Genomic DNA, 57671 nt, shown 5'->3' on the forward strand with positions numbered 1-57671 from the left:
ATCATCGGTGCTTGCAGTGGTCTCAGTAGAACCAGTGCCGTTTGTATCATCGGTGCTTGCAGTGGTCTCAGTAGAACCAGTGCCGTTTGTATCATCGGTGTTTGCAGTGGTCTCAGTAGAACCAGTGCCGTTTGTATCATCGGTATTTACAGTGGTCTCAGTAGAACCAGTGTCACTTGTATCATCAGTGTTTACAGTGGTCTCAGTAGAACCAGTCTCGTCTGTATCGCTTGTTTCAGTTGTATCAGTTGTGTCCTTATCCTTCAGAACAACGGTTACGTCACGAACGATATCCAGAGCGACTGTACCTTCTACATTTGCATCAACCTCTACGGTCTTTACAGTCTCAACAGACTCAACTTCCTTTGTACCGCCGTAAACTTCTTCTACCTGTGCTTCTACGTATGCAACAACTGCATCGTACTCTGCATCTTCAATATCGAAGTCAACAGAATATGCACCCTTTGCTGCGCTTACAACGAAATTAGAAGCGCCGTTCAGAACAGAAGCGATGTCAGCAGAAGAAACCTGGATCTCAACATTGACATCAACTGCTTCCAGGCTGGAGTTCAGGGAAGCGACTGCGTTATCAAATGTTGCGCCATACTTTGCAACCATGCCATCAACAGTGTTCGGCTGATTTGCAGCAGATGCAATGCCGTTCTTTACTGCATAATTCAGAGCAGCAGCCAGAGTAGCATTTGCAGTGTCATAAGTTCTCTCAGAAATGTTTGCAGTCTTGAACAGATCCAGCTTGTTCTGCAGTGCAGCAACCTTGTTTGCCATCTTATCTGTGATAGCCTTCAGCTCAGCCTTATCTGTTTCAACGTCCTGACCAACCTTCTCTGCAACAATTGCATCAACCTGTGCGCTCAAATCATCATAGATCGCAGTCAGGTAATCAACAGCAGTGTCAACAGTGTAGGTCTTGCCGCCGGAAACATATTCCAGTGTTGCAGAAGCCTTCTTGTTGTCCAGATCAGCAGTAACAACAGCCTTGTATTCGCCAGTCATAGCAGCGGTGTTCAGCTTGATCTCACCATAGCCCAGTTCTGCGAACTTTTCTTCCAGTTCCGGAACAATGTAGCTGGAGAAATCAGCAGTCCCTGCGATTGTAACAGTGCTTCCAGATACAGTAGCGGTCGGATCAGCAGAAGCGTTTACAATGTCCTTGATCAGGGAAGCGTAGTAGCCAGAACCAAGAGTGCTTACAATTGCCTTAGCGTCAACTGTAATTACCTTGCCATCAGCCTTTTCCAGTGCCTTTGCAACAGTCTCGTTCCAGTTAGAAACCTGAGTAAAGGTAATGGTATCACCCTCAGCATCGGTCGGAAAGCCTGCGTTAGTCTCCACATTCAGGAGCTTTTCTGTGGTTACAGCAAACTTTTCAGTTTCAGCAGCTGTAGCAGAAATCGCAGCCAACTGACCCAGTGCAACCGGAATTGCGACAGTTGCAGCAAGAAGTCTGTTAAATGTCTTCTTCATTCTTTTTACCTCTCTTTTTTATTTTAAATTACCATTGCCGCCTGTACGGATGTCCCTCATCCGACCTGACAGATGCAAGACCGCATGATCCATACCGCTTCATAAATCAAAACAGTCTGCGAACGACAATTGTGACTGCCTACAGAACCGCTTATAGCAGCCCTATAAACAATTTACATACGTATTTTAACATATTATTTCGCCCGTGTCAAGCCCATCCGCTCTTTTTTTTTAAAATTCTTGGCGTGATATTATCCCCATTTTTGTCGCTTTTTCACAATTCAGTGCGTAAATTCCGAGTTTTAAACCTTTTTCCACAGTATTTTCAACACTTTTCCTGTGCCAACACCGCATCCCCGGCGGAAGTGACAAAGCCCACACGACCCGGATGCCCAGCTTTTTTGCCGCCGTGAAATCCGTGCCGCCGGGACGGGACGCCAGGTCTATGACCAGTGAATCTGCCGGCAGTGCTTTTAACACTTGTTCCGTCAAGACCAGTGCCGGAACGGTATTCAGTACCAGCGTACTTTTTGCTGCCGCCTGTTCCAGTTCCATCATGGGCATAGCACCGCAGCCCTGCATCACCGCAAGTGCCCTGGTCTCACAGCGTCTGGCGCAGACGTTCACTGTCATACCCAGTCCCCGGAGTCTCTGCGCAAGTGCCATGCCGATCCTGCCATAGCCCACGATGAGTGCTGTACCGCCATCCAGGGTGGAGGCTGTTTCCTCCATGGCGATCTGAATGGCTCCTTCGGCAGTAGGAACGGCGTTGCTGAGGCAAAGTTCCTCCCGCTTGAGATAATCCTCCGTTTCCATACCTACCGCCGTGAAGCAATGTTCCACTGCTTCTGAGCACTGTCCGCCCAACACCAGTGCCCCGGGATTTCCGTGTTCCGCCAATGCCGTCAGCGACAGCGGATGTTTCCCGAAAGGCGCCTGCACTGTCACACCGTCTGTGCTTGCCGGAATCGGCAGCACCAGCACATCATAGGGTACGGCATCGTCAAGTTCCTCCCTACAGCACACTACGCCGCTATTTTCCAGCGCATCCGGCACAAAGCCTGCCGCCTGCACCGTCCATCCGGGCAGTTCTGCCAGCTTCTGTGCAGCATAGCGTTGCCGCAGGTCGCCTCCTGCCACCAAAATCACCTTGTTGGTTTGCATACCCATACCTCCGCTCCTGGAATTTTTCCTGCGTGATACGAATTCCGGATTCGTATGACCCCTTCACTGCCGGCATCCGGCGCATACACGCAGCGGAGACCGGGATCTACTATTCGGGCAACATCGCACAAAAAACACCTGTGGACTTTGCACGGTATTGCCTTAGCATAGCCGCCGGGATGCTTTCAACGAGTTTTCAACATATCAACTGTGGAAATGGTGGAAAGTACTCCCGTTTCAATTCCGGCATGCCTTATTCCATCCTATGCTGCCAACAAAAAATGGTGCCTTATAAAATAATGAGGAATTAGGAGTTAGGAATGAGGAATGGCGGTATCGTCTGCGGCGATGTATTTATATATAAGAGAACATCAACTTTTACACACTAAATATTTTTTAATCATATGAGCGCAGCGAACACTGCCATTCCTAACTCCTCATTCCTCATTCTAAAAAAGCACCGAAAAACCGCCCGACAATGTGCCGGGCGGTCTCTCGGAAAAATAATAAGGAGAATGTATGAAAAAACGAGATGTCAAAATAAAGATAAAATAGGATCAGTTCTGGGACGCTGTCACTTCTTCCAGCGTGATGTCCACTTTCATTTCCTCACCGCTGCGGACAACCGTCAACGTCACTGTATCGCCGGCGTTGTATTCATTCTTCACAGCGTTCAGTTCTTCTGTGGTGGTGATTTCCTGATCCTGGATGGCAGTGATAACATCCGCCGGCTGTAACCCGGCAGCATCTGCTGCACCGCCCTCGGTAACGCTGATAATATAAGCGCCCACCGGGATATGATATGCCTGGGACACAGCCTCCGAAACATCCTGGCAGGTGATGCCAAGCTGCGGACGGCCGGTCACATAGCCGTAATTGATAAGATCGTCAATAATGGTTCGGGCTTCTGACATAGGAATCGCAAAGCCAATACCTTCTACTGTTGCCTGACCGGAATAGGTCGAGGACATTTTTGCAGAGTTGATGCCGATAACCTGACCAGCGCTGTTGATGAGCGGGCCGCCGGAGTTACCGCTGTTGATGGCGGTATCTGTCTGGATCAAAGTCATAGTGTTATCATTGATGGTGACCCGGCGATCCAGTGCGGAGATAATACCGCAAGTAACAGTGTTCTGGAATTCCAGACCCAGAGGATTACCGATGGCAACCACCATTTCACCTACCTCACAGCTGGAACTGTCACCGAACTCTGCCGGTGTCAAGTCTTTGGCTTCCACCTTCAGCACAGCGATGTCTGCTTCTTTGTCATATGCCACAATGCGTGCATCATAAGTCGTTTCCTCGTCAGACATCTGCACCTGCACTGCGGTAGCCTCGCCATAGCCGTACTCATCGTCATAGATCACATGGGCATTGGTCACAATATAGCCATCCTCTGACATGACAATACCAGTGCCCACACCTGTTGCCTGCTGCGTACCGCCATTCTGATTGCCATAGCCAAAAAAGCCGCCGTAATAATTATTTCCATTGTTGGATGCAGAAAAAGTTGCTTGAACTCCCACAACAGAAGGTGTCACTTTTTTGACAATATCTGTAACGGACATAGCACCGTTGGTAGAGGCCAGCTGAATCCAGCTTTCCTCCGCGTTGCTGCTCTCCGCATTACTCTTGGAATTTTCTTTTGCATCATCCTTTTTTTCTGCTGTCACATCAGAAATCACTGCGTTTCCGGAATCCAGAGAAGAACGAATCCCCTCATAGATCCCAATGGATGCACCGGAAACCAGTGCCATTGCCAGTACACATGCGGTCACCTTCAAACCAGTGTGCTTTTTCTTAGGTTTCTTTCCTGGATCCCCGGACGCATTGCCGTTGGGATCGGAATAATAATTCACATAGGTATAGCCGTTATTCCCATTGGAACTGCCATTGGGCGGCGTCTGTGCAGAATTGCCTGTACTGTAGGAATTTGCAGAACCGGCACTGCTGTGTACTGCCTCATCCTGATGCGGTGTCGGATTGCGATAATAGCCATTCTGATAAGCATAGGGATCGTTTGCATTGTTCGGAGTGCCTGTCCCCATGTTTTCCTCGCCGTTGTTCATGCCTGCATTGTTGGTTTCAAAATCAGCCATAATACTCTTCCTTTCCATCTATACCAAAACATCTTGGAGCTTTTCTCCAGATGTGTTGTGGTTGTGCTTTTCGTTTTCTGTAATTCTTATTATACGTTTTTTTGTGATAATCATATGATAATCGATAGAAAAGAAAGTAAAATACTCCCCCACACAGGCTTCACATTGTCATTTTTACTGTAAAAGTATGTTTCCAGATCACTTGCGGCCATTTTCCTGGAGAAATGTCTCCAGATCCACATCCTGTCCCACAGAACATGCCGCATAGAATTTCAGCATCAGATAGGCATCATCGGCATTTGCTGTGTTGTTGTTGTCCATATCTGCCGCACGGCGCTGGACAGGGACAAAATCACTGGACTTGCCAACAGAAACAGAAGCATATTCTTTTAATGTCAGATAGGCATCATCGGCATTAATGGTACCGTTGGAATCCACATCGCCCTGAAAAAAGGCAGTCGCAGTATTTTCCGAAGCGGTATCCATCATTTCATCCAGTGCCGGACGAAGTGTCTCCAGGTTGCTGCGCTCGCCGGTGGCATCATATGCCGCAGCGATCACACTGCCATCTCCATTAGAGAGTGCCTTGTCGGCATTGACGGAAGCCGAAGCAATGATCACCTGTCCAATGGCAGAGAATGTCATATCCAGATTTGCAATATTGGTCAGATAAAAGCCCAGTGCCTTTTCACCAGATGCGCCCACATATGGCTCATAAAAATCCGCCACTGCCACATTAGATAAAGAGGAAATGGCTTCGTTCACGCCCACAGGAACAATAGGTGCACCTGCGTCGGAACCACCCAGAAGGCACGCTTCCAGATAGGTAAACAATGTGGAAAGCGCCGCACGGCGGTTCTGAGAAACGGTTTCACTCAGCGCCTTGAAATCCACCGCAAGAGGATTGGACACTTTCTGTACCACAATATTGGCGCTGCTGTTGTTTTTCCGGATCAGCTGCACTGCCTCTGTGATAGCTGCATTGGTCTGTTCCACTGTTTTCGGCAAGGTTTTCATAAGACGGCTGTCCAATTCCATGATCTTGTCCATATCATTGGGCATACCATTGGCAAGAGACTCCAGGGTACTGTACTGGCTGCCGTCGATAATGTCCGTATTCTCATAGAGAATCGGCGTAATGATATCGTTGACGCCGACAGACACCAGGATCACATCGGCTTCCTGGATATCCGCCTGAAGAGCGGCATCGGTTTTCAGATCTTCCACCAGATCTGCGGCTTTCAGCCCGATCTCCGCACGGTTCTCCCATGTACCGCCCAGATAGTCCGCCACATATTCCACCGCAGGGGTCATGCCCTCCACCTGTGCCAGGCAGTCATCCCCAACAGCAAGCACTTTTACCGTTTCCGGTTGCATGGAGAGTGCTGATGCAGAAAACGGCACCATCGCAAATGCTGTTCCGGCTGCGCAGACAGCAGCAATTCCTTTTTTCCAAATCTGTTTCATCATGAATTTCGTTCCTTTCTATGGGGAGCATTCACTCCCATTTTGTGTGATTTCCGGACGTACCCCTTTCTCGTCCACTGTCATTATAGCGTGTTTCCACAATTCTGTCAAGCCACAGGGAAAATCCAATTTTTGTTTTATATAATACGAAACCGTGCCCATCCTAAAAAGAACGGGCACGGTTTCAGTAAAGCAATGAGAAAAAGAGAGATAACTGCAAAAATCTAAAATTGCAATTGAAAGCACACCGTCAGCAGCCTAACCTTTGCTGCACGGCATCTTTCATAATGAAGCAACATCCGCCGACCGCAATTCTTGTCGTTGGATCATCTGCCTTGCTTCTGTCATAAATTATATCATATCTGCACGAATATGTCAACACCATTCTTTCATTTTTTATGTAAAACCTACAGCCCTCTTTTTGTGCAAATTGCCCATGGTGAATTCCTCTTTGTGGGGAGAATTGGAGAAAGCGTGCAAAACACAGGAATGATTTGCCGGAGCAGATATCACTATCTGCGGCAGTCTGAATCAGTGCTGATCTTTTTTCAACTGTTTTCCACACATTTCAACATAAAATTGTGGAAAGTCCGTTTTTTCTGCAATTTCCGCAAAAAAGACGTCTCCCGAAGGAAACGTCTCTTTGTATTTTCCACAATTTCTGCCGTCAGCCAACCAGACCGGAACGTTCGATACCTTCGGTAAAATACTTCTGAAGGAACACATACATGATCAGAATCGGCAGGATCGAGATCAGACAGCCGGCTTCCATCCACACGATCTGCTCTCTGGGACTCACGTCTGCATTGTTGAACAGCTGCTGGGACAGCAGTGTGCTGAGGTTTTTCAGCATCAAGGCAATGGTCTGGTTCTTAGTGAAGAACGTGGAGCTGACATAATAGTCATTCCAGTACCAGACGATAGAGAACAGGAATACGGTCAGGAACGAAGATGATGCATTGGGGATCATAACCTGTACAAAGGTGCGAAGCGGACCGCAGCCATCCAGATATGCCGCATCCTCCAGCTCCTTTGGCAGACCCTTGAAGAACTGACGGAAAATAAAGATCATCAGACCGGCACGGATACCATTGCACATAGCAGCCGGCAGATACATACAGAGCTTGGAGTTAATGAGGTTCACTTCCAGCCCGAAAAGACCGAAGTGACGGAACGACATGTACTGGGGAATGGCAATGATCTGCGACGGCACCAGGATCATCATGACAACGATACCGAAGAGAATGCCCTTACCCTTGAACTTAAATCGGGCAAAGCCATAGCCAGCCAATGCACAGGATGCCACCTGTACCAGAGAACAGCCCACATTCAGGAGCAGTGTCGTTCCCAGAGTATTCCAGATGTCCATTACGCCGGCGGTTTCCTTGATGACGTCCAGGGTCAAATGACGGGGGATCCACATAACCGTAGGATCGCTCATATCTGCCGGATCACGGAAGGCACAGCTGAGCATATAGATCAGCGGATAGAGAATGACAAAGCACAGACCAAACAGAATGAAGAAGCGGAAAAAGGGCCAGACTGCTTCAAATACACGCTTGCGGCGCATATAGGCGATCTCGGACTTGTTCATGCTCTGCATCCGGATCTTCCGTGCCTCCCGCTTGCTCATGCCGTTTCCTACCAGTGCGTCGTCCTTGGGAGACGCCAGCGGAGTTTCTTTGATTGTTTCCATAGTTGCCGCCTCCTTTAATCGACTTCGTAATAAACGAATTTGTTGATGATTGTGGTTATGATACCCACGGCAGCCAGGACAATGGCAAAGTATACCCACGCCATCGCCGATGCCGGCCCATACTGCCAGTCAGACTGGAGATCCAGGATCCGTCCCATAACCACGTTATTCGGATCTGTAAAGGAATCAATGATGGTGAAGATAAAGCATGCCAGGATCATAGGGCTGACATAGGGCAGGGTGATCTTCCAGAAGTATTCCCACGCTGTGGCACCCTCCATCTGAGCTGCCTCCTTTGCGGAAACAGGAATGTTCTGGAGCGCTGCCAGGAAAATCAGGATCTGAATACCAGAATTCCACACAATACCGAAGATATTGTCAGAAACCGTCTCAATGGTGGTCTGCATACTATCCGAAATGCCATAGATGCCCAGGAATTCCATGAGTTCGCCCAGCAGATCTGTGGAGAACATGGTGGAGAACTGGCTTGCATCACTGTTGCCGGTGCTCTGCAGGTTACCATTGATGATATTGTACACTGGGCCGGTGGCAATGATGACAGGCAGGAAGAATACGGCACGGGAAAATGTCCGTCCCTTGAACTTCTGGTTCAGGATCACTGCCACGAACAGGGAGAACACCAGGATCAGCGGTGTTTTCCATGCGGTGTCTTTCAGCACCTGTACCAGGTACTGACGATAGTTCGGGTCTACATTAAATGCATAGTTGTAATTATCCAGACCCACCCAGTTGCCGACCATACCGCCAGTGTCCGGAGTGATATCCTGGAAAGAATAGAGCAGCGACTCTACAACGGGGATCAGGAAGAAGATCACTGCACCCACAAACCAAAGGGCAATGAAGCCATAGCCGTACATGCTCTTTCGTTTTTCATACGCCATTTTCATGTTTCGCTCCAGCTCCCTTCTTCAACATAATCCGAAAGCGCATATTCGGTGCCGTCTACACTGACGGTCTTTTCAGTCAGATCTGTGACAACGACTGTGCCGTTCTCATAAGCCGTGGTGATCCTATTACCGTCCCGTTCATAGTCGGTGATCGCCTGATCACCCAGACCGGAGAGCACTGCCTTGGAGAACCCATAGCTCTGTGCAGCGAAATCGATCCAATCCTCTGCACTTGCATAATACAGCGTATCCAGATCCGTATCCTTCAGTGTGCTGGTCTCCTCGCCGATCATATCATAGTGCAGGCTGCTGCCTGTTGCAATGGAGAGAAGCAGTGTTTCCTCTGGATTTGCCGAAGCATTGACTGCTGTTCCGGAATAGGATCTCAGCCCGTGCATGACCATCTGATAGAAGGGGATGTCCTCATCAAAAAGGTCGAATCCGCTGGACTGGAGCGGTACATCTGTCAGTTCCTTGACATAAGGCAGTGCATAGGCATTTGCCGTATCTGCCAGCATAGTAATGGAGGCATCCGAAAGGGACTGATAGGATTCTTCCAGAAGTTCTTGTGCCTTGTCACGGGAAATCGCAGCCTTGCCATAGTCACCGTACAGTGCAGAGGTCATGCTGCCCAGAGAAACTGCTGACAGTTCCTTTTTGCTATAATTGTCCGCCAGCTTGGCGTAGATATCTGTAAAGGTGGAGGGCGACAGCAGGGACAGCGGCTTGTTCACCGTACTCTGTGTGCCGTATGCCAAGTTGTAGTCATAGATTCGGGCATAGGAACCAGAAATGCGGACGGTAGTATCCGAGAATGTGAAATAGCCGTTTCCGGATGAAAAAGTCTTGTTGTCCACAGCAGGATAGATGGTCACACCGTTGGAATCCGCATAGGACAACAGATCTTTCCAGTCGCCGTTGCCGCCAAGACAGCCGGCTGCCTTTGCCTTATAATCTACCTTGCCGGAAATGCCGTCGTTTGTCCAGTTGTGATACTGCACACGGATATTTTCTGCGCCGCCTGAAGCGAGATTCTCCAGAATTTCCTGTGCCTGTTCAAAGCTGGTCAGGGAAGTTTTCAGTGTTACCGGCACGCCCAGGATGGATTTTTCCTTTTCTGTACCGCCGTAGAAGTCCAGATACAGCCCCGGATCTGCGGAATCCACGGTATTTTCCACGCTGGCTTCCTCCGTGAGATAATTCCGATAAGCCTCTGCCACATCTCCATAGTCCGGCGTTTCCTCCGTCTCCAAGGGGTAATAGCGCACAGCAACGGCATCTGTTTTAATGTCTCCGTCCTCAAACACAGTAAGCGCTGTGTTATTGTCACCGGACATATAATAGGTGTCGGAATCACGGATGGTGAAATCAAAGCCGCAGATGTTATAGCTGCTCTTAGACTGTCCGCTGACGCTTGCAGTCAGCTTTGCATTGGAATCACCCTCGGTGCAGACCACCATCATGGCGTCATCACCGTTAACAATACCGTACATGGGCAGATATACTTGCTCTGTCACAGCCGGCTCTGTCAGGGAAACCGCTGTGATATCAGAGCCGTACACATAGCCCGTATAGCTCTTGGCGCTGGTCTTACCGTTGTTGAACCGGATCAGTGCACCGCTGCCATCGGGAATGACAAAATAGCCCTCATCGGTAGAAGCTGCCGCACCGAAGCTGCTCATCATGGAGAGCGAAGTCGTAAGCTTTCCAGTCTGGGAAGTATCCTCTTCCTCGATCTCGGAAGTCTCGATACGTGCTTCCAGGTAATCATCCTCCAGTGTATAAATCACAGGAATGGTAATGCCTGCCTTCCGGAAAGTATAGGTGATCTCCACGCCGTTGCTCTTATCCTTCACCTTGACCTTTGCGTCGCTCTTGGAACGCATATTGGTGGTACTTCTCGCCTCCGGCTCGCCGTAGACCATTTTCAGAGAAGAGGAAAGATCATCCACGATGGTATTGGTGGCACGCTTGTCGTGTCCCACATTTTCCGGTGTAGACCACCACATTTTATCCGCTGCCTTGTCATACAGACCAATGACAGCGGTGTCATCGTCCACATACAGTGCCAGCTTGTCATTTTCCGTGACAAACCGTGCAGAGGAAATCACTGCATCAAAGGTATCTGCCAGCGCAACTGTCCAGCCGTCCTCGTTGGTATAGGTGACCTTGCCGTCCTCTGCCTTGCCGTTGCTGGTATAACTGCGTTCTACTTCGTCAAAATCGTCGTTGTACAGTTCCAGCGTCTTGTGATCTGAGGACAGAAATAGAAATTCGTTGTCCAGGGTAGAAACAATGCGGCGCACCATGGTTACCTTGGTATATTCCGTGTCCATATACACCAGCCAGCGTCCCTCAGGACTCAGGAAGATCACAAAGTCACTGGTATCGTCCTCTTCCTCTAAGGTGCAGACTACCTCGCCGGTCTCATCGTCAATACCCGCAAGCTCGATGTCATCCAGCAGATCTACCACGTCCTCATCGGCAATGGTATCCTCATAGTCCTCTGTGCGGTAGTAGAAGGTGATCCCGTCGCAGGAATTTTTCTTTTCCATGTACTGGGTCACCTGATCTGCGGTGATCTCGATCTCCTCCAGGGCTTCCTCCCGGGTCGCCTCTTCTTCGGCAGCTTCGCCCTCGCCGGTCTCATCCCCGGCAGTCTCCTCTGCCGTAGTCTCCTCCGCAGCGGTATCCTCTTCTTCAGCCGATACCGGGAAAGATGCCGCCGTCAGGCAAAGGGACATTGCCGCCAGAACGGCAGCCCATTTTTTCCATATTAACATGTCTGTTCCACCGTCCTTTCTATACTCTCACGCGATATGTGATCTCCGTGTAGACGGAAGAAATAAACACGTATACCTGCTGGAACAGTGCCACAAGCAGTACCAGCAGAATCAGAATAATGATCATTGCCACAAAGGTCAGGATCAGCGCCAGAATGGTCTTTGAGATGGAATACTGATGCACTGCCTTGATGGCGTTGAACATCAGCAGGATCGACCAGACCAGACCGATCACATTGACACAGGTAATAAAAATAACTTCATCCTGAATAAGTACATGAGACAAAATTGTCCGGATGTACAGCCCTGCCACATAAGGGATCAGCGAATAGGCACTATAGATGTAAATGTTCTTCATGGTTCCTTCGCCTTCCAGCAGAGTGCAGATAGACCAGTTTCCCACAACCCACACCAGAAACAATGCGATCGTCTGAACAATATAGGGAACAATGCTGAACATTTTTGTGTTTGTCACAGCAAATTGATATCCCAGAACATTATCATGGAGAATCTCTGCAATAAACCAGAGCAATACCACGATGCTGGCATAGAACACGGAACCGCCTTTTTTCCAGCGCAGATCTTCAAAGCCCTCAAACGGGTGGAACACACTGTGTTTTACCCATTGTTTTTGTGTTAAATCCATCATAGCAGCATCACTCCTCCTCTCCCTCGTGCAGCATTTCGACCAGATTCTTCGGCTGATTCTTTTTCTTCTTCTTGTTTCGGAAGTGGAAGAATATACCCACCGCAATAAGCACCACAACGACTAGAATGATCCATGTAAAGTTTGCATTCAGCCATTCAGAACGGTATCCCTCGAATGCTTTGTTGTACAAGTTTCGAGACTGAGCCAGCTTTGCATATTTCATAGCACCAGAATAATCTCCCTCATTATAGAGCGCTGATGAGATGCCGATATATGCCATATGATAGTTGCCGTCCCGTTTCAAAACCTCGCGCCAGGGTTCCAATGCCTCAGCATAGTAACCAGCGTTATACAGAGAAACAGCCTCGTGGACAATACCGCCGAAGTCGGTTTCAGAGAAAACAGTGACGGTGTTTTTCATGGAATCCGCAACATAGATATTGGTTCCCATGGTCTCCACGGCGGAGACCTTCATGGAAAAGCCGCCCACCTGATCGGAGGTAGAACCCAGAATGAACAACAGGTTGCCGTCCTCGTCATATTGGAACACACGTCCCGTTTCCAGATCCAGACAGTTCAGTCTGCCCAGATCATCCACATCGATGTCCACCATCTTGGTGCTGTAATTCTCGTTGGTATTGGAATCAAAAATGGAATTCAGATCGCCAAAGGTCACTTCCCAGGCAGAATACAGGTTATAGCCTGCCGGGTTGACTTTTTTTACACGATCCGCCTCAGAGGAAGAAGACTGGGTCACGGTGTAAATGAAGCCTTCCTCGTCGATATCGAAGTTTGTGATACCGGCGGCGACCTTACGGGACGAATTGGCACGCATTTCGTCAGTTGCAATGAGGTTCCAGAAGTAATTTGCAACGACTTCTGCCGTAGCGTCCACGGAGTTTGCACCGAAATAACCCTGGAATTCTCCATCGCTGTTGAACATTGCCGCACCGTTTGTGATGTTATTCAGCACCATGTAGATGTTGCCTGCCTTGTCCACAACGACCTTCTGAGGTTTGAATGTCTCGTTTTCATATAATGTGGAGTCCGGCCGTGTCAGTTCCATGAGCACATTGCCGTCCAGACCGCACACCAGCAGCCGGGAATTTCCCGTATCTGCAATGTACATCAGTCCCGTATCCTGGGAAACATAAATACCTTCCGGGGATTTCAGCGTCGTCTCGCTGCCGTCCTCCATGCGGAAGCTGTCATAAATCTTATCTGCCTTGGTGAAGTTGCCGTCCGTCACCACAATGCGGTTGTTGCCACTGTCCACCACATAAAAGCGGTCCTCCCAGTCACGGAAGAGATCTGTAGGGGTATTGAACGCCCCGCAGCCCAGATCGAGACCACTCACGGCACGATCTGCCGCATAGCCTGCCTGAGAAGGAGTTGCTTCATTCCAGCGGTCATAGTTATAGACATTATAGTGCTCCTGTGCCGAAGCCGCCGGTGCACTCACCGTCGCCGTAAGCATCAGTGCAGACAGACATGCCGCCGCCAGATATTTTGCCTTTTTCTGCAAGTATCTCACCCTTTCTTTAGTCTTTGATGCCCGAGTGCGCCATGGTTTCGATTACCTGCCGCTGTGCCAGCATGAAGATGACGATCGGCGGCACCAGCATAAACACGGCTGCCGCCATAGCGACACCAGCTCTCGCAAGACCTGCCGAAGCTGCCTGCTGTACCACGGTGGGGAGTGTCTTCAGGGATTCGCTGAATACCAGCGTACCGCCCTGGATATTCCACGCCGCCTGGAATGCAAAGATGATGACAGTCATAAGCGCCGGCTTTTGGTTCGGCATGACGATCTGCCAGCAGATGCGGAACATACCTGCACCGTCCACCTTTGCTGCTTCGATCATGGCATCCGGCACTTGGGTCATGGACTGCCGCATGAGGAACAGGTTCATAGGTGCTGCAACAGATGGCAGGATCAGTGCCCAATAAGTATCGATCATGTGCAGCTTTGCCATGACCATGTACTGCATGATGTAGATGACATTGCTCTGATACAGCAGGGCAACGACGATAATGGCATTGAGCGCCTTTGCGCCGGGAAAACGTACTTTTGCCAGACAGAATGCCGCCATAGCGGAGAATACCACCTGACACACCGTAACAGAGACAGTGACAAAAACGCTGTTGAATACATAACGGGAAAAGGGTACCCACAGATCCGAACACATGCGGAACATGGTGCTGTAGTTGGACAGGGTGGGATCAATGACATAGAGCTTCGGCGGGAACACAAACAGTTCCTGCACGGGCTTCAGGGACATGACAACTGCCAGATAGATAGGCAGCGCCATGAACAGTGCCAGGATCAGCAGGAACACGAAAATACCGATCGTTCCGCCTACCTTATGTCCGGCACGCTTTGTGGACACTTTCAGATGAGTGCCGTATACTTTTTCTTTTTTTGCCATACTGCACCCTCCTTAGTCCATATACTTGCTGAGAACCTTGCCGATGAGCTTGTTCAGGAGATACATGACCACGAAGAGGATCATACAGATCGCTGACGCATAGCCCATCTCATAACGTACCCAGCCGTAGTCATAAGCATGGTTCATAATGGTATGTGCCTTGTAGTCCGTGCTGGGGAAACCGACCAGATTCTGAGAAACAGTGCCGGCAGTGAAGGAGCTGACGATCTGCATGACTGCCGCAAACATCAGCTGCGGTCCCATGGACGGGATGGTGATGTAGATCAGTTCCTGCCAGCGGCTCTTGATACCCTCAATCGCACCAGCCTCATACTGAGACCGGTCGATGTTCTGGAAGCCTGCACGCAGTGCCAGGAAGCCTGCGCCAAGGCTGATCCACATCTGTACCACAATGGTAACGCCCAGAACATAATCGCCGTCCGTAAGCCACTGGATGGGCGATGTGATAAGCCCCAGATCCAGCAGGAATGAGTTGATATAACCGTAGGAGTCACCGCTGAAGATCAGCTTCCATACGGTGTACACATTCGCCATAGACGGTGCATAGAAGATCAGGGTGAAGACGGTGCGGAGCTTTGGATGCAGCTCGTTAATGAGCCACGCCAGCAGGAAACAGAGAATATAGCTGATCGGGCCGGTGAAGAGTGCGAATACCAGTGTCACACGAATGGACTGGATAAAGACTTTATCCGCAAGAAACAGCGTCGTATAGTTCGACAGACCGACAAATTTCGGCATCTGTACCATGTTGAAGTCCGTAAAGCCCATGGGCAAGGACATAACGACCGGCACAATGGTAAACACCAGGAAAAACAGCATGAACGGCAGCATCATCAGATATGTGGCTTTGTTCTGCTTCACAGCAAGCCAGGTCAGCCGCCGGTTTTCCTGTCTTGTTCTTTTGCCAATTTCGGCAGTATCCAAGTGAAACCCCTCCTTATGATTGATTTAGAAATTAGAGGCAAGAGGAAAGACCACAACAGGTTTTCCTCTTTTCATCATATCAGGTGTCAAGTCCGAGGTTTTCACGTTTTCTGGTGATTTCCTCGTTGATATCCCGGTTGTAGGACATGAGCGTATCCCGTGGATTCTCATAGTTATTGACTACATCACGGAATGCATTCATCACATTACGGGTAACGGAGTAGGATGCCGGGATGATGGGGATCTCTTCCAGCTCATCCATAGCACCCAGAATGGTGTCCGCCTCATCCGTAGACCATGCCAGCTGGGTCAGCGCTTCTTTGTTTGCCGTTGCATACCGTCCCATCTGACCCATCAGACCTTCGATCTGTGTACCATATTCTACCTGCACCTCTGTGGAGCAGAACCATTTCAGGAAAGTCCATGCATTCTCAACACCATTTTCCTTTTCGTCCACCTTATTGAAGATGACCGCACCGGCATTGTTGGAGTTAACCGCATGAGAAATGGTGCCGTCCTCCTGGAGCGTACCCGGAATGGCTGTGAAGCCCCACAGACCGTCTATTTCCGGTGCTGCTACTGAAAGCTGATTGAAGAAGGAGCAATAATCCGAAATGACGATGGGATATTCACCCGTCCGGAAACGGCTGAATGCGTCATAGGTCTGGTCGAAATCATACTTCGTATAGAAATCTGTCCACATCTCAAAAGAGTCAATGGCAGCATTGGTATCAAAGGTAGTTTCTGTCTGTGCATCATTATAATAGTTCTGACCGCGCTGGAGCAGCAGCGTTGCAAAGGTCAGACCGGATTCTGTCGCCGCCGAAATGGTCGCCATATTGGAGTCCGCTGCAATGACCGGCAGCACCAGACCAGCAGACATATAATTCCGCTGAAGTGCCGGGAGCATATCAATGAGATCGTCCCAAGTCTGAGGCGCTTTTGTGAAGCCCAGCTCACTGAGGACGTCCTTTCGGTAGAACATCATTGCCCAGCTTCTGGTCAAAGGCAGACCATACGTACCGCCGTCATACTGATAGGGCACCATTGCATTTTCCTGGTACAGCTGCGTCATTTCTTCATAGCCATCCATCTGGGAAACATCTGCCAGAAGCCCACGTGCCGCCAGGTTTACAGGAAATTCGCCGCCCAGGAACAGGGCAACATCGGGGCCCTTGTCCGCCAGAGTCGCTTCCACGACACCGCCTACAACCAGGTTCACTGAGATCTCAACGCCATATTCCGGCATGAACTCGGATTCTACCAGTCCCTTGACAACCTGTGCCTGGTCACGTCCCAACTGCACCCATACCTCAATGGCTTCATCGCCGGTGGTGGAAGACAGAGAACTGTAATCCTCGTCCCAGGAGGCTGCAAACCGCTGGAAGCTGTAGGAAACAGAATCCCAGAAACCTGCTTTGATAGACGGGAATTCCTGATCTGCCGAAGCCAGTTCCAGATAATCCACTTCCAGAGGCTGATCACGATAGTCACGCATCCAGGAGGAAAGGGACGTGATATAGTCCTTGATCTGGGACAGATAGTTCGGGATCTTCAAAGGATCGTTCACGCACTTGTCCAGAATGATCCGCATCTGTTCCAGAGAAGCTGCCTCTGTACCCTGAGAATTTGCCAAGGCTTCAATGTGATCCTGAACCTTTTTCAATTCGCCGGACATCCGCTGGAATTCGTCTACCAATTCCGGAATTTTTTCGTGAACATAATAATCCGTGTACTTGTCCGGTTCCGGGCCGGTGATCATGACGATCTTACGGTAATAATTGTTCAGATCCAGCACAATGGCATCCAACTGGCGCATGGAATCGCCGATCTCGCCGGGGATCGCTTCCAGTGTAATGGTATGATCCTCACCAGCAGTCAGATATACATAGACAGCCTCGCCGTCTCCATTCTCTACGGTGGTCATCTGAAAGTCCGTGTCATAATAGAACTTCACCTGGTCAAATTCCTCGCTGGGCACCTGACCGTCGATATAGATCCGGCGGTTGGAGTAGAAACCGCGCATATCTTCCTGCCGTGCCTTGATGCCAAGCTTATACCAACCGTCTCCGGGAAGTGTACCGGCATCTACCTGCCAGGTTATAGTCTGGAGTGCCTTGTTCCAGTTGCCGCTGCCGATGGTGTTATACAGCATATGCTTCGGGTCAGAGGGAGAAATGGCACTGGTGGAATTATCATAAGTAGGATACAGTACGGAATCTGACTTATAAACTGCACTCTCGCCCTCAATACGTACAACACCGGAAGGCGTGCTTTCTTTTGTCACTGAAGTATCCGTACTGCTGACATATTCGTCATAAGTAGGCGTTTCCTCCGGCTGGGCAAAGCGAAGATATGCCAGCGCAAAATATGCCTTTTCAGAAGAAATGGTGATCTCGTGCGTTCCTTTTTCCAGATAGAAGAACAAGGGCTCGTTGAACAAACCATCTGAGTCGCCGATCCAACAGGCCTGCCAGATCTCCGTCTGTATCTGAGAAGGCCGGATCTGATTACCGCTGCTGTCGGTCTTCATTTCCTCTTTGTTCACGTATACCTTGTTCAGATTCAGACGGGATGCTGTATCGTAAGGAATTTCGCCGTCAATCGCAAGAGAAAAGGAGATCTCCGAGGTATTGGAGGAAATGGGACAATAAGATGTCTCAATGGAATAGAGACCGGTCTCCGGCACGCTCACCTCATAGGTAAAGCTGCCGTCGGCACTGCTCCAGATCAGAGTATTATCAGGAATCTCTTCGTTATCCCAGCTAACGCTGCCGCCAGAAACAAATGTCTCATAGGATTCGCAGTCTGCTGTTTTGAAATCCGCACCATATACCATAATCTCCGCATCAGGACGAGGTTCTCCCTGATAAATATCATAGTAGTCGCTATAGGTCTGCTGTTCCTCATAGGTGAGGTCGCCGCCGGTGTCCGCAGGCGTTTCCCCCAGCTTCTGCGTCTCTGTCTGCGTCGTTTCGGCACTCTGCGCCTTTGCCCCATAGGCAGTCAACGGTAGTGACGCCGCCGCCAAAAGACACGCAAGCGTCCCAGCGACCGCACGTTTTTGCCAAATGTAATTAGCCAAAGCTCTTCCACCCTTCTTTCTGTACGCCGGTTCTGCATGGCGCACGATTTTCGTTCTTCTGCCAGCACGCCGGTTCTCACGGCGCACCCCCTGCGAGAATTCTACAATTTATACAGAAATCACGCAGAACAGTTCCTTTTTATTATAACAATTTCCGGTGAAGTTGTCAAGTTTGTGAAAAAAAAAGCCCCTTATTTGAGAAGTTTGTGAAAACTGCTGAAATCGGCGAAAATGCGTGGTTTTCCAGCAGTTTGCATAAAAAAATCACCTGCTTTTCACAAAATGGCCTGAAAAAATTTTTCGCAAAAAATAGTCTTTTTCTGCTTCCCGGAAAGCTTATGACAATCCCACAGACAGATGTGACTGAAAATATATTTCGTGGCTGAAAAAGCTTTGCAGCACAAAAAAGACCTCCGCCGTCCGGGCGAAAGCCTTTTTTACGCATATTCTCTTACTCAGTGTATACGCTCATAATAAGCGATCACTTCGCCCACAAATTCCCGGTGCATCGGGTCAGAGCTATACCACCGCTCATAAGTTTCCGGCTTCACAAAGCCATCCTTCTGAAGCATCGCTGTATACACTTTCCGGCAGATCAGTACCCGGCGTGCCTGTGCAAACGTCGTCGTTCCGTCCAGGAGAACGGGCTGTAATCCGGTTTCCTTTGCCTTATCACAGTCCCGACCGGAATGCGAACCGCAGAATTGCAGCGCCGGCTTATATCCCGAATCAAAAAACGTAACTGTGAACAGCTCGTTCTGATCCAGGTACTCTAATGTATGACGATTTGTGCGCACGACGCAGTGAAACGAAGGTGTACCCCAGATCTCGCCCATAGCACCCCAGGATGCAGTCATGGTGTTATAAGCCTCCGGCGTTCCGGAAGTCAGCAGATACCAGTCTTTTCCGATCATGGTAAAAGGATTGCATTCCAGGTCGCTGAGATCCATCTTTTTAAAAAACTTGTTTCCATCAGTCATAAAATCAATTCCTTTCGCATAAAATATTCGTATGGCATTCTCCACCGCTCTGCCATAGTCTATTTTACCATAAAAATCTTTTGACTGCATGAAAAAAGTGTAAAAAGTGCACAAACCTTCTGACAAGCATTGTACCGGCACACATTCTGTTCATTGGTTTTGTCTCTGTTATTCTTCAGTCTATGCAGAAGTGCTGATCTTTATGCCAATGAAAAAGATCCGTTTTCGTTTTTGAACGCTCAACCCCGGCGCTGTTCGCCATTTCTGCCGTACTGAAGGCGAAGCTTGTCTGTCAGCAATGCGATAAACTCAGAATTGGTCGGCTTTCCCTTGCAGTTGTTCACAGTATAACCAAAGAAGGAGTTTATGGTATCCAAATCACCCCGATCCCATGCGATCTCAATGGCGTGACGGATGGCACGCTCCACACGAGAAGAGGTGGTATCAAACTGCTTTGCCACAGTGGGATAGAGCATTTTTGTCACACTCTCCAACAGCGCCTGATCCTTGATGGATGCCAGAATCGCAGCACGCAGGTAGTGATAGCCTTTAATGTGCGCCGGCACGCCCAGCTGGTGGATCATATCGGTAACCACAACCTCCAGGTCCTCGCAATCTGTACACTTTGCCGGCAGTATTGTCTTGGACATAAGACCCACGATCCGGTTTCCAAGAACTGAAATATCAAAAGGTTTGAGCATGAAATATGCTGCGCCCTTTTCCATGACCTGACGTTCAATAAATTCATTTTCATAAGCGGATGTGATGATAAATGCCGGTGCCTGCTCTAACGTCTGAGATTTCTCAAGGATCTCTATGGCGTCCATGTTCGGCAGAATGGCATCCATCACGACAACATCGGGTTTATCATTCCGGATGGCATCCAGAATCACCTTTCCGTCTCTACGCCGTGTCACGACATAAAGACCCTGAGACCGCAGTGCATTGGCACAGGCTATGCCGTACTCTGCACTGTCATCTCCAATCAGGACTCTTATTTTTTTGTTGTCCATTTTGTTACCTCCTGTTTTTTTGTTCTACCATATAATTTTACCACATTCCATGGGGGATTTGCAAGCTGAAATTCTGTCGAAAAACAGCATTTCACAGAAAATATACAGAAATTTTTGTAAAATCTAAGTAAATTCCTCCCAAATAAAAATACTTTCTCTATTTTTTATAGGAATCTTCCAGCACAGAGGGCGCTTTTTGGGATTCCTGGTGTTTTTGACGGGTTCGCCGCATTCTGGCATCCACAGAAAAAAACTGGACAAGCGCCAGTGCTGCAAGGCTGCCGTATACCACAAGGGTGGGGAGAATTTCCATGCGATAAAGCGCATCCGCAGACATATCCATGATCTTGCTGTAAAATCCGCTGTCCGCCGCATAGGATGAAACACGGTACAGTGCGATCATACACAGAAAAATGCCCACAGTACCCACACCGATGCCAGCCCAGTTCATCCAGCGGCGGCGGTGTACCAGGACAAGCACTGCACCCACAGTCAAAAAAACCGACGCTGCGATCATCATCTGTCCATAGCCCACAAAATCCAACGGCCAATTTTCTCCGGCTTTGGCGCTGCGGATCCAGCCCAGGGCACAGCCCAGATCCACCACCCAGCAGCAGACAATGCCGGAAAAAATGAGCAGAATGCGCAAAAAAATACAAATGATCTTCTGAATACGCCGGCGGCGATATTGTACGGCGGTTTGCATTCCCGTTTTTGTTTCCTCACGTTGTTTCATATGTTCTATATTCCTTTCCCATTATGCCGAATTCCGGCGCATTCACCGGTCTGGGCCAGTATTTCTTCCGCTGCTTTGCAGGTATGACTTCCTTGCTTTTACGCTGATAAATCCCCGGCAGACAGCGCAATATAATTGCAGATCCCGATGCGGATCATGTGTGAATTTTTGTTTCTTGCATATTGTGCATTCCTTTATAGGGACGGATACACGACGGGCGCAAGCCCCCGCCGTTTCAAATCATCCAATCCGCTGCAAAACAATGATTCTCACGTTTTCACGCATTCGATCATCTCACAAGAAAGCAGGGATTTTTCATGATACAATGGATTCGACGAACGGCAGCTGTCGGGGCTGCCGTACTTCTTTCGATATATGGTGCAGCTGCCTACTACGCCTGGCAGCTGCCGGACAGCTATTATATTCCCACAGACGGAACGCTGCAAGTAGACACGATGCTGCATGTCTCCGCTGCTCCTTCAGACCATGCAGCTGTACAAGCTGCCGCAGACAGCGCCTCCAACACAGAAACCGCCTCATTGCAGCTGTTCGGCATCGTCCCCATCAAGGACGTGGAAATGCAGGAGATCGACCGTCCCATGCTCGTCCCCTGCGGTCAGGCATTCGGTATCAAGCTGCGCATGGAGGGTGCTATGGTAGTGGGCATGGACAGTGTGGAAACGACCTCTGGTGACCGCTGCCCGGCACAGGAGGCAGGACTTCAGACTGGTGACCTCATCCAGGAAGTGGATGGACAAGCAGTGGATTCTAACGAATCCCTGCAAAATGCCATTGCCGATTCCAAGGGTGATACAGTCACTGTGACATATGTCCGGGGAGAAGAAACCCGCACCTGTTCCCTCGATCCGGCATTCGCCGTGGACGACAGCCGCTATGAGGCCGGCGTGTGGGTGCGTGACAGCAGTGCCGGCATTGGCACAATTACCTTTTACGCCCCCGAAACCGGCAGTTTCGGAGGTCTGGGGCATCCCATCTGCGATACAGATACCGGGGACATTCTGCCGCTTGGTTCTGGTGATGCAGTAGCGGCTGCCATATCCCAGGTCATCCGGGGCACTTCCGGGAGTCCCGGGATGCTCCAGGGCAGCTTCAAGGACGAAGCACCCATAGGCGAGCTGTTGTGCAATAACCGCTGCGGCGTATTCGGCACGCTGTATAAGAATCCTTCTGAAGAAGAAGCCATTCCCATGGCTTTCAAACAGGAGATACAGACAGGAGAAGCCCAGATCCTCTGCACCGCCTTCGGCGATACGCCGAAGGCATATGACGTAGTACTGGAGGAGATCGACTACAGCGGCACGGACAGCACGAAAAATATGACCATTCGTGTGACAGATCCGGAACTGCTGGAACGTACCGGCGGCATTGTCCAGGGCATGAGCGGCAGTCCCATTATCCAGAATGGAATGCTGATAGGTGCTGTGACACATGTGTTTGTGGACGACCCCACCTGCGGTTATGCCATTTTCTGTGAAAATATGGTACGATATGGACTGTGCGGCAGTTAAGACAAGACATGTTCCTTACCCATTTTCAAAAAAGCAGCCTGGCAATGAATTTTTTTGATCCAGCAATTTTTCAAAAATGCTGGCGAGGTCCAAGGCGAGAAGCCCTGGCCGCCGTCCGCAGACGGCGAAACACCCCGGCGCATTTTTTTGCGCCACGGAGAGGGTGGTGAGAAAAGCGACAGCTTTTCGAGGAGGGGCGAACAAGACCGTCCCTCCTTGTAAAACCTCCTCAATACGTGAAATTTTGAAAACGTCCCAGTGGGACATTTTCAAAGAGACCGCCAAAAACCATAATCAAAAATCAAGCAAGCCAATTCCGGGGAGTCCACAAGTTAACAAAAAACCTCACGGCAGGACTATGCCTGTACCGTGAGGTTTATTTTTGTGTCAGCCGCAGCTTAATCGCTGAATCCGCTCTCTACCAGTTCCACCAGAGAATTTACTGCAATCTGTTCGTCAGAGCCGTCAGCAATGATCTTGATGTCTGTGCCGCCAACGATGCCCAGGGACAGGATGCCCAGCAAGCTCTTTGCATTCACACGGCGCTCTTCCTTTTCGATCCAAATCGAAGCCTTGAATTCATTGGCACGCTGAATGAAAAATGTAGCCGGTCTTGCATGCAGTCCAACCTGATTCTGTACCGTTACTTCTTTTACATACATAATAAAACTCTCCCATCTCTAGTAATGATGTGATCTCTCACAACATACATTGGTTTTATTTCTACCATACTTTCATTATACAGGTTTTTTCCGATAACGTCAACGTACTTTTTGCAACAAATCTCCTATTTTTCGGAATTTTCTACGTGTTGACTTAACCAGTCTCCCTTTTTTTCTCAAAGTTTGTGAAACATGACAACAACGTCAAATAAAAAAATGCGTAAATTACCGCCCTACCATATTTTATTCAAATTCGACAAAAAGATCTGCTACTTTTTGTCCAAATAGCGAGTGTACAGATCCGGGCGCTGTGCCTTTGTCACCTCCAGGCTTTGTGCAAAACGCCAATTTGCAATGTTTTTGTGATGCCCTGTCAAAAGTACCGGCGGCACTTCTTTGTCGTGCCAGACAGCCGGACGAGTGTACTGAGGATATTCCAACAGTCCTCCGAAGTGGCTCTCATCCTCGAAGCAAAGGGATTCCGGCAAAACTCCCGGCAGCATCCGTGCCACGGTATCAATAAGCACCATTGCCGGCAGCTCGCCGCCGGTGAGCACGTAGTCTCCAATAGAAATTTCTTCGTCAATGATCTCATCCAGAATGCGCTGATCTACACCTTCATAATGCCCACAAAGGAGAAAAATATGCGGCATTGCCGACAATTCCAGGGCACGCTGCTGGGTGAGCACAGCACCCTTCGGTGACATATAAATTCTATGCGGTTTCGTGCCCATATGTGCGCAGACAGCCTCATAGCAGCGGTAGATGGGATCCGCCTGCATGACCATGCCTCTGCCGCCGCCATAGGGCACATCATCCACCCGGCGGTGCTTGTCCAGAGTGTAGTCACGGATATTCCAGCACTGGATAGACAGGCAGTCATTTTTTCTGGCCCTGCCCAGGATGCTCTCCGAAAGCACTGCCTCGCACATTTCCGGGAACAGAGTCGCTACATCAATCCGCATCGAACAAGCCCTCCAAAGGACGGATCCGCATGACGCCAGATGTCACATCCGTTTCCAGCACCACGTCCGGGATCGCCGGGATCAGCACAGTCTTTCCCGTTTCGTCCTTGACCTCATAGACATCGTTTGCACCAGTCTGGAGGACATCTGTCAGCTTACCATAGCTGACACCGCTGTCGGCATCCAGCACCTCCAGTCCAATGAGATCCTGGATAAAGTAAACGCCCTCTTCCAGCTCCACTTCGTCCCGATCCATATAGAGCACCTGATTACGGAGCTTTTCCGCTTCTTCCACAGTTTCCACGCCCTTCAGATGGAGCAGCACGTTATTTTTTTGCAGCCGTGCATCTGCGACCTCCACAGGCTTGTATTCCTTTCCAAGATAGAGTGTGTCAAATTCGCACAAAAATTCCGGATCATCGCACCAGGGCACGACTTTGACATCACCGTGCAGCCCATGGACATTGACGATCTTTCCGATCTCAAGATATTGTTTCATGTTTTGTAACCTTTCCTGTTGACAATGCATTATTCTACGGCAATACCGTGCAAAGCCGCCAGGCGTTCTTTGTCGGTGATGCCCTACATATAACAACAGGCGAACGCATCCGTCCGCCTGTTTTCGTTTGTTTAATCGATCTCTACAGCGATCTTCTGATTGTTCTTTGCAGCCCCGGCACGCATAATGACACGAATCGCCTTTGCGATACGTCCCTGCTTGCCGATGACACGTCCGGTATCCTCCGGTGCTACGTGCAAATGAAAGACAATCACGCCTTCTTCATTGGGTGCATCCTCTGTGACTTCAATTGCCGACGGGTCTTCTACCAGTCCGGCAACGATAACTTTCAGCAGTTCCTGCATTTGTAATTCCTCCTTCTTGGGATTCGGGAAAACATTGCTCCACTGGTCAGCTGTACAAATTTTCCACAGCTCACCGGCGGAGCAATCACTGTGCCGTGCATTGACAGCACACCCCGCACTTAGAGCCTGTTTAGCATCTTTTCCCACGCATCTTTTGGGTGAATTTTGTCGCTTTCTGCGTTGAAAATTCTTGCCGGGCAGAAGCCCGCCTGCGAATTTTCGCCTTGAAATCAACGAAAATTCACTCAAAAATCTACGCAGAAAAAAATACGAAACAGGCTCTTAGACAAACTCTGAATTAGAGTACGCCTTCCTTCTTCAGGATCGACTTTACGGTATCGGTCGGCTGTGCGCCGTTTGCCAGCCATGTCTTTGCCTTATCAGTGTCCAGGCTAACAACAGTCGGCTCCTTGGTCGGGTCATAGTAACCGATCTCCTCGATGAAGCGGCCATCTCTCGGATAACGCTCATCTGCTACAACAATACGATAGAACGGAGCCTTCTTTGCACCCATTCTTCTCAGTCTGATCTTTACTGCCATTTTGATTTCACCTCCGTGTGTTATTCAGGCTTTTCGCCCATCTATGTCCAGCAGTTTCCTGCGGGATTGCTTATTTCTTCGGCATCAGTCCCGGAGGCACACCCGGAATATTGCCGTTCTGCATCTGATCCAGGTTCATGCCTGCCAGCCGCTTCATGGCACGGCGGTTCATCTTACCGCCCTTGCCAGGCTTTCCGCCCAACTGCTTCATCATCTTCTGCATCTGGTCAAACTGTTTCAAAAGCCGGTTCACATCCTCTACCTTCGTGCCGCTTCCGGCAGCAATTCTGCGTTTCCGGGAGGGATTGATGATGGACGGCTTTGCACGCTCCGCCTTTGTCATGGACGTGATCATAGCTTCAATGCGGACAAACTGTTTTTCGTCAATGTCTACATCCTTCAGCTTATCGCCCACGCCGGGCAGCATATTCATAATCGACCGGATAGAACCCATTTTCTGGATCTGGCGCAGCTGATCCAGCAGATCGTCCATGTCGAACTTGTTCTGCTCCAGCTTTTTCGCCATTTTTTCGGCATCCTTCTGGCTGATGGTACTCTCCGCTTTTTCAATGAGGGTCAGCATATCGCCCATGCCCAGGATACGGGATGCCATGCGCTGGGGATGGAACTGTTCGAAATCGTCCAGTTTTTCACCCATGCCCACATATTTGATCGGCTTACCGGTGACAGCCAGCACGGACAACGCCGCACCGCCTCTGGTGTCGGAGTCCAGCTTGGACATAAGCACACTGTCAATACCCAGGGCATCATCAAATGCCTTTGCCACATTGACGGCATCCTGACCGGTCATAGCATCCACCACCAGCATGATCTCATTTGGATTCGTCAGTTCTTTGAGATCTTTCAGCTCATCCATAAGCGCTGTGTCGATATGCAGACGTCCCGCAGTATCCAGGATCACCACGTCATTGCCGTGATCCTTGGCATATTTCATTGCCTCTTTGGCAATGATCCGGGGGTCGATCTGTCCCATTTCAAAGACTTTCACCCCGGCACGCTCGCCAACTACCTGTAACTGGTTAATTGCCGCAGGACGATAGATATCGCACGCCACCAGCAGCGGATAATGTCCCTCTTTTTTCAGCATTTTCGCCAGCTTTGCCGAATGGGTGGTCTTACCGGAACCCTGAAGGCCGCACATCATAATGACGCAGGGCGGCTTCGACGGGAACTGGATCCGGGCATTTTCATTTCCCATGAGATTACACAGTTCTTCGTTAACGATCTTAATGACCTGCTGTGCCGGTGTGAGACTGGAGAGCACCTCTTCACCCACGGCACGGTCAGAGACCTTTTTCACAAAATCCTTGACAACCTTATAGCTGACATCCGCCTCCAGCAGCGCCATACGCACTTCACGCATAGCCTCTTTTACATCGCTCTCCGTCAGCTTTCCATGGGATTTCAGTTTCTTAAAGACCTGATTCAGTTTCCCGGAAAGTCCTTCAAATGCCATGATATCCGCCTCCTTTGCCCGTGGTCAGAGCAGTTCCAGCCCCTGGTGTACTGCCTCCATTGCATTATGACAGGCATGCTGCACCGCCCCGTTCTCTCCGGCTGCGCCGGAAATGGTTTCCAGGGACGCTGCGATCGCCGCAAAATTCTCACGCAGTGCGTTCAGGCGTGCAGCAAACTGGAGCTTTTCCTCCATTTCCAGCAGCACCTGTTCGCCCCGTTTGATGCCGTCACGCACACCCTGGCGGGTGATGCCGGCGATCTCTGCGATCTCGCTCAGAGAAAGATCGGCGCAGTAGTACAGTTCTGTCAGCCGATACTGGTGGGGCGTCAGGAATTCGCCATAGCAATCCAACAGCATGGCAAACCGCAGATCCTTCGCCATCTCACCGTCTCCTCTCCATGCCTGTAAAAGCAATCTGCTTTACAAGTATACCCGATTTTTTGTTCCTTGTCAAGTCTTTCCCTATCGTGAAACTGCACAAATTTGCATCCAAATTTTCTACCATTTATCAATATATTTGCTTATTTTTCATGTTTTATCCTTATTTCTCTTGACATTCGGTGATTTTTCGCCTATAATAACAAGAGTAACGTGATACAAAATCCGGGTATTTTCAGAAATGCCATGGCTGATCTGGAAAATGAGAACCGTTGCCTCTTATCCGGTTTCCGAACAGCAACGCCATGCGGCAGCATGCCGCATTCGTTAGAAAGGATTGACAAAAATGACTTTTGAAGAAATGTTTCAGCAGGCAAAGAACGCTCTGACCCAGGCAAGTGCCGCAAAGGTAACAGAGCACATTGCTGTACAGTTCAACGTGACCGGCGAGGGCGAGGGCATCTTCTATGCAGAGCTCAATGACGGTGTTCTGGCAGTAGAGCCTTATGATTACAAGGATAACGACGCTGTTCTCACTGCTGATTCCGCTGCGCTCCTGACTGCGCTGAAGGAAGCTGACACAGCAAAGCTGAGTCTGGAAGGAAATAGTGAAAAGATCGCAGCATTCCGTTCTATTCTGGCAACTCTGCCGGCACCGAAGAAGGCTGCTGCGCCGAAGAAAGCTGAGACAAAGACTACTGCTGCACCGAAGGCTGAAGCTAAGCCGGCAGTAAAGACTGTGGCAGAAGTAACAAAGACTGCTGCAAAAACAACTACAACTGCAAAGACCACTACAACTGGCAAGAAGAATTGCGGCCGCAAGACAAAGTAATGATTTTTTATCCGTAAAAGAAAACGGGCAGACATCAGCTAGGTGTCTGCCCGTTTTTTGCTGCATAATTAGTGAATTGTAAAAACGCATTTTCCACAGGCGATAATGAAGTTTCTCAAATTCTTCACTCACCCCAGAATTTTCTCCCACTGGGCATCGCCGCCTACGGATGCCGTAGCATAATACAACAACATATAATAGGCATCCTGTACTGTAAGGCTGCCGTCACTGTCCACATCCGCCGCCGCCACTTGAGCACTGCGCAGATCCGAAAATCTTTTCACTGACTCAGCCGCATAAGTTTTCAGCGTCAGGTAGGCATCATCAGCGTCTACCTTTCCGTCCTCGTCCACATCACCGCGGGTGTAGATCTCATTGGCATACATGAGCTGAGGATACTCCACCAGACCGGCCTGCTCCAGTCCACCCAGAAGATTCTTTGCAGCAGTATCGATCTCTTGCTGAGACGCATCTTCTGTCAGCTGCTGGGCTTCTGCATACGCCGTCTGATACAGCTGGTTGTCGTTCTCGTCTGGTTCGCCATATGCCAAAGCAGCATTCAGCTGATTCCGGTTTGTCTCCAAAGTATCCTCCCGAACGATCGCCTTGATCGCTGCATTTCCCATATTCCGATATGGCTTCTGTCCGCTGGACCTTTCCATTTGCTGGAGATCCAGCACATCCGTCCATTCTCCCCTGGTGTCCTGCACATAGCTCTGCCCCTGGAGGATCTGACATCGCCGTTCCAGTCCGCTGCTCTCCGGCGCATTGGACTCAAAGGCATAATACGACAGCGCCGTTGGGTCTGAGATTCCTCTCAGTTCCAGTACCACCGAAAAACGCTGCCCTTTTTTCAGCTGCAAAGAATTCCCCGAAAGGGAAACATTTTTATAGCCCCCATAGCGCACCGTTCCAGACTGGGTGCAGAGTTTCGTGCCGTCCGTGGGAGACTGGGCATCTTCGCTCAAAGCATATACCGAAATGGTATAAAATGTACTCAGGGGATTGTTCGCCACTATGGGAAACATGACTTCTTCCAACACGCCATCCGCTTCCGCAGTGAATACATTTGCCGCTGCTGCGCACGACAGCCCTGTATAGGCAACGCTGCCATCGTATTGATAATTGGTCACCTTTTCCGAAGCTTCCTGCATATGGAACACAGCAAATTCACACAGAGATGGTTCCTCATAGGACATCCAAAAATAGCCCTCATAGGCATCGTCCTCACCCCAGCTGTTCCGCACCAGCCATGCGCCGTCCCGGTTGGGTTGGTTATCCGGATGGAAATTGGCACGGGAATAGTTGTCGTCCCATCCCACAATGAGCACTGCATGATCTGCATCATCGGAGGAATGCGCCGACTGATAGTAGGCGTTGGAGCTGTCGTTCTCATAGAATTCGCCCTTGGAATAAAAGGAGACGCTCACTGCGCCAGTATCCATGAGCCAGCTTTTCACTGTATTCTCATAGCCCGTCGTTTTTTCCCAGAGCAGATCAGAGCTTTTCATGCGATAATAGGATGTATATCTCTGGTATTCCGAATAACCGTTTTTCCAGGTGTCCATAGAGAGATTCTGATCCAGCTGTACGCCGATCCCGGCAGCAAGGGCAAAGCCGGCAATGCCAGCATTGCCGCCGCCAGTGCCTTTGCCGTCCATGATGATATAATCACCGCTGGTGAAGTCACCCAGCCGGCTGTGATTCGTAAAGGGATACCACCCCAGGGACGCCTCGGAGAGATTCAATTCGCCCTTTTCGTCTTTCCAGCTATCAGGGATATCCAGTCCCTGCTTCATAATATTGGATTCACAAGCACCCAACGCCGCATATGCCCAGCAAAGTCCCGTACTGCCCTGATTTTTCACTGAGGTCACATAGCATTCGCCGTCCACATCCAGCAAGCTATAGGACGAGGGCAGGGACGATGCCTGACGCAAAGCTGTGTCAGGTTCTGTAGAGTTTTCTTCCGTCACTGCCGCCGCAGTCTCCCCGGAGGGCACCAGCAGATCGCCGTTCTGTTTCCAGGTCATTTCTGACAGGTCACCCTCAAATATTCCTTTCTCTTCCGGCGTAACCGCAGCTACATGTGACAATTGCATCCACGGCAGACAGCCCAGCGACAGCAGCACTGCCATTCCCCGGCGCAGCCGCCGGGATCTCATTTTTTTCATAAGCCCCTCCCAATTCGACGGGTAAATTGTGTAATAATATAAGATTAGTTCCCATTATATCACATTTTTTGACAATCGTCAACTATTTTTCAGTATAATGGGAGAAAATGAGGAATGTCAGCATCTCCTACGGCGCTGGATTGTAGGGGCGAACTGTGTTCGCCCACACTTCCACAATCGTTTTCTGTAGGGGCACGGCATGCAATACCCTTATGGATTATCGTTCATTGTTCCGTTGCAAACATTCCACTGGAACGTTTGCAAAGTTTTACTTGATGAGATGGCTTCACAAGGGGAAAGCGGTCTTATTCGCTTTCCCCTCGAAAAACTGTCGCTTTTCTCACCCCTTTTCTCCGTGGCGCAAAAGCATGCGCCGGGGGTATTTCGCCGTCTGCGGACGGCGACAAGGGGCTTTGCCCCTTGTCCCTACCAGCATTTTTGAAAAATTGCTGGATCAAAAAACTTCATTGCCGCCTGCAGCAATTCGTTTTTTACAAATTACTTTATTAAAAAAACCGCTCTGCACAACAGCACAGAACGGTTCTTTCATTTTACATAATCACTCACATGGCAGTACGGTTTTCCAATGCCTTGAACAGGGTTACTTCATCGGCATATTCCAGCGTACCGCCTACCGGCAGACCGAATGCCAGACGTGTGACCTTGACGCCCAACGGTTCCAGCAGCTGCGCCAGATACATGGCAGTAGCATCGCCTTCCACTGTAGGATTGGTCGCCATAATGACCTCCCGGATCTCTCCTTGGTTCAGCCGTGCCAGAAGTTCCCGGATCCGCAGCTTGTCCGGTGTAATCCCGTCAATGGGAGAGATCAGTCCGTGCAGCACATGGTACACGCCGTTGTACTCTCCGATGCGCTCCAGCGCTGACACATCCTTAGGTCCCTCCACCACGCAAACGGTGGTCTTATCCCGTTCGCCGTCTGCACAGATGGGGCACAACTTCAGATCCGTCAGATTCTGACAGCAGGGGCAATAATGAATATCCCGCTTTGCCGCCAGAAGTGCATCTGCAAATGCTTTCACTTCCTCCTGGGGACGGGAAATGATGGAGTACGCCAATCGCTGGGCAGATTTGATACCAATACCCGGCAGCTTTGCGAATTCCTCCGCCAGAAGTTCCAGGGGAAGTGCGTTATATCCCGGCATCTTCCCTTAGAACAAGCCCGGGAGAGATACACCGCCGGTGATCTTGCTCATTTCGGCCTCGGTGGTCTCCTCTACCTGGTTTACAGCCTCGTTCAGTGCGCTGATGATCAGATCCTGAAGCATTTCAATGTCTTCCGGGTCTACGACTTCCGGCTTGATTTCCAATGCCTTTACGGTCTTTTTGCCGGATACGGTAACGCTGACAGCGCCGCCGCCTGCGGTTGCAGTGAAGTCACGTGCTTCAATGTCCTCCTGCAATACGGAGATCTCGTCCTGCATCTTCTGTGCCTGACGGATCATGGCGTTCATATTCTGAGCGCCGCCCTGGTTCTGTTTCGGTAATCTTGCTCTCATGAGAAAATCGCTCCTTTAAAAAAATCAACTAAAATAAATGGCGGTTTTTCCAACCTTATGATTCAACAGCAGTATCTAAATTGCTGTCAATTGCTTTTTGTATCAGTGACTGGGCCTTGGATTCCTTCTGCTCCGGTTCGCTGCATTTCGCACGAATGTTATATTCCACGCCCAGAAACCGCTTTACTGTCTCACGCAGGGAAACAGCGTTTTCCTTATTCTTGAGCAGCGTCAAAAAAAACCGGTTTTTTGCCACAATGAGCATGGTATTTCCAGCCACAAAGGCGCTGGATTCTGCCAGACTGCCGGAAACTGCCGGGTTCACCGCCTGATATTCCGCCAGAATATCCGCCCAGTTTCCCACAGGACGGAAGTCCGATGCACGCAATGGCGTAGATCCTGCCGCAGGTGTTTCCTGAGGTGGTTCTGCCGCAGGCTGCACCGTCTGTTTCGGCGGTGGGGTCTGCACCGGCTGAGGCACTGGGGCAGGCTGTGCCTGCACCACAGGATGGGGCACTGCAAGCTGTAACAATGCCATCTCCAGTTCCACCCGTTTTCCCGGATTGCGCTGCATCCGTTCCCGGCAGTTCTGGAGTTGAGCAATCTGGGACAGGATGGTATCCAGCGAGGGTGCCTGTGCCAGCTGCTGCAAACGGGGCATCTCATCCGGCAGACAGGTCAGCAGCGAAGGCTGTCCCGACCCAGCTTTCACAAGCATCATGTTCCGCAGCTGTTCCAGCAGTTCATCGCAGAGCCGTACCATATCCTTGGACTGGTCGTACAATGCCCCGGTCAGTTCCAGTGCCTTTGCGGCATCCTGTGCCTGGACTGCCTCCAGAATAGAAAAAACGCTGTCTCTTCCGGCAACGCCGGCAGCAGCAGTGACAGATGCAGCAGTGATGGCTTCGCCGCCGGATGCACACTGATCCAACAGAGACAGGGCATCACGCATACCGCCGTCAGACAGATGTGCAATGAGCTGTGCCGCCTCTGGCTCCAGAGAAAGCTGTTCCTGTCCGGCGATATATTCCAGCCGTGCCGCAATATCTGCACTCTGGATCCGGTGAAAATCATACCGCTGGCAGCGTGAAATGATAGTCGCCGGCACCTTGTGCACCTCGGTGGTCGCCAGAATAAACTTGACATACGCCGGCGGCTCTTCCATAACCTTCAGCAGCGCACCCCAGGCACTGGGCGAGAGCATATGCACCTCGTCGATGATATACACTTTAAAGCGGCAGCGTTCCGGCAAATAGACCGTACCCTCACGCAGATCCCGGATATCCTCCACGCTGTTGTTGGATGCAGCGTCGATCTCCACAATGTCGCTGAGTGCGCCACGCTCTGCCTCCCGGCAGATATCGCATTCCAGACAGGGATTTCCCTCCGGCGTGCGATGTTCGCAGTTCACTGTCTTGGCAAGGATCCGGGCGCAGGTGGTTTTTCCCGTGCCACGAGAGCCGGTGAAAAGATAGGCGTGTGCCGTTTTGCCCTCCCGGATCTGATTCCGGAGGGCTGTGGTAATATGGGGCTGTGAGATCACATCATCAAAAGACCTCGGCCGCCATTTTCGATACAAAGCCTGATACAAACAACGCACCTCCCGTCCCGGGCAAAAAACCTCAAAAAATTCCGGAACATAGGTGTGCAGGTTGACTGCGGCACACAAAACAATCCGCTTAATGCTGCTCGGTTCCCCGCCTGACATGGTTCACGGTGCTTTGTTGCACAGGACCCGCACACCTATATTCCGGAATCCGTTCCTGATACCAACGCATCAGATATAAGTATTATAGCACAAGTCCAGGAAAAATGCAAGTGTTTTTTCAAAAAAATCACGCAAGTCAACTTTTCTTGTTTTATCCTATGGGATTATGCCCTGCGTTCGCCCATGGAAGCATCCTGGGTGTCAGTAGGCGAACACAGTTCACCCTTACTATATATTTTTTAAAAATATATGTGAGCAAAGGATTGCTCACACCGTTCTCGAAAAATTGAAGGAAAAACCATTGTAGGGACGACCATTGGCCGCCCACACTTCCACTTTCTGCAAGGTGTTTTACAAAAGTGGGGCGCAAAGGGACAACCTAAGGGGGAGCGGGGGCAAAAGAAAACCGTGGCAAAAGTGCGGATTTCCCCCGCTCCCCTCACGGTTTTCCCTCTGCACTCCCTTTCCCTTCACCCCTCACCCCCCTTTCCGCACTTTTGCTGCGCACAGTAACTTGACTTTCTTTATATCTACTTTAGCTAAAGCTTTCAGACTGCGACCGTCACATTGACAATTCCCGGAAAATGTGGTAAGATGAACAACAGCTAAAGTCAATGTAAACCATGGCGCATACCCCGTCGAAAAAGGGTTACGCTAAGATATATATCATAAAAAATCCGAAAAGGAGGTGGTTGTATGAACCAGTTCAGAAGCGGTCTGCACCGTCTGGCACGGCACTGGAAATCCCTTATGGTCTTTGAGATCGCATGGAAACTCATCACGGTTCTGGTCATCGCACCTACATGTGCCGGGCTGATCCAGCTTGCCATCCGGGCAGCCCATCTGAAATATCTGACCAACTCCAACCTCCTGCAATTCCTCCGTTCTCCTTGGACGATTCTGCTCATTCTGGTAATACTGACGGCAGCGTCTCTCTACACCCTCTTTGAAATTGCCGCTGTATGCACCTGCTTTTCCCAGCCGCCCCGGCAAAAGATCCATGTGACTCTGCGCTGTATGGTACGTGACGGGCTCAGTTCCCTGAAACTTTTTTTCCTGGGCGGCAGTCCTTTTTTGGTGCTGCATCTGCTGATCCTGATCCCTCTCATGCAATTTTCCGCCACTTCGGGTATTTTCGCTGCCATGGGCATCCCGGATTTTCTCGCCTATTACATGACGAAAAAGGAATTTCTCCTGCCCATCTATCTGGCAGCTGTCATTCTCTGTTGTCTGCTCTCTGTGCACTGGATCTTCGCAAGCGTTTTGTTTACCCAACGGCAATGCAGCTTCCGTCGTGCGCATCAGTGCAGCACTGAACTGGTGAAAGGCAGATTCTGGCGTACCTTTTTCTCCGTTCTTTTGTGGAATCTGTGTTATTTTGCCGTATTGCTGTTGTTTTTATGTATCGTAACCCTAGTGATCCTCCTGGTGATCCGGAGCACCCACAGCAGCGCAGTGATCTCCTCTCAGGCAGCACGAATTCTAAAGCTGCTCATCCAGGCAGTCCTCTGGAGTTTTTCCTTTTTTGCCACACCCATCTGCATGGCGCATATTACAGCACTTCTGGAAAAACGCTGCGTCCAGATGCCGGAGGTCGTTCTTCCCGATCCCATCCGCATCTCTCCACGGTCATCCCGTCCCTTCCGGCGCAGCACTGCCATCCTGACAGCGGTCTGCTTCGCCATTGCCGCTCTAACACTGAATGTCTCCTATTTTTACAGCATCGCAACCGGCAATTCCAATCTCCAGCTGACCCTGTTTCACAAACCAACCATTACTGCCCACCGGGGACTTTCTGCAAAAGCACCGGAAAATACGCTTTACGCTTTTTCCGATGCCATAGATGCCGGTGCGGACATGATCGAATTGGATGTCCAGCAGACAAAAGATGGCGTTCTGGTGGTACTCCACGACCAGGATCTACAGCGCACCACCGGCATGAACCGGAATATCTGGGATGTCACCTATGATGAGATCCGGGATCTGGACGCCGGAAGCTGGTTCGATCCAGCATACGCTAACGCCAGGATTCCTACCCTGGAAGAAACGCTGCAATTTATAGATGGTCGCATTCGGTTGAACATTGAGATCAAACCTACAGATCACACCTCGCCTACCCTGGAACAAGACGTTGCTGATCTAATTACCACATACGGCTACACGGACAATTGCTGGGTCACATCCTTTTCCTACAGTTCCCTTAAACGCATCAAAGAAACAAACCCGGACATCCGCACAGGCTATATCATGAGCGTTGCCTATGGACAGTTTTATTCTCTGAAATACGCTGACGCATTTAGTCTTAACAAAGTATTTGTCACCAGCCAGGTCGTCAATTCCGCCCACCAGGCAGGCAAGCAGGTATTCGCCTGGACGGTGAACAGCGTTTCCGAAGTGCGCAGCCTTTGCAATCTCCACGTAGACAGCATTATTACAGACGACCCGATCATGGTGCAGGATGTGGTCTCCCGCACCAGCACCAGTGAGACCATCCGGACAGTGATGGATTATCTGATCAATTGACAAATGAGGAAATTAAGGCAATTCCGCACAATTTTTGTGCAGTATTGCCTTAGGATCAAGGAGGCTTCCATGGAACTATTTGCCTGTCCCATTTTGGATACCGGAAAATCTGCGGCGCACGATACTGCCTATGCGCTGCTCCGCCGGGTATTGTGGGAATCTTATGGGCTATCCCTGCCGGAGATCACCCGTGACAGCCGTGGAAAGCCCTTTTTCCCGAACGTTCCCCAGCTGCACTTTAACCTGAGCCACTGCCGGAGACTTGCGGTCTGCGGCATATCTAATGCGCCTCTGGGCGTAGATGCAGAGGCGATCCGACCGCTCCGGGAACGTGTCCTGCGCCGTGCCTTTTCGCCGGAAGAAAGCCAGGCCGTCCGGGAAAGCCAACATCCCGATGAGCATTTTTTCCGGCTCTGGACTTTGAAAGAAAGCTATGTAAAAGCTATCGGTGTGGGGATCTCCTACCCCTTACATACCCTTAGCTTTAGGCTGGACGGGAAAAACATCTACGCTTCCGTTTCCGGCTGGCAATTCCGACAGTTTCTGATACAGCCAGACTGGGTGGTATCCTGCTGTGTGGACTCAAAAGATACGCTGCCACACGGAATAACTTTTTTACCACATCATTGATACAAAAAACGGTTTCAGCTGAGATTGCTGAAACCGTTTTCTTAGAGCCTGTTCAGTATCTTTTTATGTGCGGATTTTCGAGCATAATTTTGTCGTTTACAAGGAAAAAATCCGCAGGCATACTGACGTATGGCAAGGATTTTCGACGCAGTTAACGGCAAAATTTGCCGAAAAGATGTGCGAAAAAAGATGCTGAACAGGCTCTTATTCTGGTATTTCCTCTGCTGGTCCAATTTTTGCGATCAGGATCCACTGGGACTGTTTTTCATTTTTCTCATATTCCAGAGTGGACAGCACCAGCAAGCGATCCTCCTCTGTCAGTTCCACTTGACGTTGCTGCTGAGCATTTTCCAGAAGCATGTCCAGAAATGCACTCTTATCATCCACGCCGGATGCAGACTGCTTCAGCATTTCCTCTATTTCTGGATTTCCAGACAGACTCGCCGCAATGGTCAGGAGATGCGATCCGTCCTCCAGGATCAGATACCCCTGCGTCACCTCTTGAAACCGACTTTTTTCCTGAAACGACCGGAGTGACCCGAACATCGTGCCGTTGTTCATGGCGTGTCCATAGACCACCGAAACATCGTCAGAAAAATCCGGCGCATTGCCGCTGTACAGAAAAGGCGTGCCGTAGACATCATCCTTCTGATCGTAGCTGTGGTCAATATAATAGTCCTCATCCTCGCTGTACATCACCGGATAATCAATAGATGTCCCCGGAATCACAAGCCACCCTTTCATATCCGGATAGGATGCGCTGCCTTCTTCCAGCATGGTCTGCCGCCGCCGCAAATTTTCACGATCTTCCATTGAAGTAACGGCACATCCCCCGCCCAGACTGCGGATGGCCTCCATCAGGTGGGATTCACCCGACCCAATATAACGAGACGCACGCAGACAAATGGCAGAAATCAATATGACCACTGCCAAAACCAGACTCATTACAATCACGATCATCTGCTTCTTGCGCAGCTTTTTTGGTGCCATGGATGACTCCCCTCCTGCAATATCAATTTATACATATATTTTAGCAGGTTTTTTCAAAATTGTCAATACGATTTTGAAAAGAAATAGGGATATTTTGGGCGATATGCTGTTTTACTACGATTCACTGGTTATGAATCAGGTGATCTGCCAAAATCTTCACGCCGATGCCAATCAGCACAATGCCGCCGGCAATCCCGGCTTTTTTTTCAAAGCGGCTGCCAAAGCGATTCCCGATCCACACGCCGCAGAAAGAAATAACAAAAGTCACGATACCGATAATGGAAACCGAACTCCAGATCTCCACATCCAAACAGGCGAAAGCGATGCCCACAGCAAGTGCATCAATAGAAGTAGCAATGGCGAGCATGAACAACTCCCGGTGATCCAGTTTCGCATCCAGCTTCTGTGCAGCTGTTGCCTCGTCATCCTCGTGAAACACATCCCACAGCATTTTTCCGCCGATGAGTGCCAGGAGCACAAAAGCGATCCAATGGTCAAACGCCTGGATATATCGTGAAAAAGACGTGCCCAGCAGCCAGCCGATCAGAGGCATTAGTGCCTGAAATACGCCAAAGTACAAACCGATCACCACAGCCTGACCATACCGCATTTTCCGCATCCCCAGTCCCTTGCAGATGGAGACGGCAAAAGCATCCATTGCCAGTCCGACTGCTGTCAGCAGCAGTTCAATAAAACCCATATTTCTCATCCTTTCCCGAAACATGTTCTAGTATTACTGTATGCAGAACGGCTAAAGTATAGCACAGAACCCTAAAGTTTGTCAAGGCAAACTTTAGATGCGATCAGACGCAAAAAACCGGTGCAGGATCTCTCCCGCACCGGTTTTTTTATGAAATTCTGTCATTTCCCCATGGTGTCAGATTTCATGCAATTTTATGCTGCCCAGATAGAGCCCTTCAGGTTCTTCAGGGACGGAATAACATCCGGCCATGTGATCGGCTTGTTAACAGATACGCTTGCATAATAAACCAGCTGATGATATGCATCATTAGCATCGATTATGTTGTCATCTGTATTCTTGCCTTCCTTGCCTTCTGTATCAACATCAGACAGGAAGTATGCCAGAGTCTCCAGGTTTGCATCCTTACCATCGGTGAAGGAAGCAGGCTTGTTAACAGATGCACTTGCATAGTAAACAAGTACTTCATAAGCATCATCTGCGGTTACCTCACCATTCAGGTTTGTATCACCCTTCACGCCGATGTAAACAGTTACTGTAGTATCAGCAACTTCTTCACCCTTGTACAGAACCTTCATTTCCTGTGCAACATACGGCTTACCAACAGCGTCATACATTGCAGCCGGATTAGCATACTCGAAGGTAATGTCAGCCATAGCATCTTCGCCGTTTACAGTTGCAGACTTCAGCAGGTCAGCCGGGTCGAATGCATTGTCATCTACAGAGAAGTAGAAGCCAGCTGTTTCCTTTACTTCAACAACAACTTCATCGTTGTTCGTACCTTCTGTGGAAGAAGTAGTGGAAGAACCTTCTGTGGTAGCAGTTGTACCAGTAGTAGTTGTTGTTGTTGTTGTTGTCGTGTCATCTGTGCTTGCCGCAGTAGACTCTGTGGTTACCTTCGGCTCGGAAACAACAACACGGATATAACCATCTTCCAGAGTTACAAACTCATCGAATACGTGCTGGTTAGATGCATCAACATAGTCAAAGCGACGGAGCGGACCAGAAGAGGAAGTATCCTCGCCCTTTTCCATCCACTGAACCGGGAACTCATAATAATAAGTGCCGTCATCAGCCTTCTGGATTGTCAGGCCATATTCCTCTGCAATAGAAACTACAGTTGCTTCGTCCGGAATTGCAATAGACAGAGCGAACAGATCGCCCTTTTCTGCTGCCGGTGTAGCAACTTCCTGCTGGTTCGAAGCGAAGTCGATACGATTTGCATTCTTTTCTACGCCATCGATAGAAACATTCTCGATCACGTTCTGCGGGCTAGCCATCCAGCCCAGAGTCGGATATACTGCAGTGATGCCTTCTGTTGTTACAGAGTAGTCTTCACCGTTGCCGAAGTAATACGGCCACAGCAGCAGCTTCTTTGTAGCATCCGGCAGATAAATCGCACCCTGAACACCGCCAGTCGGGATTGCATTTGTGATGCTGATCTTGAAGTTCAGCTCATCGCCGCCTGCGCCCTGTTCCGGATTTACAGTGATCTTATCCAAAGACCATACAGACTTACCACTCGGCAGAGTTGCAGAGGTGGAAGTAGTAGAAGCTTCAGTGGATGCTGTAGTAGCAACAGTAGACTCTGTAGTGGTTGTAGTTGTAGTTGCCTCTGTTGTTGTGGTTGCTTCTGTTGTTGTAGTTGCTTCTGTTGTTGTGGTTGCTTCTGTTGTTGTGGTAGTGGTAGTGGTAGTTGTAGTGGTAGTAGTGGTCTCTGTTGTAGTAGTAGTTGCTTCTGTTGTGGTTGTCTCATCAATATCATCTACATAGATCTTGATAGAGCCAGGAACCAGTTCCAGACCTGTCTCGTGGATATCCACGCCGCTTGCGTTATGATAGTCAAAACGCTTTACATCAACTTCCTTACCATCGGAGTAGCCAAGGTCTGTGCCATCCGGTGCCCATTCGATCGGGAATTCATAATAAGTCTTTCCGTCTGCATCTGTCTGAGCGGTCAGACCCAGTTCAGCAGCAGTTGCCTTTACGGTAGCTTCATCTGCGATGTCAAATACGATAGTTGCCAGTGTATCACCAGTTACTTCGCTTACGCCCTGACCAGCCATACCGAAGCGCAGGAAACCGTTGTCGTTGTACTCTGTTGCGTTGCACTGTGTCCGTTCCAGACCGTTGTATGCATCGCCAGCAGACATCATATCGCTCAGACCGAGGTCGCCGGACGGGAGCAGTACCTTGCGGACTGTCTCGTTGACCATTGCTGCACCAACAACGCCGTCAGAAGAAACACCGTTCTTCTGAGTGATTGCGAGCTCAACGAAAGTATCGCCTGCGGTTGCAGTTACGTCAGCTTCGTTGATGAGCCACTGGGTCTTGTCAACCGGCTCAACAATACCATCTACATAGATCTTGATAGAACCAGGAACCAGTTCCAGACCTGTCTCGTGGATATCCACGCCGTCAGCGTTGTGATAGTCAAAACGCTTTACATCTACTTCCTTACCATCGGAGTAGCCGAGGTCTGTGCCATCCGGTGCCCATTCGATCGGGAATTCATAATAGGTCTTTCCGTCTGCATCTTTCTGGAGAGTCAGACCCAATTCTGCAGCAGTTGCCTTTACAGTAGCCTCATCTGCAATGTCAAATACGACTGTTGCCAGCGTATCACCGGTTACTTCGCTTACGCCCTGACCAGCCAGACCGAAGCGCAGGAAACCGTTGTCATTGTACTCTGTTGCGTTGCACTGTGTCCGTTCCAGACCGTTGTATGCATCGCCGGCAGACATCATATCGCTCAGACCGAGGTCACCAGACGGGAGCAGTACCTTGCGGACTGTCTCGTTGACCATTGCTGCACCAACAACGCCGTCAGAAGAAACACCGTTCTTCTGGGTGATTGCGAGCTCAATGAAAGTATCGCCAGGAACAGCAGTTACATCAGCTTCGTTGATGAGCCACTGGGTCTTGTCGCCAGATATTGGCGTATCAGTTGTAGTAGTGGTGTCTGTGGTAGCTTCAGTAGAAGTTGTAGTATCTTCACCAGAGCCTTTGCCGTCACCAACAACGATCTTTACAACAGCAGTGCTTGCATCCTGCGGCAGAGAATATGCTGCAGACTTCAGCTTGCCGTGAATGGAAGTAGACATATCTTCCAGACGGCCGGTTGCACGCTTTTCATCCTGATCTGCCTTTACATCATCGAAATCAGCAGCAGTCGGCAGAGCGATGTATTCCTGATCTGCGTTACGGCTGCAGATCTGTACATAGTATGTACCTTCTTCTGTGCCCTTCGGGATTACAACATCGAAAGAAGTAAACTTCAGAGCCATGGAATCATCAAGAACCCAGTTGGTACGGCCGCTGCTTGCCATAAAGCCCCAGCTGTAGAAGTTGTTGATATCCGGGATACAATCCTTGGTTTCTGTAGGAGCCCAGTTCGGTGCCTTTGAAATGAAACGATCATTGGAGAAACACGGAAGTTCCTGGGTAATTGTTTTTTTTACATAGTTCGCACCATTATCTGCGCCCTGTTCAATGTAGCTGTAGGTGATGCACGGTGTGCCTGCATCGTTCTTTACAACATCCAGAGTCTCAACCATGTGGGACTTATGGGTAGGTGTAGCAGCACCCTGGTCTGCGTTGTAATCATCTACATTTGCATAGTAGTCATACTCGAAGGTTACCTTGTTCTCACCGGCATATACCAGATCTGCGCCGAAGATCATATCACAGGCAACTTCTCTTGTGTTTACGCTGCACTTTGCATCGGTATAACGATAACCCTTAGAAGTCTTGAGCATGGGAGCCAGGCTGTAGATCTGATACTGAGTGTTAACTGTAGTACCGTCCGGCAGGGTCTTATCCGATGCAGCAGCATCCTTACCAGCTGCATTGAATACGTTAGTGTAGTAGATGGAGTTCTCGATGGAACCGCCCTCTGCCAGCGTATTGCCCTTAGTTGCGATCCAGTTCAGAGTAACAGAGTTGATGTAGTTATCCTCTGCCCAAGCTTCTGAATCAATGTAAACGTCGAGACTCTTAGTAACGTCGCCAGCTGCAACATCGTCCTTAGAGACTTCAATGGTCTGAAGACCGCTGCCTTCTTCTTTCAGGACAAAATTGTACGGTGTGCCGCCATTGGCTGTCTGGGAAGAATCCACAGAAGCCACTGCCGGCAGCGCACTCAGCGGCAGAGAAGCTACCGCCATCAGAGCTGCAACGCCGAAGGATAATACCTTCTTTGTTCGTTTCTTCATGATTTCCTTTCCTTTCCTTTCCGGCAAGTGCCGGAAAATACGTATGATGAATATTGCCTATAATCAGGAGACACATTCCCCCTCGGAACATTTCTCCCAAATATACGTAAATTTAGAGATCCTGCCGGATCCATGTGCTTATTCTGCAGACGGCAGGGATGTAATGAGATGTACCAGGAACTTCAGCAGTACAATAGAGTCATTACTGCTCAATTCGCCGTTAGAATCGCAGTCAGCATTAGCAGCAGCTGCTTCGTTCAGCTTTACTGCACCAGCAGTAGCCTTGTTCAGCAGAACAGAGTCTGTAATATCCACTCTGCCGTCACAGTTTACGTCACCATAAAGAACAGACGCATCTCCGGTGCTCTTTGTGGTAGCCTGTGTTTCCTTGGTGGTATCATCAGTCTGATCGCCGGATGTCGCTGTCGTTGCTTCTGTGGTAGTACCGCCGCCGGTAGTAGTGGTGGTATCTGTTGTCTTAGCAGTGCCAACAGTCACTGAACCAGCCGTTGTGTTCACGGTATACTCGGCGGAATCTGTACCATAGACATAGCCTACAAGCAAGCTCTTGTTGTACTCGCCAGTACCGGTATAGGTTTCACGAGTCGCCGGAGCAAAGTCGATAGGTGTCACTGTACCGTCAGCCACGCCGTCATTTACGGTACCGCTGATGGTCAGGATCACGCCGTCCTCTGCGATCCAGGATGCAGAGTCCAGAGCTGTTGTCCAGCTGACAACGACCTCCTTATCCCTGATGCTGGAAGCGAAAACAGGAGCTTCTGCGCCAGTAGAATCGCCGCTGACATCCACATTTGCAGCGTCGCCGATCTCCACCTTGTCGATGGTCAGGACAGTGTTGTCATAGGTAATTGCAAAGTCAAGTACATTTACCTTTGTAGACGGGATATCCTCCAGCGTCACCTGTACTGCGAATGCATCACCGGCCGCAGCAACTGTTTCATTGGAAGCTTTCAGTGAAACCGCTGCATCTGCCGCAGAAACACTCGTAGAAACCGCAGTCGAAGCGAGCATTGCCAACGCCATAACGCCTGCAATTGTTCTTTTTGCCTTCATTTGTTATCCTCCTCTGATTGCTTGTATGCCCGCCGGTGTTCCGAGCCGGCAAGCCTACAATGATAAAAGTTTGGTCGAAATCTCTGCAAGAATCGCTTCTCAGATCCGTGCTGTTCCAATTATTCTTATTATAGAATATCCCAACAGAAAAGTCAATAGATACGCAAAGTTTTTGTATAAACTGGCTGAATCCGAGATTGCAGAATTGTATAATATCCCAAAGGGAATCTGCATATGCAGCCCAGAGTCATGGACATCACGCAAATCTGGAATCTTGTATGTGAAATATTCCACCATATAACAAACCCGGCGTGCAGTGAGACTATCCTATCCGAAAGCAAAATGTCACAGGAATATAGCCTGCATACCCCTATACCGCAGCTGCCGCCGGCGATCCGGGAAAGGGGTCTTTCCGAAGAAAGATCCCGGATCACCGCACTGATCCGGCGTCCCTGAGATCCGGGTGATCGGATGCACAGAAACGTTTATTCAAATTATACTCTAAAATTCGCAATTTGTAAAGAGAGATGCACGCTTTTTGGCAGTATTCCATAAAAAAATTACATATATTCCATCATGTTGCACAAATATTTACTGAGAATCTGCAAAAAAACGCCATGATTCTCTCATGGAAAATTGGTATTTCCGAAAAAGGTATCGCCTTGTGCTTTATTCCGGTGCAGCATTTTTTACAGCACAAAAAACAGGCAGAACACACATATGTGCATCCTGCCTGCAATTATGACCGTACCTCAGGTACGAATTCAGTCAACCAGCTTAATGACAGCCATTTCCGCAGCGTCGCCGCGGCGGGGTCCGATCTTTACGATCTGGGTATAACCGCCGTTACGGTCTGCATACTTCGGTGCAATTTCGTCAAAGAGCTTCTTTGCGACGCTCTCCTTGGTGACATATGCCATTACCTGGCGCTTCGAATGAAGATCATTTGTCTTGGCGATAGTGATCATCTTTTCTGCAACCGCACGTACTTCCTTGGCACGAGTGACAGTTGTTTCGATCTGACCGTTTTCCAGCAGGAATGTCACCATTCCACGCAGCATAGCCTTTCTATGATCGGTCGGTCTGCCCAGTTTTCTGGTACCCGGCATTGTTATTCACTCCTTTTTCTAACTGCGGCGGCACATGGTATGTACTGCCGCACGGATCTATTCGTTTCTCAGTCTTCCTCACTGGCAAGGTCAAAGCCCAGGGACTGAAGCTTTTCCCGCACTTCGTCAAAGGACTTCTTGCCCAGGTTGCGCACCTTCAGCATTTCCTCCTCAGACTTGTTGATCAAATCGTCCACGGTATTGATCCCGGCACGCTTTAAGCAGTTGAACGACCGCACGGATAAGTCAAGTTCCTCAATGGTCATCTCCAGGATTTTTTCTTTCCCCTTATCGTCCTTTTCCACAAGAACTTCCGCTATGCTTGCCTCATCAGAAAGGTCAATGAACAGCTTCAGATGCTCGTTGAGGAGATTGGCTGCCTGTGAGATGGCTTCTTTTGCAGAGATCGTGCCGTCTGTCCACACTTCCAGTGTGAGCTTGTCATAGTCTGTGACCTGACCGAGACGGGTATCCTCTACCTGATAGTTCACCTTCAGCACAGGGGTATAGATACTATCAACTGCAATTACATCAATCGGGGGATTCATCATCTGCTTATTGCGCTCCGCAGAAACATAGCCTCTGCCCCGGTCGATAACGATCTCCATATAGAGCTTTGCGCCCTTTCCCAGTGTTGCGATATGCATACCTGGATCGAGGATATTCACCTCAGAGTCGGTCTTGATATCACCGGCAGTAACCTCACATTCACCCTCAGCTTCGATATAAACGGTCTTAGGACCGTCGCCATAAAGCTTTGCGGTGAGCCCTTTCAGGCTCAGGATAATTTCAGTTACGTCCTCTTTTACACCAGGAATGGTGCTCAGTTCATGGTGTACGCCATCGATCTTCACGGAATTCACAGCCACACCGGGCAATGAGGAGAGCAGCACACGCCGCAGACTGTTGCCAAGGGTGATACCATAGCCACGTTCCAGCGGTGCCAATACAAATTTACCGTATTTTCCGTCGCTTCGCAGATCCACTGTGTCGAGTTCCGGCTTTTCAATCTTCTCCAGCATAAAAACACCCTCCTATGCTTGGTAGCTTCGTCTGTGGTTTTATTCCAAATTTCCGTATGATGCAAATGATTACTTGGAGTACAGCTCGACGATCAGATGTGCTGCAACTTCATAATCCAGATCTTCCGGCTTTGCCAGACGAACGATCTTTGCGGAGAAGTTTTCCTTATCTGCTTCCATCCATACAGGAATGGTGCGGTCAGCTGTCTGCTCTACAACTTCCTTGAACTTTGCGCTGCTGCGGCTGCCTTCGCTCAGTGCAACAACATCGCCTTCCTTTACACGATAGGACGGAATGTTGACCGGCTTGCCGTTTACAGTGAAGTGACCATGTGTTACCAGCTGTCTTGCTTCTCTGCGTGTCAGAGACAGACCCATGCGGAACACAACGCTGTCCAGACGGGACTCCAGACATGCGATCAGATTATCACCAGCCTTGCCTTCCATCTTGGAAGCGATCTCGAACAGGTGGTAGAACTGCTTTTCGCCTACGCCATAGATGAACTTCAGCTTCTGCTTTTCCTTCAGCTGCATACCGTATTCCGAAACCTTCTTGCGGTTTCCGGCACCCGGATTGCGGTTAGACTGCTTGGAGATACCCATAACCATCGGGCTGATACCCAGATAACGGCATCTCTTGAGAATCGGTTCTCTGCTTACTGCCATGATATATTACACCTCCTGTAATTAGACACGACGTCTCTTCGGCGGACGGCATCCATTGTGCGGGATCGGAGTCACATCCTTGATCATCTTGACTTCCAGACCAACGGTCTGCAGTGCACGGATCGCAGCTTCTCTTCCGGAACCCGGTCCCTTTACGTATACTTCTACCGACTTCAGGCCGTGCTCCATTGCTGCCTTTGCTGCGGTCTCAGCCGCTGTCTGTGCAGCAAACGGTGTCGACTTTCTCGAACCGCGGAAGCCCAGTCCGCCGGAGCTTGCCCAAGAAATGGCATTGCCCTGGGTATCGGTAATGGTTACGATGGTGTTGTTAAATGTGGACTGAATGTGTACGGCGCCGTTTTCAATATTCTTACGCTCTCTGCGGCGGCGGACAACAACCTTTTTGCCTTTCTGCTGTGCCAAAACGAAACACCCTCCCTTACTTCTTCTTGTTTGCGATGGTCTTTACCGGACCCTTGCGAGTTCTTGCGTTTGTCTTCGTCCGCTGGCCTCTTACCGGCAGACCCTTACGATGACGAACGCCGCGGTAGCAGCCGATCTCCACGAGTCTCTTGATATTCAATGCAACTTCACGGCGGAGGTCACCCTCAACCACGCAGTGCTTATCGATATAGTCACGCAGCTTTGCAACATCCTCTTCGGACAGATCCTTGACACGGGTATCCGGGTTTACGCCGGTACCAGCCAGGATCTCATCTGCTGTGCTGCGGCCGATTCCGTAGATATAAGTCAGACCGATCTCGATCCGCTTATTCTTCGGAAGGTCTACACCTGCTATTCTTGCCATTATTCCTGCACCTCCATGTTAAAAAATCCCGGGCTTAGCCCTGACGCTGCTTATGCTTCGGATTTTCGCAGATTACCATTACTTTGCCTTTACGCTTAATCACCTTGCATTTTTCGCAAATCGGCTTTACGGAAGGTCTTACTTTCATTGCAACTGTCCTCCTTCTCGGAACAACTGTGCAGCCGGCCATCTGCCGTCTGCGATGAATTGGAAACGATGGTTACAACCGGAAACACGGTGTCCCCTGAAACCATTTTCACGGAAACTGCCTTGTGCAGTTCCGGAAAACAGGTTAAGTTACTTGGCTCTCCAAGTGATTCTGCCTTTGGTCAGATCATAGGGCGACATCTCGACAGTCACCTTATCGCCCGGCACGATACGGATGTAGTTCATCCGCAGCTTTCCGGACACGTGCGCAAGGATGGTATGCTTATTCTGCAATTCCACCTTAAACATTGCATTGGGCAAAGATTCGAGAACGATCCCTTCGACCTCAATCACATCTTGCTTTGACAAACTGATAACCTCCCCGACGGGTATCTTGATAATCAGCGGAACGGACTGTCCTCACTGATACTGCTTCAACACACTTCTGAGCTTTTTGTCCGTGACACCCTCCAAATCGACGAGTGTAGCTGTCATTTGAAGATGCCGTATATTTTTCCGTTTCGGTGCGTCCAGCCTGCGGCGTTTTCCGTCTGCGATCGTGGCATAACCATTTTCCACAGACAGTACCACAAAGTAGCCGCCCCGATCTCTGCCGGCAAGAGCACGAACCACCAGACCTCTTGTCAGTTCCATAAAAACGATCCTCCGCTTATGGTCTGGTCAGAATCACCGGGCCTTCCTGCGTCACTGCAATCTCGTGTTCGAAATGCGCCGCAGGAGAACCGCTGCGGGTCACGACCGTCCACCCATCCTTGAGCACACGGACGCCGTCGCCCTTGCCGTTGATCATCGGCTCGATGCAGAACGTCATACCGGGCATCAGCCGGATGCCGTGACCAGGCTTGCCGTAGTTCGGCACTTCCGGATCCTCGTGCATCTCGTGTCCGATTCCGTGACCGCAGTATTCCCGTACAATACCGTATCCACGGGAACCGCAATACTCTTCCACCGTATGAGACACGTCACCCAGGCGTGCACCCACCTTTGCCGCTTCGATCGCTGCATAAAGGCTAGCCTCTGTCACACGCAGGAGGTCTGCTGCCTCTTCGGAGATATCGCCGACAGCAAAGGTATATGCCGTATCGCCGACGAATCCATCGAAAGTTGCGCCAACGTCCACGCTGACAATATCGCCCTCACGGATGATCCGCTTCGGGCTGGGGATGCCGTGAATCACTTCTTCGTTGATTGAAATGCAGGCGCTTGCCGGAAAACCGCCGTAGCCGAGGAATGTCGGCACAGCACCGCAGCTGACGATAAAATCGTGAATGGATTTATCCAGCTGTTTTGTGGTCATACCGGGGTGGATCACCTTTCCGGCATGTTCCAGCGCACGGGCTGCGATTCTGCCCGCCTCCCGCATTTTCAGCAAATCAGATTTCGATTTGATCGTTACACTCATTTTACGCCCACAGCCTTCAGAGTCAGTGCAGTGGTATCTGCAACTTCTTCCTGACCAATGACGGTTTCGAGTTTACCCTGCTTTTCATAATACGCCTTCAGCGGTTCAGTTGTCTTATGATAAGTTGCGAGACGATCCAGAACCGTTTCCGGCTGGTCATCCTTGCGGATGATGGTCTTTCCGCCACACTTGTCGCAGATGCCCTCGACCTTGCTGGGCTTGAACTGAATGTGATAGGTTGCGCCGCACATCTCGCAGACTCTTCTGCCGGAAACACGCTCCTTGATGGTCTCATCCGGAACATAGATCTCCAGCACCTTATCGATGCGGACACCCATTTCGTCCAGTGCCTCTGCCTGAGGAACACTGCGGGGGAAACCGTCGAGAATGAAGCCTGCCTTGCAGTCGTCCTGTGCGATACGCTCTTTCAGAATCCCGATGACGATGTCATCAGAAACCAGTGCACCAGCATCCATAGCAGCCTTTGCCTTTACGCCGTATTCCGTACCGGTGCGGACTGCCTCACGCAGCATATTACCGGTGGAAATCTGCGGAATAGAGAGTGCCTCAGAGATCTTTTCTGCCTGAGTACCCTTGCCGGCACCCGGTGCGCCTAAAAGAATCAGATTCATAGGAATATGCCTCCTTATTTATTCGAGGAAGCCCTTATGATGACGCATCATCATTTCGGACTCCAGCGTGCGGACAGTTTCCAGTGCTACGCTGACAACGATCAATACCGTAGTACCACCCATTGCCAGAGAGCTGAGGTTGTGGTCGAACCAGGTCAGTGCAATCGGGAAGATCGCAATGATACCCAGGAAGAACGCACCAACCAGAGTGATCTTCGACAGAACCCGCTGGATATAATCCGAGGTGGGCTTTCCGGGACGGATGCCAGGAATACCGCCGTTATTCTGACGGAGATTATTGGCGATTTCAATGGGATTATACTGCATGGATACATAGAAGTAGTTAAATGCAATAATCAGAATGAAATAAATCACGGCATAGCTCAGGGACTGTGTACTGAAGAAATTAATAAATCCGTTATAGAACTTACCCCAGAAGGTAGTAGCCTCCGGATTCGGTGCCTTAAACAGGCTGATGGTGCTGGGCAGAGACATAAAGGACATGGCGAAAATGATAGGCATAACGCCGCTCATGCAGACCTTCACTGGAATGTGTGTGGACTGACCGCCATACTGTTTTCTGCCGACTACACGCTTTGCATACTGGATCGGGATCCGGCGCTCCGATGCATTCATGAAAACGATGAATGCGATCATCACAATGAACAGAACCAGAACACCCAGGGTTTCGAAGAAATACCGCTGCGGTTCGTTCTTTGTCAGTTCAGCCAGAGTACCTGCCATAACCGGGAAACGAGCCAGAATACCGGCAAAGAGGAGCATAGAGATACCATTTCCGATGCCCTTGTCGTTGATCCGGTTACCCATCCATACAACAATGGACGTACCAGCAATAAAGGAACCGACAATAACGAATGCAATAAAGACATTGGCTGCCTTTGAGCCGCCGTCTGTCACTGCGCCCATCTGGTTTTTCAGTGTCAGATAATATGCAAAGGACATAAATGCCGACAATGCCAGAGAAACGGCAGCAGTAATTTTATTGAGCTTTTTCTGTCCCTCTTCACCCTCGTCACGCATACGCTCCAAAGGCGGCAGTGCATATGTCAGCAGCTGCATAATGATGGATGCGTTGATATACGGAGTGATAGACAGAGAGAATACGGTTGCTTGAGAAAGGGCACCGCCGGTGATAATATCCAGGTATTCCAGGAAGTTACCGCCGGTTGCGTTTTCTGTCATCCAAGTGCTGACTGTAGCGGTATCCAGGAACGGAACCACAACAGCGCTGCCCAGACGAAAGATCAGGAGCATCAGCAATGTATACAGGAGTTTTTTCCGGATCTCCGGAATACTCCAGGCATCTCTTAACGTCTTGAACACGTTACATCACCTCTGCTTTTCCGCCAGCCTTTTCAATTTTTTCAGCTGCGCTCTTTGTGAACTTTGCAGCCTTTACAGTCAGCTTAGTTGTCAGCTCACCATCGCCGAGTACTTTTACGCCGTCGCATACCTTCTTGATGAGACCAGCTGCCTTCAGCAGATCTGCATCCACAACGGTACCCTCAGTGAACTGGTTCAGATCGGAAACATTTACGATTGCATATTCCTTTGCGAAGATGTTGTTAAAACCTCTCTTCGGAATACGTCTAGTCAGCGGCATCTGACCGCCTTCAAAGCCGATTCTTACGCCGCCGCCGCTGCGGGCATTCTGACCCTTGTGACCCTTGCCGGCAGTCTTGCCGTTACCAGAGCCATGGCCGCGGCCAATTCTCTTGACTTCTTTCGTCGAACCCGGAGCCGGGGACAATTCGTGAAGCTTCATGATATGTGCACCTCCTTAGCGTCTAACTTATGCTTCTGTTACCTCTACGAGGTGAGAAATTTTCTGAATCTTGCCGAGGGTTGCCTCATTTTCAGGCTGTACGCTGACATCGCCGACCTTCTTGAGACCCAGCGAATTTGCTGTTGCAACCTGATCCTTTTTGCGACCGATCAGGCTTTTTACGAGCTTGATTTCCTTTGCCATTTCGCACCCTCCTTATTTGTAGATTTCTTTCACGGACTTGCCTCTCTTTTCAGCAACTTCTGCTGCTGTAGTGCAGGATGCCAGTCCGTTGATGGTTGCACGTACCACGTTGCACGGATTATTAGAACGCAGCGACTTGGTACGGATATCCTTGATACCAGCAACTTCGATGACAGCACGAACCGGACCGCCGGCGATAACACCGGTACCGGGAGCTGCCGGCTTCATCAGAACTTCGCCTGCGCCGAACTTTCCGACGATCTCGTGCGGAATGGTGGTGCCCTTCAGCGGGATCTGAATGAGATTTTTCTTGGCATCTTCGATGCCCTTGCGGATCGCATCCGGCACTTCGCCGGATTTTCCGAGACCGAAGCCCACGATACCGTTGCCGTCGCCGACAACTACGAGAGCTGCGAACTTCATGATACGACCGCCCTTTACGGTCTTGGATACGCGGTTGATGGAAACGACCTTTTCTGCAAGCTCGAGACCCTGCGGATCAATTTTAGCCAAAGTAATACCTCCCTTGTTTAGAACTTCAGTCCGTTTTCACGTGCACCGTCTGCGAGTTCCTTCACTCTGCCGTGGTACAGATAGCCGCCTCTGTCGAAGACAACATCGGTGATGTTCTTTTCGAGTGCACGCTTTGCGATCATTTCGCCGACCTTGCGTGCGCCTTCAATATTGCCGCCTGCGCCCTCAAATGCCTTATCCATGCTGGATGCGGATGCCAGGGTAACGCCGTTCACATCGTCGATCAGCTGTGCATAAATGTGCTTTGTAGAGCGGTATACGCACAGACGCGGGCGCTCAGGAGTACCGGAGATCTTCGAGCGAACTCTTGCATGTCTCTTTAATCTAGCTTTTTTGCTATCTACCTTTTTAATCATAGCGGTCTACTCCTTTCCGAATTACTTCTTGCCCTTGCCGGCCTTACCTTCCTTGCGGATGATATGCTCGTCGACATAGTGGATGCCCTTGCCCTTATACGGCTCCGGCGGACGCTTTTCACGTACTTCTGCTGCAAACTGGCCGACCTTCTGCTTGTCGATGCCGCTGACAACGATGGTGTTCGGCTGGGGTACATCCAGCTTGATGTCATCATTTTCAGTTACAATTACCTGGTGAGAATAGCCCAGGTTCATGACAACGTCCTTGCCCTTCTTTGCAGCACGATAGCCGACGCCCTCGATGATCAGGGTCTTGGAGTAACCATTGGTTACACCCTCGATCATATTTGCGATCAGTGTTCTGGACAGACCGTGCAGGGATCTGTGCTCCTTATTATCAGACGGACGAGTGACATTGATCACACCGTCTGCGATCTCGATGCCCAGTTCCTTGGAGAACTGTCTGGTCAGAGTGCCCTTTGCGCCCTTCACGGTGACGAAATTGTCTTCGCACTTTACTTCTACGCCGGCAGGAACACTAATCGGTTTTTTTCCTATTCTTGACATAATCCCGTGTCCTCCTTACCAAACAAATGCTAAAACTTCGCCGCCGACATTCAGCTCACGAGCCTTCTTGTCTGTCATAATGCCCTTTGAGGTAGAAACAATTGCAATACCCAGTCCCTTGCGTACCTTCGGCATATCCTCACAGCTGGAATAGATCCGCAGACCCGGCTTCGAAACCCGGCGCAGACCGGTGATAACCGGCGAACGGTTTTCTGTATACTTCAGTGTGATGCGGATCACGCCCTGCTTGCCATCCTCAATGACCTGAAAGCCCTTGATATAGCCTTCGTCCAACAGAATCTGTGTAATAGCCTTCTTTACGTTGGAAGCAGGAACGTCAACCGTGGCGTGCCGTGCGGAACTCGCATTACGAATTCTTGTCAGAATGTCTGCTATTGTATCTGTAATCTGCATGCCAATGACCTCCTTTTCGTAACTCCTCTTTACCAGCTTGCTTTCTTTACGCCCGGAATCTTGCCCTCATGCGCCAATTCACGGAAGCATACACGGCAGATGCCGTACTTTCTCAGATAAGCGTGGGGTCTTCCGCAGATCTTACAACGGGTGTAAGCACGTGTAGAAAACTTGGGAGTCTTTTGCTGCTTTAATTTCATTGCCTTTTTTGCCATGATCTTGTTTCCTCCCTGATTACTTCGCAAACGGTGCGCCGAGCAGAGTCAGCAGTTCCTTTGCCTCTTCGTCGGTCTGTGCCGTGGTAATGAAGTTAATATCCATACCTCTTACCTTGTCGATCTTGTCGTACTCGATCTCCGGGAAAATGAGCTGTTCCTTGATACCGGTAGAGTAGTTACCCTTACCATCGAAGGAGTTGCCGTTGATACCACGGAAGTCACGTACACGGGGGAAGCTTACATTAAACAGCTTGTATACAAACTCATACATCTTTTCGCCGCGGAGAGTCACTTTTACGCCGATAGGCATACCCTCACGGAGCTTAAAGTTAGCTACCGACTTCTTTGCTCTGCAAACCACCGGCTTCTGACCAGTGATTGCTGCGAGATCTGTCATGATCGCATCGATCACCTTTGCGTTATCCTTTGCTTCGCCGGCTGCCACGTTGACAACAACCTTGTCGAGCTTCGGGATCTGCATGACATTCTCATAGCCGAACTTCTTCATCATTGCAGGAGCAACGGTGCTATTGTAGTAATCTTTTAACGTAGACATATCGTTTCTCCTTTACTCAAAAGATTTGCCGCACTTCTTGCAGACACGAAGCTTCTTGCCGTCCTCTACGGTATGACCAACTCTGGTGGGCTGACCGCACTTGGGGCAAACCAACTGTACCTTATCTGCATACAGCGGAGCTTCGGTTTCTACAATGCCGCCGACCTGACCCATACGGGTAGGCTTTACGTGCTTGGTCACAACGTTGAAGCCTTCTACGATGACCTTGCCTTCCTTCGGGCTGACTTCTACGACCTTACCGGTCTTTCTGCCCTTTTCCTTCTTTTCCGGATCGTTATACTGGTACTTAGCCTTACCGGTCAGCAGGATAACGGTGTCGCCTGTTTTTACATGAACCTTACTCATCTTGACACCTCCAACTTACAGTACTTCCGGAGCGAGGCTCAGGATCTTCATATAATCCTTATCACGAAGCTCTCTTGCTACCGGCCCAAAGATACGAGTGCCCTTCGGGTTTTTATCTTCACGGATAATAACAGCAGCATTTTCATCGAAACGGATATAGGTCCCGTCTTCTCTGCGCAGACCCTTTACCGAACGAACGATCACTGCCTTGACTACGTCGCCCTTCTTTACAACGCCGCCGGGTGTTGCTTTCTTAACAGATGCTACCACGACATCGCCGATATTTGCATATCTTCTGCGGGTGCCGCCCAGAACTCTGATGCACATCAGTTCTTTCGCACCGGTGTTATCTGCAACTTTCAAATAAGACTGCATCTGAATCACAGCGAGTTCCTCCTTTCAGAACGTCTCTGGCTCATCCAAAGACCGATTCTGGTTTCTCTATTGATGATGTTTACTTTGCCTTTTCGATGATTTCTACGACGCGCCATCTCTTGTCCTTGGACAGCGGGCGGGTCTCCATCACTTCAACACGATCGCCAACCTTGCAAGCGTTGTTTTCGTCGTGTGCCTTCAGGCGGACGGTTCTCTTTACGATCTTCTTATACAGCGGGTGTTTTACATTATCGACGATTGCAACAATGACGGTCTTATCCATCTTATCGCTGACAACTCTGCCGACTCTGGTTTTTCTCAAATTTCTCTCAGCCACAGTAAAACCCTCCTACTCACTGCTGTGCAGACAGTTCCGCAGAACGGAGTGCAGTCTTCACACGTGCGATATCTTTTTTAACTGCCTTGATGCGGGCAGTGTTTTCCAGCTGATTTGCTGCGAGCTGAAAGCGAAGTGCAAAGAGCTCTTCCTTCAGGCTGTCCAGCTTTGCGTTCAGCTCATCTACCGGCATGTTGTTAACTTCGGTTGCTTTCATTACTGCTCGCCTCCTTTTTCAGCCTTTACAAACTTACACTTGATCGGCAGCTTGTGCATTGCGAGACGCATAGCCTCACGTGCGGTCTCTTCCGGCACGCCTGCGATCTCGAACAGCACTCTGCCCGGCTTCACAACTGCTACCCAGTATTCCGGAGCACCCTTACCGGAACCCATACGAGTGCCGGCCGGCTTCTTGGTCACCGGCTTATCCGGGAAGATCTTGATCCAAACCTGACCGCCACGCTTGATGTAACGAGTCATTGCGATACGAGCTGCCTCGATCTGGTTGGAGGTGATCCATGCCGGCTCCAGTGCCTGGATACCATACTCACCGTTGCTTACAAAATTACCTCTGGTTGCTTTACCCGTCATCCGGCCTCTGTGGACACGACGGTATTTTACTCTCTTAGGAAGCAGCATTACTGGTTACCTCCTTCTCTTCTGGCATCACGACGGAAATTGCCGCCGTTTCTGCGGTCACCATTCCGATTGTCACGGCGGCGTCTGTCGTCACGGCCACGGGACTCACGGGACTTTCTCTCTACCTTTTCTCTCTGTGCGGCAGCCTTTGCTGCATCGCCCTTCAGAACTTCGCCCTTATAGATCCAAACCTTTACGCCAATCTTGCCGTATGTGGTATTTGCTTCTGCAAAACCATAGTCGATATCGGCACGGATGGTCTGAAGCGGAATGGTTCCTTCGTGATAGCTCTCAGAACGTGCGATTTCTGCACCGCCCAGTCTGCCGGAAACCTTTGTCTTGATACCCTTTGCACCCAGACGCATGGTTCTGCCGATGGACTGCTTCATCGCACGGCGGAAAGAAATACGATTTTCCAGATCCAGTGCGATCTTTTCTGCTACCAGCTGTGCATCCATATCCGGCTGCTTTACTTCTACAATATTCACATAAACCTGCTTGTTCAGCATTTTTTCCAGCTGTGCACGCAGTTTTTCGATCTCTGCACCGCCGCGGCCGATCACAACGCCCGGCTTTGCGCAGTGGATGTGGATTCTTACCTTATCTGCGAAACGCTCGATCTCAATCTTCGGAACACCTGCGGCATACAGGTTCTTCTTAATGAACTTACGAACGTTATAATCTTCTACCAGCGTATCGCCGAAGTCAGACTTATTCGCAAACCAGCGGGAATCCCAATCTTTAATGACGCCGACACGGAGACCGTGCGGATTAACCTTCTGGCCCATAACTCAACCTCCTACTGGATTTTACTCTTCTTCTTTCAGGACAATCGTAATATGCGAAGTTCTCTTCAGAATACGATATGCTCTGCCCTGTGCTCTCGGCATGATCCGCTTCATGGTCGGACCCGGCGTTACGAAGCACTCCGCTACATAAAGATTATCCGGATTCATGCTGTGATTATTTTCTGCATTTGCAATTGCGGACTTCAAAAGCTTTTCCAGCATCGGGCTGGCAGCCTTCGGGGTGAGGTCCAGAGTCGCCAGTGCGATATCAACAGGCTTATTACGGATCAGATCCAGAACGATCTGCACCTTACGAGGTGAAATGCGCGCATTTCTCAGATATGCTCTTGCTTCCATGTGATCTCCTCCTTCCGCTTACTTCTTACCATTGTTGGATGTCTTGGAACCAGCGTGACCCTTAAAGGTTCTAGTCGGTGCGAATTCACCCAGCTTGTGTCCTACCATATCCTCTGTGACATATACCGGAACATGCTTGCGGCC

General features: G+C 49.9%; 63 protein-coding genes and 1 other RNA gene (1 of these 64 only partly in view). 4 read left to right on the top strand and 60 right to left on the bottom strand.

Annotated elements, in window-relative coordinates; genetic code table 11:
* From QZ375_RS00115 to QZ375_RS00190, 16 genes are all read right to left on the bottom strand, one after another.
* On the bottom strand, positions 1-1485 hold a 1485-nt coding region (locus tag QZ375_RS00115), incomplete at its 3' end, for a hypothetical protein (protein WP_365727839.1).
* 231 nt (positions 1486-1716) lie between these two features.
* Positions 1717-2655, bottom strand: coding sequence for a dipicolinate synthase subunit DpsA (locus QZ375_RS00120; RefSeq protein WP_295213904.1), 939 nt, complete (start codon positions 2653-2655; stop codon positions 1717-1719).
* 551 nt (positions 2656-3206) lie between these two features.
* Complete coding sequence (locus QZ375_RS00125; protein WP_295213905.1) at positions 3207-4748, bottom strand: trypsin-like peptidase domain-containing protein; 1542 nt, start codon at positions 4746-4748, stop codon at positions 3207-3209.
* A gap of 198 nt (positions 4749-4946) precedes the next feature.
* Positions 4947-6218, bottom strand: coding sequence for a dockerin type I domain-containing protein (locus QZ375_RS00130; protein ID WP_295213907.1), 1272 nt, complete (start codon positions 6216-6218; stop codon positions 4947-4949).
* 664 nt (positions 6219-6882) lie between these two features.
* Positions 6883-7911, bottom strand: coding sequence for a carbohydrate ABC transporter permease (locus QZ375_RS00135; RefSeq protein ID WP_295213910.1), 1029 nt, complete (start codon positions 7909-7911; stop codon positions 6883-6885).
* Positions 7912-7925: 14 nt separating this feature from the next.
* Entirely contained in the window at positions 7926-8819 is an 894-nt protein-coding gene (locus QZ375_RS00140; RefSeq protein ID WP_295213911.1) for a sugar ABC transporter permease, read from the bottom strand.
* Positions 8816-11602, bottom strand: a complete 2787-nt coding sequence (locus tag QZ375_RS00145; RefSeq protein WP_295213913.1) for a DUF5696 domain-containing protein — start codon at positions 11600-11602, stop codon at positions 8816-8818. Before QZ375_RS00145 ends, QZ375_RS00140 begins: the two co-directional genes overlap by 4 nt.
* 19 nt (positions 11603-11621) lie before the next feature.
* Complete coding sequence (locus QZ375_RS00150; RefSeq protein WP_295213914.1) at positions 11622-12251, bottom strand: Yip1 family protein; 630 nt, start codon at positions 12249-12251, stop codon at positions 11622-11624.
* 7 nt (positions 12252-12258) lie between these two features.
* Entirely contained in the window at positions 12259-13776 is a 1518-nt protein-coding gene (locus QZ375_RS00155; protein ID WP_295213916.1) for a hypothetical protein, read from the bottom strand.
* Between the two features lie 16 nt (positions 13777-13792).
* Positions 13793-14680, bottom strand: coding sequence for a carbohydrate ABC transporter permease (locus QZ375_RS00160; RefSeq protein ID WP_295213918.1), 888 nt, complete (start codon positions 14678-14680; stop codon positions 13793-13795).
* A gap of 12 nt (positions 14681-14692) precedes the next feature.
* Complete coding sequence (locus tag QZ375_RS00165) at positions 14693-15625, bottom strand: sugar ABC transporter permease (protein ID WP_365727845.1); 933 nt, start codon at positions 15623-15625, stop codon at positions 14693-14695.
* A gap of 79 nt (positions 15626-15704) precedes the next feature.
* On the bottom strand, positions 15705-18710 hold the full coding sequence (locus QZ375_RS00170) for an extracellular solute-binding protein (RefSeq protein ID WP_295213920.1): 3006 nt from the start codon (positions 18708-18710) through the stop codon (positions 15705-15707).
* Between the two features lie 166 nt (positions 18711-18876).
* Positions 18877-19155, bottom strand: coding sequence for a hypothetical protein (locus QZ375_RS00175; RefSeq protein ID WP_295213921.1), 279 nt, complete (start codon positions 19153-19155; stop codon positions 18877-18879).
* 10 nt (positions 19156-19165) lie between these two features.
* Positions 19166-19690 (bottom strand): flavin reductase, encoded by a 525-nt coding sequence (locus QZ375_RS00180; RefSeq protein ID WP_295213923.1) that lies wholly within the window; start codon positions 19688-19690, stop codon positions 19166-19168.
* 239 nt (positions 19691-19929) lie between these two features.
* Positions 19930-20703 carry a sporulation transcription factor Spo0A gene (gene spo0A / locus QZ375_RS00185; protein ID WP_295213925.1) on the bottom strand — a complete coding sequence of 258 codons (774 nt, stop codon included), beginning with the start codon at positions 20701-20703 and terminating at the stop codon, positions 19930-19932.
* Between the two features lie 157 nt (positions 20704-20860).
* Positions 20861-21439: a hypothetical protein gene (locus tag QZ375_RS00190; protein ID WP_295213926.1), complete on the bottom strand. Its 579-nt coding sequence runs from the start codon at positions 21437-21439 to the stop codon at positions 20861-20863.
* Positions 21440-21756: 317 nt separating this feature from the next.
* On the opposite strand from QZ375_RS00190, the gene spoIVB reads away from it, so the two are divergent.
* Positions 21757-22968, top strand: coding sequence for a SpoIVB peptidase (gene spoIVB, locus QZ375_RS00195; RefSeq protein ID WP_295213928.1), 1212 nt, complete (start codon positions 21757-21759; stop codon positions 22966-22968).
* Between the two features lie 15 nt (positions 22969-22983).
* Here the strand turns inward: spoIVB and QZ375_RS00200 are convergent, their stop codons facing one another.
* The 8 genes from QZ375_RS00200 to QZ375_RS00235 all read right to left on the bottom strand — a co-directional run bounded on the left by QZ375_RS00200 (position 22984) and on the right by QZ375_RS00235 (position 27861).
* On the bottom strand, positions 22984-23235 hold the full coding sequence (locus tag QZ375_RS00200; RefSeq protein WP_295213929.1) for a hypothetical protein: 252 nt from the start codon (positions 23233-23235) through the stop codon (positions 22984-22986).
* Between the two features lie 131 nt (positions 23236-23366).
* Positions 23367-23630: an HPr family phosphocarrier protein gene (locus QZ375_RS00205; RefSeq protein WP_295213931.1), complete on the bottom strand. Its 264-nt coding sequence runs from the start codon at positions 23628-23630 to the stop codon at positions 23367-23369.
* Between the two features lie 269 nt (positions 23631-23899).
* Positions 23900-24595 carry a tRNA (guanosine(37)-N1)-methyltransferase TrmD gene (gene trmD, locus QZ375_RS00210; RefSeq protein ID WP_295213933.1) on the bottom strand — a complete coding sequence of 232 codons (696 nt, stop codon included), beginning with the start codon at positions 24593-24595 and terminating at the stop codon, positions 23900-23902.
* Positions 24585-25094 carry a ribosome maturation factor RimM gene (rimM, locus tag QZ375_RS00215; protein ID WP_295213934.1) on the bottom strand — a complete coding sequence of 170 codons (510 nt, stop codon included), beginning with the start codon at positions 25092-25094 and terminating at the stop codon, positions 24585-24587. The genes trmD and rimM overlap by 11 nt, the downstream gene beginning before the upstream one ends.
* A gap of 131 nt (positions 25095-25225) precedes the next feature.
* On the bottom strand, positions 25226-25459 hold the full coding sequence (locus QZ375_RS00220) for a KH domain-containing protein (protein ID WP_295213936.1): 234 nt from the start codon (positions 25457-25459) through the stop codon (positions 25226-25228).
* A gap of 298 nt (positions 25460-25757) precedes the next feature.
* Positions 25758-26000 carry a 30S ribosomal protein S16 gene (rpsP, locus tag QZ375_RS00225; RefSeq protein ID WP_295213937.1) on the bottom strand — a complete coding sequence of 81 codons (243 nt, stop codon included), beginning with the start codon at positions 25998-26000 and terminating at the stop codon, positions 25758-25760.
* A gap of 70 nt (positions 26001-26070) precedes the next feature.
* Positions 26071-27477 carry a signal recognition particle protein gene (ffh, locus tag QZ375_RS00230; protein ID WP_295213938.1) on the bottom strand — a complete coding sequence of 469 codons (1407 nt, stop codon included), beginning with the start codon at positions 27475-27477 and terminating at the stop codon, positions 26071-26073.
* Positions 27478-27501: 24 nt separating this feature from the next.
* Positions 27502-27861 (bottom strand): hypothetical protein, encoded by a 360-nt coding sequence (locus QZ375_RS00235; protein WP_295213939.1) that lies wholly within the window; start codon positions 27859-27861, stop codon positions 27502-27504.
* A 343-nt stretch (positions 27862-28204) separates the two neighbouring features.
* On the opposite strand from QZ375_RS00235, the gene QZ375_RS00240 reads away from it, so the two are divergent.
* Positions 28205-28690: an SCP2 sterol-binding domain-containing protein gene (locus tag QZ375_RS00240; protein ID WP_295213941.1), complete on the top strand. Its 486-nt coding sequence runs from the start codon at positions 28205-28207 to the stop codon at positions 28688-28690.
* Positions 28691-28818: 128 nt separating this feature from the next.
* On the opposite strand, the gene QZ375_RS00245 is transcribed toward QZ375_RS00240, so the two are convergent.
* The 5 genes from QZ375_RS00245 to ffs all read right to left on the bottom strand — a co-directional run bounded on the left by QZ375_RS00245 (position 28819) and on the right by ffs (position 34125).
* On the bottom strand, positions 28819-30864 hold the full coding sequence (locus tag QZ375_RS00245; protein ID WP_295213942.1) for a C1 family peptidase: 2046 nt from the start codon (positions 30862-30864) through the stop codon (positions 28819-28821).
* Between the two features lie 563 nt (positions 30865-31427).
* Entirely contained in the window at positions 31428-32030 is a 603-nt protein-coding gene (recR, locus tag QZ375_RS00250) for a recombination mediator RecR (RefSeq protein ID WP_295213944.1), read from the bottom strand.
* Between the two features lie 6 nt (positions 32031-32036).
* Positions 32037-32384: a YbaB/EbfC family nucleoid-associated protein gene (locus QZ375_RS00255; protein WP_295213945.1), complete on the bottom strand. Its 348-nt coding sequence runs from the start codon at positions 32382-32384 to the stop codon at positions 32037-32039.
* A 55-nt stretch (positions 32385-32439) separates the two neighbouring features.
* Positions 32440-33984 carry a DNA polymerase III subunit gamma/tau gene (gene dnaX / locus QZ375_RS00260; protein ID WP_295213946.1) on the bottom strand — a complete coding sequence of 515 codons (1545 nt, stop codon included), beginning with the start codon at positions 33982-33984 and terminating at the stop codon, positions 32440-32442.
* A 42-nt stretch (positions 33985-34026) separates the two neighbouring features.
* Positions 34027-34125: signal recognition particle sRNA small type (gene ffs, locus QZ375_RS00265), an RNA gene on the bottom strand.
* A gap of 663 nt (positions 34126-34788) precedes the next feature.
* On the opposite strand from ffs, the gene QZ375_RS00270 reads away from it, so the two are divergent.
* Positions 34789-36615: a glycerophosphodiester phosphodiesterase gene (locus tag QZ375_RS00270; protein WP_295213948.1), complete on the top strand. Its 1827-nt coding sequence runs from the start codon at positions 34789-34791 to the stop codon at positions 36613-36615.
* A 69-nt stretch (positions 36616-36684) separates the two neighbouring features.
* Positions 36685-37245 carry a 4'-phosphopantetheinyl transferase superfamily protein gene (locus tag QZ375_RS00275; RefSeq protein WP_295213950.1) on the top strand — a complete coding sequence of 187 codons (561 nt, stop codon included), beginning with the start codon at positions 36685-36687 and terminating at the stop codon, positions 37243-37245.
* Between the two features lie 204 nt (positions 37246-37449).
* Here the strand turns inward: QZ375_RS00275 and QZ375_RS00280 are convergent, their stop codons facing one another.
* From QZ375_RS00280 to rpsS, 31 genes are all read right to left on the bottom strand, one after another.
* The gene (locus QZ375_RS00280; RefSeq protein WP_295213952.1) at positions 37450-38235 is read right to left on the bottom strand and encodes a class B sortase; all 786 of its coding nucleotides are present in this window, start codon (positions 38233-38235) and stop codon (positions 37450-37452) included.
* Between the two features lie 121 nt (positions 38236-38356).
* The gene (locus tag QZ375_RS00285; RefSeq protein ID WP_295213954.1) at positions 38357-38935 is read right to left on the bottom strand and encodes a manganese efflux pump MntP family protein; all 579 of its coding nucleotides are present in this window, start codon (positions 38933-38935) and stop codon (positions 38357-38359) included.
* A gap of 194 nt (positions 38936-39129) precedes the next feature.
* Positions 39130-43149, bottom strand: a complete 4020-nt coding sequence (locus QZ375_RS00290) for a cellulose-binding protein CttA-related protein (RefSeq protein ID WP_295213955.1) — start codon at positions 43147-43149, stop codon at positions 39130-39132.
* A 138-nt stretch (positions 43150-43287) separates the two neighbouring features.
* On the bottom strand, positions 43288-44223 hold the full coding sequence (locus tag QZ375_RS00295) for a cohesin domain-containing protein (protein WP_295213956.1): 936 nt from the start codon (positions 44221-44223) through the stop codon (positions 43288-43290).
* A gap of 764 nt (positions 44224-44987) precedes the next feature.
* The gene (gene rplQ, locus QZ375_RS00300) at positions 44988-45332 is read right to left on the bottom strand and encodes a 50S ribosomal protein L17 (RefSeq protein ID WP_295213959.1); all 345 of its coding nucleotides are present in this window, start codon (positions 45330-45332) and stop codon (positions 44988-44990) included.
* A 68-nt stretch (positions 45333-45400) separates the two neighbouring features.
* Complete coding sequence (locus tag QZ375_RS00305; RefSeq protein WP_295213961.1) at positions 45401-46354, bottom strand: DNA-directed RNA polymerase subunit alpha; 954 nt, start codon at positions 46352-46354, stop codon at positions 45401-45403.
* 69 nt (positions 46355-46423) lie between these two features.
* Positions 46424-47020 (bottom strand): 30S ribosomal protein S4, encoded by a 597-nt coding sequence (gene rpsD / locus QZ375_RS00310; RefSeq protein ID WP_295213963.1) that lies wholly within the window; start codon positions 47018-47020, stop codon positions 46424-46426.
* Between the two features lie 21 nt (positions 47021-47041).
* Entirely contained in the window at positions 47042-47443 is a 402-nt protein-coding gene (rpsK, locus tag QZ375_RS00315; protein ID WP_021681240.1) for a 30S ribosomal protein S11, read from the bottom strand.
* Between the two features lie 16 nt (positions 47444-47459).
* The gene (gene rpsM / locus QZ375_RS00320) at positions 47460-47828 is read right to left on the bottom strand and encodes a 30S ribosomal protein S13 (RefSeq protein ID WP_295213965.1); all 369 of its coding nucleotides are present in this window, start codon (positions 47826-47828) and stop codon (positions 47460-47462) included.
* 34 nt (positions 47829-47862) lie between these two features.
* Positions 47863-47976, bottom strand: a complete 114-nt coding sequence (gene rpmJ, locus QZ375_RS00325; protein WP_000868342.1) for a 50S ribosomal protein L36 — start codon at positions 47974-47976, stop codon at positions 47863-47865.
* Positions 47977-48125: 149 nt separating this feature from the next.
* Entirely contained in the window at positions 48126-48344 is a 219-nt protein-coding gene (infA, locus tag QZ375_RS00330) for a translation initiation factor IF-1 (protein WP_295213967.1), read from the bottom strand.
* Between the two features lie 51 nt (positions 48345-48395).
* Positions 48396-48629 carry a KOW domain-containing RNA-binding protein gene (locus QZ375_RS00335; RefSeq protein WP_295213969.1) on the bottom strand — a complete coding sequence of 78 codons (234 nt, stop codon included), beginning with the start codon at positions 48627-48629 and terminating at the stop codon, positions 48396-48398.
* A gap of 16 nt (positions 48630-48645) precedes the next feature.
* Positions 48646-49398, bottom strand: coding sequence for a type I methionyl aminopeptidase (map, locus tag QZ375_RS00340; RefSeq protein WP_295213971.1), 753 nt, complete (start codon positions 49396-49398; stop codon positions 48646-48648).
* Positions 49395-50030 carry an adenylate kinase gene (locus QZ375_RS00345; protein WP_295213972.1) on the bottom strand — a complete coding sequence of 212 codons (636 nt, stop codon included), beginning with the start codon at positions 50028-50030 and terminating at the stop codon, positions 49395-49397. Before QZ375_RS00345 ends, map begins: the two co-directional genes overlap by 4 nt.
* Positions 50031-50048: 18 nt before the next feature.
* Positions 50049-51374 (bottom strand): preprotein translocase subunit SecY, encoded by a 1326-nt coding sequence (secY, locus tag QZ375_RS00350; RefSeq protein ID WP_295213974.1) that lies wholly within the window; start codon positions 51372-51374, stop codon positions 50049-50051.
* 1 nt (position 51375) lies between these two features.
* On the bottom strand, positions 51376-51816 hold the full coding sequence (rplO, locus tag QZ375_RS00355; protein WP_295213975.1) for a 50S ribosomal protein L15: 441 nt from the start codon (positions 51814-51816) through the stop codon (positions 51376-51378).
* 27 nt (positions 51817-51843) lie between these two features.
* Positions 51844-52020, bottom strand: coding sequence for a 50S ribosomal protein L30 (gene rpmD / locus QZ375_RS00360; RefSeq protein ID WP_295213977.1), 177 nt, complete (start codon positions 52018-52020; stop codon positions 51844-51846).
* 12 nt (positions 52021-52032) lie between these two features.
* The gene (gene rpsE, locus QZ375_RS00365; RefSeq protein ID WP_295213979.1) at positions 52033-52533 is read right to left on the bottom strand and encodes a 30S ribosomal protein S5; all 501 of its coding nucleotides are present in this window, start codon (positions 52531-52533) and stop codon (positions 52033-52035) included.
* Between the two features lie 17 nt (positions 52534-52550).
* Positions 52551-52910, bottom strand: a complete 360-nt coding sequence (gene rplR / locus QZ375_RS00370; RefSeq protein WP_295213981.1) for a 50S ribosomal protein L18 — start codon at positions 52908-52910, stop codon at positions 52551-52553.
* A gap of 21 nt (positions 52911-52931) precedes the next feature.
* The gene (gene rplF / locus QZ375_RS00375) at positions 52932-53477 is read right to left on the bottom strand and encodes a 50S ribosomal protein L6 (RefSeq protein ID WP_295213984.1); all 546 of its coding nucleotides are present in this window, start codon (positions 53475-53477) and stop codon (positions 52932-52934) included.
* Between the two features lie 15 nt (positions 53478-53492).
* The gene (gene rpsH, locus QZ375_RS00380; RefSeq protein WP_295213985.1) at positions 53493-53891 is read right to left on the bottom strand and encodes a 30S ribosomal protein S8; all 399 of its coding nucleotides are present in this window, start codon (positions 53889-53891) and stop codon (positions 53493-53495) included.
* 29 nt (positions 53892-53920) lie between these two features.
* Positions 53921-54106, bottom strand: coding sequence for a type Z 30S ribosomal protein S14 (locus QZ375_RS00385; RefSeq protein ID WP_295213988.1), 186 nt, complete (start codon positions 54104-54106; stop codon positions 53921-53923).
* A gap of 19 nt (positions 54107-54125) precedes the next feature.
* Positions 54126-54665 carry a 50S ribosomal protein L5 gene (rplE, locus tag QZ375_RS00390; RefSeq protein WP_295213990.1) on the bottom strand — a complete coding sequence of 180 codons (540 nt, stop codon included), beginning with the start codon at positions 54663-54665 and terminating at the stop codon, positions 54126-54128.
* A gap of 12 nt (positions 54666-54677) precedes the next feature.
* On the bottom strand, positions 54678-55031 hold the full coding sequence (gene rplX / locus QZ375_RS00395; protein ID WP_295213992.1) for a 50S ribosomal protein L24: 354 nt from the start codon (positions 55029-55031) through the stop codon (positions 54678-54680).
* Between the two features lie 15 nt (positions 55032-55046).
* Positions 55047-55415, bottom strand: coding sequence for a 50S ribosomal protein L14 (rplN, locus tag QZ375_RS00400; RefSeq protein ID WP_295213994.1), 369 nt, complete (start codon positions 55413-55415; stop codon positions 55047-55049).
* A 70-nt stretch (positions 55416-55485) separates the two neighbouring features.
* Positions 55486-55743, bottom strand: a complete 258-nt coding sequence (gene rpsQ, locus QZ375_RS00405; protein WP_295213995.1) for a 30S ribosomal protein S17 — start codon at positions 55741-55743, stop codon at positions 55486-55488.
* A 16-nt stretch (positions 55744-55759) separates the two neighbouring features.
* Positions 55760-55960, bottom strand: a complete 201-nt coding sequence (gene rpmC, locus QZ375_RS00410) for a 50S ribosomal protein L29 (RefSeq protein WP_295213996.1) — start codon at positions 55958-55960, stop codon at positions 55760-55762.
* Complete coding sequence (rplP, locus tag QZ375_RS00415) at positions 55960-56382, bottom strand: 50S ribosomal protein L16 (protein WP_177436656.1); 423 nt, start codon at positions 56380-56382, stop codon at positions 55960-55962. The genes rpmC and rplP overlap by 1 nt, the downstream gene beginning before the upstream one ends.
* Positions 56382-57170, bottom strand: coding sequence for a 30S ribosomal protein S3 (rpsC, locus tag QZ375_RS00420; RefSeq protein ID WP_295213998.1), 789 nt, complete (start codon positions 57168-57170; stop codon positions 56382-56384). Before rpsC ends, rplP begins: the two co-directional genes overlap by 1 nt.
* 21 nt (positions 57171-57191) lie before the next feature.
* Positions 57192-57527 (bottom strand): 50S ribosomal protein L22, encoded by a 336-nt coding sequence (gene rplV / locus QZ375_RS00425; protein WP_295214001.1) that lies wholly within the window; start codon positions 57525-57527, stop codon positions 57192-57194.
* 18 nt (positions 57528-57545) lie between these two features.
* On the bottom strand, positions 57546-57671 hold the final stretch of the coding sequence (gene rpsS / locus QZ375_RS00430) for a 30S ribosomal protein S19 (RefSeq protein WP_295214002.1). Its footprint extends 159 nt past the window's final position; only the last 126 of its 285 coding nucleotides appear in the window; its start codon lies beyond the right edge, outside the window; the stop codon is at positions 57546-57548.

It is taken from the genome of Ruminococcus sp., from assembly GCF_019417665.1.
Lineage (GTDB): Bacteria > Bacillota > Clostridia > Oscillospirales > Ruminococcaceae > Ruminococcus_C.

What these genes read in the sequence shown, in the direction of transcription:
- QZ375_RS00120 (WP_295213904.1), bottom strand. Translation starts at nt 2,655, where the DNA reads ATGGGTATGCAAACCAACAAGGTGATTTTGGTGGCAGGAGGCGACCTG.
- QZ375_RS00125 (WP_295213905.1), bottom strand. Translation starts at nt 4,748, where the DNA reads ATGGCTGATTTTGAAACCAACAATGCAGGCATGAACAACGGCGAGGAA.
- QZ375_RS00130 (WP_295213907.1), bottom strand. Translation starts at nt 6,218, where the DNA reads ATGATGAAACAGATTTGGAAAAAAGGAATTGCTGCTGTCTGCGCAGCC.
- QZ375_RS00135 (WP_295213910.1), bottom strand. Translation starts at nt 7,911, where the DNA reads ATGGAAACAATCAAAGAAACTCCGCTGGCGTCTCCCAAGGACGACGCA.
- QZ375_RS00140 (WP_295213911.1), bottom strand. Translation starts at nt 8,819, where the DNA reads ATGAAAATGGCGTATGAAAAACGAAAGAGCATGTACGGCTATGGCTTC.
- QZ375_RS00145 (WP_295213913.1), bottom strand. Translation starts at nt 11,602, where the DNA reads ATGTTAATATGGAAAAAATGGGCTGCCGTTCTGGCGGCAATGTCCCTT.
- QZ375_RS00150 (WP_295213914.1), bottom strand. Translation starts at nt 12,251, where the DNA reads ATGATGGATTTAACACAAAAACAATGGGTAAAACACAGTGTGTTCCAC.
- QZ375_RS00160 (WP_295213918.1), bottom strand. Translation starts at nt 14,680, where the DNA reads ATGGCAAAAAAAGAAAAAGTATACGGCACTCATCTGAAAGTGTCCACA.
- QZ375_RS00175 (WP_295213921.1), bottom strand. Translation starts at nt 19,155, where the DNA reads ATGCGTAAAAAAGGCTTTCGCCCGGACGGCGGAGGTCTTTTTTGTGCT.
- QZ375_RS00180 (WP_295213923.1), bottom strand. Translation starts at nt 19,690, where the DNA reads ATGACTGATGGAAACAAGTTTTTTAAAAAGATGGATCTCAGCGACCTG.
- spo0A (WP_295213925.1), bottom strand. Translation starts at nt 20,703, where the DNA reads ATGGACAACAAAAAAATAAGAGTCCTGATTGGAGATGACAGTGCAGAG.
- QZ375_RS00190 (WP_295213926.1), bottom strand. Translation starts at nt 21,439, where the DNA reads ATGAAACAACGTGAGGAAACAAAAACGGGAATGCAAACCGCCGTACAA.
- spoIVB (WP_295213928.1), top strand. Translation starts at nt 21,757, where the DNA reads ATGATACAATGGATTCGACGAACGGCAGCTGTCGGGGCTGCCGTACTT.
- QZ375_RS00200 (WP_295213929.1), bottom strand. Translation starts at nt 23,235, where the DNA reads ATGTCCCACTGGGACGTTTTCAAAATTTCACGTATTGAGGAGGTTTTA.
- QZ375_RS00205 (WP_295213931.1), bottom strand. Translation starts at nt 23,630, where the DNA reads ATGTATGTAAAAGAAGTAACGGTACAGAATCAGGTTGGACTGCATGCA.
- trmD (WP_295213933.1), bottom strand. Translation starts at nt 24,595, where the DNA reads ATGCGGATTGATGTAGCGACTCTGTTCCCGGAAATGTGCGAGGCAGTG.
- rimM (WP_295213934.1), bottom strand. Translation starts at nt 25,094, where the DNA reads ATGAAACAATATCTTGAGATCGGAAAGATCGTCAATGTCCATGGGCTG.
- QZ375_RS00220 (WP_295213936.1), bottom strand. Translation starts at nt 25,459, where the DNA reads ATGCAGGAACTGCTGAAAGTTATCGTTGCCGGACTGGTAGAAGACCCG.
- rpsP (WP_295213937.1), bottom strand. Translation starts at nt 26,000, where the DNA reads ATGGCAGTAAAGATCAGACTGAGAAGAATGGGTGCAAAGAAGGCTCCG.
- ffh (WP_295213938.1), bottom strand. Translation starts at nt 27,477, where the DNA reads ATGGCATTTGAAGGACTTTCCGGGAAACTGAATCAGGTCTTTAAGAAA.
- QZ375_RS00235 (WP_295213939.1), bottom strand. Translation starts at nt 27,861, where the DNA reads ATGGCGAAGGATCTGCGGTTTGCCATGCTGTTGGATTGCTATGGCGAA.
- QZ375_RS00240 (WP_295213941.1), top strand. Translation starts at nt 28,205, where the DNA reads ATGACTTTTGAAGAAATGTTTCAGCAGGCAAAGAACGCTCTGACCCAG.
- QZ375_RS00245 (WP_295213942.1), bottom strand. Translation starts at nt 30,864, where the DNA reads ATGAAAAAAATGAGATCCCGGCGGCTGCGCCGGGGAATGGCAGTGCTG.
- recR (WP_295213944.1), bottom strand. Translation starts at nt 32,030, where the DNA reads ATGCCGGGATATAACGCACTTCCCCTGGAACTTCTGGCGGAGGAATTC.
- QZ375_RS00255 (WP_295213945.1), bottom strand. Translation starts at nt 32,384, where the DNA reads ATGAGAGCAAGATTACCGAAACAGAACCAGGGCGGCGCTCAGAATATG.
- QZ375_RS00270 (WP_295213948.1), top strand. Translation starts at nt 34,789, where the DNA reads ATGAACCAGTTCAGAAGCGGTCTGCACCGTCTGGCACGGCACTGGAAA.
- QZ375_RS00275 (WP_295213950.1), top strand. Translation starts at nt 36,685, where the DNA reads ATGGAACTATTTGCCTGTCCCATTTTGGATACCGGAAAATCTGCGGCG.
- QZ375_RS00280 (WP_295213952.1), bottom strand. Translation starts at nt 38,235, where the DNA reads ATGGCACCAAAAAAGCTGCGCAAGAAGCAGATGATCGTGATTGTAATG.
- QZ375_RS00285 (WP_295213954.1), bottom strand. Translation starts at nt 38,935, where the DNA reads ATGGGTTTTATTGAACTGCTGCTGACAGCAGTCGGACTGGCAATGGAT.
- QZ375_RS00290 (WP_295213955.1), bottom strand. Translation starts at nt 43,149, where the DNA reads ATGAAGAAACGAACAAAGAAGGTATTATCCTTCGGCGTTGCAGCTCTG.
- QZ375_RS00295 (WP_295213956.1), bottom strand. Translation starts at nt 44,223, where the DNA reads ATGAAGGCAAAAAGAACAATTGCAGGCGTTATGGCGTTGGCAATGCTC.
- rplQ (WP_295213959.1), bottom strand. Translation starts at nt 45,332, where the DNA reads ATGCCGGGTACCAGAAAACTGGGCAGACCGACCGATCATAGAAAGGCT.
- QZ375_RS00305 (WP_295213961.1), bottom strand. Translation starts at nt 46,354, where the DNA reads ATGCTGGAGAAGATTGAAAAGCCGGAACTCGACACAGTGGATCTGCGA.
- rpsD (WP_295213963.1), bottom strand. Translation starts at nt 47,020, where the DNA reads ATGGCAGTAAGCAGAGAACCGATTCTCAAGAGATGCCGTTATCTGGGT.
- rpsM (WP_295213965.1), bottom strand. Translation starts at nt 47,828, where the DNA reads ATGGCAAGAATAGCAGGTGTAGACCTTCCGAAGAATAAGCGGATCGAG.
- rpmJ (WP_000868342.1), bottom strand. Translation starts at nt 47,976, where the DNA reads ATGAAAGTAAGACCTTCCGTAAAGCCGATTTGCGAAAAATGCAAGGTG.
- QZ375_RS00335 (WP_295213969.1), bottom strand. Translation starts at nt 48,629, where the DNA reads ATGGAACTGACAAGAGGTCTGGTGGTTCGTGCTCTTGCCGGCAGAGAT.
- map (WP_295213971.1), bottom strand. Translation starts at nt 49,398, where the DNA reads ATGAGTGTAACGATCAAATCGAAATCTGATTTGCTGAAAATGCGGGAG.
- QZ375_RS00345 (WP_295213972.1), bottom strand. Translation starts at nt 50,030, where the DNA reads ATGAATCTGATTCTTTTAGGCGCACCGGGTGCCGGCAAGGGTACTCAG.
- rplO (WP_295213975.1), bottom strand. Translation starts at nt 51,816, where the DNA reads ATGAAGCTTCACGAATTGTCCCCGGCTCCGGGTTCGACGAAAGAAGTC.
- rpmD (WP_295213977.1), bottom strand. Translation starts at nt 52,020, where the DNA reads ATGGCAAAGGAAATCAAGCTCGTAAAAAGCCTGATCGGTCGCAAAAAG.
- rplR (WP_295213981.1), bottom strand. Translation starts at nt 52,910, where the DNA reads ATGATTAAAAAGGTAGATAGCAAAAAAGCTAGATTAAAGAGACATGCA.
- rplF (WP_295213984.1), bottom strand. Translation starts at nt 53,477, where the DNA reads ATGTCAAGAATAGGAAAAAAACCGATTAGTGTTCCTGCCGGCGTAGAA.
- rpsH (WP_295213985.1), bottom strand. Translation starts at nt 53,891, where the DNA reads ATGCAGATTACAGATACAATAGCAGACATTCTGACAAGAATTCGTAAT.
- QZ375_RS00385 (WP_295213988.1), bottom strand. Translation starts at nt 54,106, where the DNA reads ATGGCAAAAAAGGCAATGAAATTAAAGCAGCAAAAGACTCCCAAGTTT.
- rplE (WP_295213990.1), bottom strand. Translation starts at nt 54,665, where the DNA reads ATGTCTACGTTAAAAGATTACTACAATAGCACCGTTGCTCCTGCAATG.
- rplX (WP_295213992.1), bottom strand. Translation starts at nt 55,031, where the DNA reads ATGAGTAAGGTTCATGTAAAAACAGGCGACACCGTTATCCTGCTGACC.
- rpmC (WP_295213996.1), bottom strand. Translation starts at nt 55,960, where the DNA reads ATGAAAGCAACCGAAGTTAACAACATGCCGGTAGATGAGCTGAACGCA.
- rplP (WP_177436656.1), bottom strand. Translation starts at nt 56,382, where the DNA reads ATGCTGCTTCCTAAGAGAGTAAAATACCGTCGTGTCCACAGAGGCCGG.
- rpsC (WP_295213998.1), bottom strand. Translation starts at nt 57,170, where the DNA reads ATGGGCCAGAAGGTTAATCCGCACGGTCTCCGTGTCGGCGTCATTAAA.
- rplV (WP_295214001.1), bottom strand. Translation starts at nt 57,527, where the DNA reads ATGGAAGCAAGAGCATATCTGAGAAATGCGCGCATTTCACCTCGTAAG.